We start from the raw sequence: 57,671 nt of genomic DNA, 5'->3' as shown, positions 1-57,671 counted from the left end.
CACCTCGGCCTCGGCCACCACGTTCCGCTTCTTCTTCGCGTGCTCGATGGCGTCGTCGTCCACCCCCAGCCGGACGTACAGCCGTACCCGCAGGCCGAGTTCGGCCCCCAGATCACTCCAGCGGCCCCCGGCGCACTCGCGTGTGATGACCCGGTTGGCCTGTTCGGCGTCGGTCACCCGGTAGGACCGCGTGACCTCGTGCAGCCGTTCCAGGATGGGGGAGGTGAGCCGCTTGGCGACATCCTTCACGGCCTGTACGGCGACCAGATGGGGGTCGGTCACCTCCCACTCGATGTCCACCTCGGCCTTGAAGAAGGCGGTGCTGCCGGCGGCCGGGAGCTCCATCCGCAGCGGCGTCACGAAGGTGCCGACCGCGATCTCGCAGGCGGTGTACGGCCGGGCCAGCGCCCGCTTGTCGACGTGCCGGACGCCGAAGGCGGTGACCACGCTGTAGCCGCCGTTGCGGTAGAACACCACCGAGGTCTTCTCGGCACTGATCGGCGGCAGCCCGCCCGTCGGCGTGTACTCCTTCAGGAACGGGCCCACGGGAGTCGAGTCGGCGGCGGCCCGTTTCGCCTGGAGCCGCTGCCTCGCCTGCGCCCTCGCGTCGTCGTTGTCAGCCATGCCTCTCCTCCTGGCCCGTCCGTTCCGCCGGTGAGACGGCGAGCCACCACAGGTCGCGCGCCTTCGGTTCGGGGAGCGGCTTCTCCGGGTCGTTCATCATTCGGCGCAACAGCCAGTCCAGCCGCCGCCGGTCGTTCGCCTCGGTGGCCAGCGCGGGCAGCAGCGCCGCCAGCCCCGGCCGGGTCCACTCGGTGCCGTCCTTGCGCACCGCCGACCGCAGCAGCGCCTCCAGCGCGTCCATCGCCACGTCCTTCGAGCGCGCCGTGTTCAGCGTGGTCCACAGCAAGTCGGCCATGGGGACGACGAGTTCGGGCCGGGTGGCGGCGAGGGCCAGCGGCAGCGGCCAGTCGCCCCGGTCACCCAGCGGGGAGGACTCCGGGTCGTCCGTCAGCACCTCGTCCACCCTGGTCAGCGCCAGCCGGACGGTGGTCACCAGCCCCAGGTCCTGGTACGGCTCCTTCTTGTGGTGGGTCCACTCGGCCACCCGCTCCAGCACCCGAGGGGCATCGGGGAGGGTCAGCAGCCGTACGACGTTGAAGGAACTGACAGCGAGTTGCTCACCCTCGTCGCGGATCCCGATCCGGGCCAGGGCGTCCAGCGTGTCGTCCGTGGTGGCGGCGGCGTTGCCGTAGCCCAGCGCCATCGCGGCGGTCCAGCGCAGCGACTTGGTGCCGTTGCTGCTCCAGTCCCCGACGATCTTGTGCACGGTCCGGCGGTGCGAGTCGTGACCGGCGGCCTGGTCCATGGTGGTGGCCGCGAAGATCCGCCTGCGGGGCGTGGACGCCTCGGCGAGCGGCCGGACCAGCTCGGTGTAGCCGTGGTCGAAGTCCCGTACGCACAGCTCACCGGCGGCGACCGCGGCGCGCATCCACACCTGGGAGCGCGGGTCGTCCGCCAGCAGCCGCAGCCAGCGCACCACCGGCGCCCGCACCGGGAAGTGCCGGTCCCACAGCTCGGTCAGCACCGCGGACGGCAGCGCGGAACCCCGGTACCAGATCAGCCGCGCCGGCACGTCGTGCCCGGCCACCTCGACCTTGCCGTCGGTGAAATCGGCGCGCGAGAGCGCCTTGTCGACCTCGGGGTCGTCGCAGAACAGCGGGCGGGCCGGTGTGTTGTCCGGGTCGCACTGAACGGACAGTTCCCAGGTCAGCAGGTGCGCGGCGGCGGCCACGGCGCTGTACGACGCCCCGCCCAGTACGGCCAGCGCGATACGGAACGCCACCGGCTGGAACAGCGTCGCCGTGTCCGACCGCCGGCCCTTCCCCTCCCCCTCGGCGCGGGGCGCGGTGAGCGCCCGGTCCACCCCGGCGAACCACTCCTGGGCCTGCTCGGCGGCGATGCTGCGGCAGCCGGACAGCAGCTCCTCGTACGAGGTGGTCCCGAGCACATGCCCGGCCAGCAGCGAGGCGAGCAACTCGGCCTCGGCGGGGCGCAGATCGTTCAGCCCGACCGCGTCCTTGACCTCCTCGCGTGCCCAGAGGTCCTCCGCGCGCGCCAGCAGCTCGGCCGACGGGGGATCGCTCTCCCGGGCCTCAGCGGCCCGCTCCTCCAGCCGCTCGCGCAGCCGGGTGGCGAGCAGTTCCTGGGTGGGCGCGGGCGGGCAGAGCATGCCGTACCGCCCGGCCAGCAGCGCGTTCGCCGCCGACCCGACGGTGACGACGATCACCGCGAAGGCCTCGCGGCGGGCCAGGGCCGCGGCGAGCTCGTCGAGGTCCATCTCGTCCGGGGGCAGGGCGTTGGCCCGGGTGAGGGACAGCTCCAGCAGCTGCCCGGTACCGTGCCACGCGTCCCCGCCGTCACCGTCCAGCTTCTCGGCCAACTGCCGGACCCCGCCGTCCGAATCGACCCGTCGGATCCGCGAGTCGGGCTCTGCGTCCGCGCCGTTCGCCGCGGAGGTGGTGACCTCGTCGAGGAGCGAGAGCGCCGTACTCGTACGTCCCGTACCGGGCGCGGCACCGAGCACGAGCAGCCGCCGGGCGCGCAGCGCGTTGCGCAGCAGTACGTACCCTTCCGGCTCCACGTGGTCCCGGCGGAGCCGGCGCAGCTCCTCCTCGGGCACGGGCCCGCTGCGCAGGCCGGCGCCCGGCGGACGCGAGCCCAGCAACAGGTTGAAGTTGTCGCCGATGTGGGCGCTCTGGAGCCGTGAGTGGGCGAAGCTGATCAGGTCCCGGCGGACGTCGAACAGCTGCCGGGTGGCCAGGCGCGTCCGCGCCGCGGCGGCGAGATCGGTGGGCCCGTCCTCGCCGGAATCGTCGGCGAGGGGGTCGCGGGTGCGCTCCTTGAACCGCCCTGCGGCGCGCTCCCGTTCCCTCTCCCGCTCCTTCTCCTTCTCCTTCTCCGACTCCTCGTCCTCCGCGGACTTGGACTTGTCGTCGTCGGACCTGCCGTCGTCGCCACGGGCGCGGTCGTCCCGGTCCTGCTTCCTGTCGTCCCCGGCCTTCTTGTCGTCGTCGGACGACCGTCCCCCGCCGGGCTGCTCAGAGGTGTCGACGGCAGCGCCGCCCGCCTGCTCGTCGTCGCTCACCCGGCTCAGTCCTTCCTCTGCTCGGTGACGCGGTTGTGGGACCCGCCCATCTGCACGGGCCCGTGGTAGACGTTGTGCTCGTTATGGAAGGCGTCGCCCTTGACGTTTTGATGAATGCCGACGTCACCGGGCCGATGGCCGGACCTGTCCACGACCGGGAACTCGTCCTCGGCGCTGTCGTCGAGGTCGTCGAGCTCGTCGTCGAAGGCGGACAGCGGGCCACCGGCAGGCGAGGGCGTCGACGGCGTCGACGACGCGGCCGCCGGCCCGGCCCCGGGGATCTCCGGAGCGGGCCGCCCGGGCAGGTGGAACCAGGCGGTGGCCGGGCCCTCCTTGAGCTCCAGCCGGGCCGGGGAGTAGTGCGCGGGCTCGATGAACTTGCCGCCGCCGCTGACCACCTCCTCGTACAGCGACTGGGAGGTCACCAGCACGAGGTCGGCCTTCTCGGCGTCGAGGAGTTGCCGGGCGACGGGGGAGTCGGCCAGTCGGCAGGCGAGGTCGACGGCCCGTCCGCTGATGCCCCGCTCGTCGTGCCGGACCGGGCCGACGTGCATGCCGATGCGCAGCCCGAGGGGGACGGCCAGGTCACGGTTCTCGTCGCGCAGCTTCTCGTGCACCTCGACCATCCACAGCCCGAGCAGCCGGCTCGCCGCGATCCGGCCCGGCACCGACAGCAGCACGCCGTCGCCGCGGTCCTCCGTGTGGACGACGTCCCATGCCACCTTGGCGTGGCTGAAGGCCGTCTCCAGCACCCGGTAGATCCGGGCGCGCATGCGCGGCCTGTCGACGTCGTCGTACGCGCCGGAACGTCTGGCGTCGACGCTGATCACCAACTCGTAGTGTGCTTCGGTGAGTTCCAGAGCGTCGTGGTTCACCCATGCCCCCTGCATGTTCTTTCCGCTTGCCGAAGAAGTGGTTCGTGCTGCCGAAGAGGTGGTTCGTCCTGCCGGGGACGTGGTCCGCGGAGGTGGCCCGTCCCCTCAGGGTCAGGCCCGGGACGTGAGGCGTCTGTAGCCGTTTACACACGGCGGGGCGTGGGCTTACTCCTGATGACCGTCCGCGAGGAGGGCGAGCAGTCCGGGCTCGAGGATCTCCACCATCCGGTTGCCGGTGCGCACGATGTTCTGGGTGCGCAGCAGCCGTAGGGCCTTGGCGACGGCTTCGCGGGTGGCGCCTATCGTGGCGGCCAGTTCGTCCTGGGCCAGTTGGACGACGGGGCCGGCGGTGGCGGGGGCGCGTGTGGGGCTCGCCGCGGTGGGGGTGTAGGGGCCGGAGGGCTCGGCTCCCGAGAGTTCGGTGAGCCGGCTGGCCAGGCGTTGCAGCACGGTGAGCGAGGCGAGCGCGGAGCGTTCCTGGTCGGCGCTGCGGAGCCGGGAGGTCAGCTGACGTATCACCAGGCCGCTGACGCGGGGATGCAGGGCGAGAAAACGACGAAACGCATCCCCGGATATGACTTGGGCCTCTATGGGGCCCAGTGCACGCACGGTGGCGCTCCGGGGATGCGGATCCAACGCGGCCATCTCACCGAGCAGTTCGCCCGGGCCGCGCAGGCCGAGTATCAGCCGGGTGGCCCCACGGTCCGTCGCCACGGATACGGTCACCCACCCCTGAAGAATGATCACGACGTGACTGGTTCGGTCGCCCTCGGTGAGGAGATGGGCGTCGGCCGGGTAGTGCTTCCGGTTGCCGAGGGCCATGACGCTCTCGTGCTCCTGGGGAGTCAACGTGTGCGCGAACGCCCGCTCATTGCCGAGCAGCCCCATGGCCAGCCCCCCGCCGCATTCCGGACGCCTGGGATTTCGATGGGTGTTGATGGTGGCAGGGCAAACTTCCGGGCCGAGCGGATTGCGCCATACCAGGGGTACTGGCCGGTAGTTGCGGAATGCCAGGTTGGTCGCACTGTCACCGTGCCCCTGCACCGCACACCGACCACCACCACCGGTGCAGGTCGTCGCTGTCACGCCTTCTCCGAGGGGACGAGCGTGAGGTCAGACACACCACTCGAACAAGGGAACGCATCGCCGTCGTGATTCGGTCAGCCGATGGAGAGTTGGCGAAAACTCGGGTTTGCGGTGTGACGGGGGTGATGACGAGGTGGTGGCGAGGTGAGGGGGCGGTGGGCCGGGAGGGGGGTGTGGGGTGGGGGCGCGCGAGACCTGGTGCCGCAGGACCTCGGCCGGTTGCCGGGAGTCGGTACGGGCGTGGACGGACGGTTCGGAGACTGACCTTGGCCGGTCGCGTCAGCGGTGCATACCGACGGCCCTGCTCGTGAAGGCCACTCGCGTCATACCGGTCGAGACACTCATCGACCGTTGGTGGGGCGGCAGTTGAGGCGGCCCCGCCGACGAGCAGGTCGCCCCCGCCTGACCGACTCGACGCCCCCGGGTTTCAAGGTGAGCGTCGACCGGAGGGGCGGATCCCACAACGGCCGCGCCCTGACGCCGGACTCCGTCGCCAGGGCCACCAACGACCCCGGCTGCCACGACCTCGACATGATCGCCGCTGCCCACCGAGAACTGGCCCGTCCCGACCAGGCCCGCCGCCATGCCGAGCAGGCGCTGAGCCCTCGCCCACGAGACCCTGCCCCTGCACCGCGAGACCGGCCACCGCCTCGGCGAGGCCCGCACTCCGATGCCGCTCAGCCGCGCCCTGCACAAGATCTGCGGTCGTCCGGTCGTTCCGCAACGAGATCACAAGCCCCGGCGCGCCTAGGGGACATATTGGTCATTTTCCTATTAACCTCCCATAACTGTACGAAGTCGATCTGTCACGGATCGCAATCAACTCACTTCACCGGAGATGACATGCACAACCTTCGCAAGGCTGCCGTCGTGGTCGTCGCCCTCGGCAGCGTCGGCATCCTGAGCGCCGGCACCGCCACCGCCCAGGGCATGGACGGCCACGGCGGCAAGACCAGCGTCCTGCAGAGCTCCTCCTGCAAGTCGCACGACCTGAACGTCGACGTCCTCGGCCAGGTCGGCGTGCTCAACGGCGTGCTGGGCAACGCGCTCAACGGCGAGGGCAACTCGGGTGGGCAGGACACCCACATCGGATCGGCCATGGGCTGCGACAACAGCGCCTTCTAGCCCGTGGTGCAGAGCAGGGCATCTCTTGGTCGGCTGGTCGTCCGCATGTCGACGGAGGCCGACCGACGGGATGCCCTGGCCGGTACGGACCCCGGTGCCCCATGGCGCGACCTACCGGTGGAGTACGGGCCGTCGCAGACGGTCCCTGGGATGTTCCGCCGATGGCAGTGCACCGGTGTCCGACCGGCCGTGCTCGACCTCGGAAACCGGCCAGGGGCCTGATCCACTCTCCCGGATCGGGCCCCTGGCCTGGTGGACCACGACGAAGGCCCCGACCGATCGGCCGGGGCCTTTCGCCTGCCCTGAGCCCTCTGTCGCGCCCTTTACCACGCCCGGCTGAGGGCCAGTTGTGCATACGGCCCTTCGTTTGTTAATTCTCGGAGAACTCTTCTACAACCTTCCGTCGCATGCGTCGGTCTGCTCTCACACACAGGGATGTCTGAGGGTTCATGAAGAGGAGCTCAGAACGTGACCGTGCGTTCCTTCACCCGGCGGATGCGACCGCGAGTCGAGCGCAAGGCCGCCGAAAGGGTGTGGCAGCTGCGCACCATGCGGCGCCGCCGCACGGCAGCCGTCACGGACCCGACGCTCCGCCCGGTCGCGGTGCGCGGCCAGCAGCTCTACGGCCGGATCGTGACCCGGTTCAGCGCCGCCGGCGCGGCCGCCGCCAACCTCGGCCTGGTCGTCGCCGCGCTGGAGCAGGAAGGTATCCCCTACTTCCTGGTACCGACCTCGCGTACGCGCCACACGCTCGGTGTGAACGCCGTCGACCGGGAGCGTTTCCTCACCGTCCTGGAGGCGCAGAACGCGGGGAAGGCGGTGTTCATCGGCAGACCGCTGCCCGGCGGACAGCTCAAGAACCCCGCCCTGTTCCTGGACGGCGTACTGCCGACCCCGCTGCGCACGGCCCCCGTCCTGCGGATCGGGGAGAACCACCTCGGGCCCTCCGGCCAGCTGCTCGCCGGCCCGGAACTCGCCTGCGACGTCGAGTTCTGGGAGGACGGGGCCCAGCTCCTCGCCTCCGACGACGGCCCCCGGCGCCTGGCCAAGGTGCAGCCCCAGGCGTCCGAGGACATCTTCGCCGAGTCCCTCGTCGCGCCCCGCAACAACGGCATCACGGACGTACTGCCGGCGTCCGAGCAGAAGCCGGCCACGGTCCGGATCGGCGACCGGGAGCTGCCGACCTTCGTCCCGCTCACCCTGCCGACCGTGAACGACGTGACCTTCCCCGTCGACGTCGTCTACACCTGGGTGGACGGCGAGCAGCCGGAGATGAGGGCCAAGCGGGCCCGGTACCAGGGCCAGGGCATCGCCGAGATCCTGGACAAGGAGACCAACGCCTCCCGCTACACCAGCCATGACGAGCTGAAGTACTCACTGCGCTCACTCGCGATGTACGCCGACTTCGTCCGGCACATCTACCTCGTGACCGACGGTCAGAAGCCGCACTGGCTGGACGACCGGGCCCCCGGGATCACGGTCGTCGACCACCGCGACATCTTCCCGCCCGACGTCCTCCCCGTCTTCAACTCCCACGCGATCGAGACCCGGCTGCACCACATCCCGGGCCTGTCCGACCACTACCTCTACTTCAACGACGACGTGTTCGTCGGCCGCCGGGTCACCGCCGAGCACTTCTTCCACGGCAGCGGCCTGATGAAGATCCCGGTCTCCCCGCTGAAGATAGGCGTCGGCAAGCCGCACGCCGAGGAGACGGCCACCAACTCCGCGAGCAAGAACGTCCGCCGGCTGCTGCTGGAGAAGTTCGGCCGGATGACGACGAACAACTTCATGCACACCCCCTTGCCGCAACAGCGCGAAACCCTGCGGGCCCTTGAGGAGCTCTTCCCGTCAGACATCCAGCGCACCACGGCGTCCCGCTTCCGCTCGCCGCAGGACATCGCCATGACGGCCCCGCTGCTCTACCAGTACGCGCTGATGACCGGCCGCGGAGTGCCGGGCAAGTACAGCTTCCGGTACGTGAACATCAGCCGCCCGGACGCCGAGAAGCGCCTGACCGACCTGCGCCGCAACCGCCGTTTCGACTTCTTCTGCCTCAACGACGTCGATGTGCCGCCCGAGGAACGGGAGCAGGTCGGCCGCCGGATGGACGAGTTCCTGGAGAACTACTTCCCCTTCCCGAGCCCCTTCGAGAAGCAGAAGTAGCGGGCCTGGGGGGCATGGACATGGGGGGCATGGACATGAGGGGCACGCACATCCGTCACCGTTTCGGACTGCCGGGGGGCATCCGGACGGCCCGGAACCTCGTTTCGCGCTTGCGGCTCTGGCTGACGGCCCGGCTCTGGGCGCTGCGCGCGACCCGGGCCCGCCGACGCCTGCGGACCGCCGTACCCGGCCTGCGCCGGATCACCTTCGGACCCATACGGCTCTACGGCCGTACGGTCGCCGACTACACCGCCGCGGACGCCGTCGAAGCCGATCTGGAGCGGGTGTGCACCCTGCTGGAGGGCCTCGGCGTCCCGTACTTCCTGGTCCCCGCCGACCACGGGCACGGCGCGCCGCGGCAGGTCATCGGCATCGAGGAGAGGCACCGCGGCGCGGTTCTCTCCCGGGCCGCCCAGCGCTTCGCCGGCACCGTCGGGTACGTCGGCGCCGTAGGACCGGACGGCGCCGTGACGACCGCGGTGCTGTGGGCCGACGGCAAGCTGCCGCGGGCACTGGGGCGGGCCGCGGTGCTCCGTACCGGTCTGGTGCGCCTGGGCCCGGAAGGGCAGGTGCTCACCGGCCTGGAGACGGGGTGCGACATCGAGTTCTGGCGTCACGGCCGGGACCTCGGCACCTCGGGCACGGACCCCTCCTGGCTCACCGTCCCCGGCAGCCGCCTGCCGGACGTCTTCGGCCCGGCACTGGTCGCCCCGCGCCGCAACGCCGTCTCGGAAGTGCTGCCGACGGCCGCGCAGCAGCCGGCCGCGGTGGTGTGCCGCCGCCGCAGCGTGCCGACGTTCGTCCCGTTCGCCGAGCCGGGCATCGACGAGGTGCGCTTCCCGGTCGACGCCGTGTACACCTGGGTCGACGGGAACGACCCGGCGATGGCCGCGAAGCGCAGAGCCCATCAGGCCCTCTCCTCGAACGTCATCGCCGCCCGCGAGACCGGCGCCTCCCGCTACACCAGCCACGACGAACTGAAGTACGCGCTGCGCTCCCTGGAGATGTACGCCGGTTTCGTCCGGCACGTCTACCTGGTGACCGACTCCCAGATCCCCGCCTGGCTGGACCCGGACGCGCAGGGCCTGACGGTGGTGGACCACCGGGACATCCTCCCGCCCGACGCGCTCCCCGTCTTCAACTCACACGCGATAGAGAGCCGCCTGCACCACATCCCGGGCCTGTCCGACCACTACCTGTATTTCAACGACGACGTCTTCATCAATCGCCCGGTAGGAGCCGAGCACTTCTTCCACGGCAACGGCATAGCCCGCATTCCCCTGTCCCCGCTGAAGCTCGGACTCGGCGCCCCGCACCCCCTGGAACCGGCCCCGAACTCCGCCGGGAAGAACGCCCGCGAGGTGATCCGGCACTTCCACGGCAGACACATCACGCACAAGTCGCTGCATACCCCGCACCCCCAACTCCTGTCGGTCATGCGGGAAATGGAAAGCCTGGAAATCGAGGAGCTGAAGCAGACCTCCTACTCCCGCTTCCGCTCCACCACCGACATCGCTCCGGCCTCCACGCTCCACCACCACTGGGCCATCGCGACCGGCCGTGCCGTCCCGTCCGACTACCGCTTCCGCTACGTCCAACTCGGCACCCCGGACATGCACCGCCGCCTGGCCCGCCTCGCGGCCGGAGAGGACATCGACTTCTTCTGCCTCAACGACGTGGACACCGCCCCGGCGGCCAGAGCGGCGGCCGAGGCCGCCATCCACACGTTCCTGGAACGCAAGTACCCGTTCCCGAGCCGCTTCGAAGGGACCACTCGGGCCACTTCGCGCCAGGTCGCGCCGCTCACGACGCGAGTCCCGCCGCAGCCGGCCCGGGAGGAAGCACAGCACTGCGATTGACGCTGCCCGGTCAGGGCACGCGTCAGGGCGCGCCAAGAAATGCCCCCACGCCTTTGCGGCAGTGGGGGAGGAGTACGTGCCAGGGCCCGCGACGCCGGCACGATCCAGAAGACACCCCTAGGCGGCCTTGGGCCGCCCGGCACGCAGGCCCGGGGCCGGCTCCTGTTCGTCGTCGAGCGGGAAGATCTCGTCCTCCCCGAAGTCAGGGGCTTGGAAGGGGCTTGTCGTCGGAGGCGGCGATGCCGTGGCGGAACGGCGGGGTTGCCCTTCCGGAGCGGAGAACAGCGACGTCAGGTCGATGAGAGGTCTGCCTTTCGTTACAGGTCCCTGAGGGCCTGGCGTGCCGTGACCGGGCACAGCGGTCCTACAGCTTGGTCATCTTGGCGTACGGGCTCAGGATCCGCATCTGCGCCGAGCCGAAATCCACGAGTGCCGCGATTCCGTCCTCGATGCCGATCACCCGGCCGAGGCCGTGCACGTCATGGGTGACCTGGTCACCCACGGCGAAGTGCTTGGGAGCCGGTGCGACCGGGGCCTTGAAGGGGCTGGTGGGCAAGTGACGCTTCGGTACAAGAGGCTTTGTCATTGACCCCAGTATGGGCCTACGCGCCGCCGCTGCGCTGTGGCCGCCCACACAGCCCCGGACGGCAAGGCCCGGAGGCGCCGTGCGGCCCTGTACCGCCACACACGTCGAAGGGCCCCACCGCAAGCGGTGGGGCCCTTCGACATCGTGCCCGGTGAGGCACTGGCGGAGGATACGAGATTCGAACTCGTGAGGGGTTGCCCCCAACACGCTTTCCAAGCGTGCGCCCTAGGCCTCTAGGCGAATCCTCCGCCGGAAACATTACATGACCGAGAGGAGTGCTCGCGAACTCGTTCCCCCAGGCCGACATCGGGTACTCTTCGTGAAGCCCCTCACGCGGCGCTATCTGACTGAACTCCCCCAGGGCCGGAAGGCAGCAAGGGTAGGTCGGCTCTGGCGGGTGCGTGGGGGGCGCTTGCGTTCCCGCTGAGGGGTGGGGTTGTCAGTGGGCGCCTATAACCTCGTAAGCGTGTCGTCTCTCGCGTTGTACCGCCGCTATCGCCCGGAGTCGTTCGCCGAGGTCATCGGGCAGGAGCATGTCACTGACCCGCTGCAGCAGGCGCTGCGGAACAACCGGGTCAATCACGCGTACCTGTTCAGCGGGCCGCGTGGCTGCGGCAAGACGACCAGTGCGCGGATCCTCGCGCGGTGTCTGAACTGCGAGCAGGGTCCTACGCCGACCCCGTGCGGCCAGTGCCAGTCCTGCCAGGACCTGGCTCGCAACGGGCCAGGTTCCATCGACGTCATCGAGATCGACGCGGCGTCCCACGGTGGTGTGGACGACGCGCGTGAGCTGCGGGAGAAGGCCTTCTTCGGGCCCGCGAGCAGCCGCTACAAGATCTACATCATCGACGAGGCCCACATGGTCACGTCGGCCGGCTTCAACGCGCTGCTGAAGGTCGTCGAGGAGCCGCCCGAGCATCTGAAGTTCATCTTCGCCACGACCGAGCCCGAGAAGGTCATCGGGACCATCCGGTCGCGGACCCATCACTACCCCTTCCGGCTCGTCCCGCCGGGCACTCTGCGGGACTACCTCGCCGATGTGTGCGGCCGGGAGAACATCCCGGTCGAGGAAGGGGTGCTGCCGCTTGTCGTGCGCGCGGGAGCGGGGTCCGTGCGTGACTCCATGTCCGTCATGGACCAGCTGCTCGCCGGAGCGAGGGAGGAGGGCGTCACGTATGCCATGGCCACCTCCCTGCTCGGGTACACCGACGGGTCGCTGCTCGACTCCGTCGTGGAAGCCTTCGCGACCGGTGACGGCGCCGCCGCCTTCGAGGTCGTGGACCGTGTCATCGAGGGGGGCAACGATCCCCGGCGGTTCGTCGCCGACCTGCTGGAGCGGCTGCGGGATCTCGTCATCCTCGCCGCCGTGCCGGATGCCGTGGAGAAGGGGCTCATCGATGCCCCCGTCGATGTCCTGGAGCGCATGCAGGCCCAGGCCGGCACCTTCGGCGCCGCCGAACTGAGCCGGGCCGCCGACCTCGTCAATGCGGGGCTGACCGAGATGCGGGGGGCCACCTCGCCCCGGCTCCAGCTCGAGCTGATCTGCGCGCGTGTGATGCTGCCCGCGGCGTACGGGGACGAGCGTTCCGTGATGGCCCGGCTCGACCGGCTGGAGCGGGGCGTGAACTTCTCGCCGGCCGCGGGCGGTGGCATGCCCGCGATGGGGTACGTGCCCGGTCCTGACGCCCACCCGGGAGCGGCCGCAGCGCCGGTTCCGCCGGGTGGCGGTCCGGCCGCGGCCCGGGCAGCCGTACGGGCTCCGGGGGCGCCCGCGGCCCCCGCCGCCGCGACTCCGGCCCCGGCGACTCCCCCGGCCGGAGCCGGTGCGCCGACGGCCGGTATGGGCGGTACGGCCGCTCCCGCTCCGGCGGGTCAGGGTGCGCCCACGGAGCAGGCCACGTCCGCGCCCTCGGCCCCCGGCCGGCCGCCGACGCAGGGCGGTCAGCAGCCTCAGCCACCGCAGGCTCCGCCCGCTCCGGCGCCTGCGCCCGCACCCGCCGCACCGCCCGCGGCCGCCACGCCCGGGGCATGGCCCACCGCCGCCCCTGCGGGTGGTGGCCGGCGCCCCGGCGGCTGGCCCACGGCAGCCCCGGCGGGCGGCGGCGCCCAGTCCCCCCAGGCAGCGCCGAGCGGCACCCCCGCGCCCCCGCCCACACCGCAGCCCGCGGCGCCCACGCCCCCGCCCGCCCCGGGCGCAGGCGCGGCACCGGCCTACACGCCCCCGAGCGGCGGCCTCGACCCCCGCATGCTTTGGCCCAACATCCTGGAGGCGGTCAAGAACCGTCGCCGCTTCACCTGGATCCTGCTCAGCCAGAACGCCCAGGTGACCGGCTTCGACGGCACCACCCTCCAACTCGGCTTCGTCAACGCGGGCGCACGCGACAACTTCGTGAGCAGCGGCAGCGAGGACGTCCTGCGGCAGGCGTTGGCCGAGCAGTTCAACGTCCAGTGGAAGATCGAGGCGAGCGTCGACCCGTCGGGCGGAGGCTCGGCTCCTCCGTCGCCGGGCGGTTCCTCCGGCTTCGGCGGTGGTGGCGGAGGCGGCTTCGGCGGAGGCGGCGGTGGCGGCTACGGCGGTGGCGCTACGACCGCCCAGCGCCCGGCCCCGCCCCAGCCGACGCACTCGATGCCCACCCCGCCTCCGGCGGCCCCGGCTGCTCCGGCGCCGAACGCTGCCCCCGCCTCGGCACCCCAGCCTCCCTCCGCCCCCGAGCCGCGGCCCCCGGTGTCCATCGAGGACGACATCCCGGAGGACGACGACCCCGACCTCAACGAGTCGGCCCTGTCCGGCTACGAACTGATCGTGCGGGAGCTGGGGGCGACGGTGGTGGAGGAGTTCACGAACGAGTAGCGGGGCCTCGTGGGCAACCCCGCCCCGAACGCCCAGGCCCGAGAGGACCAGTCCCGAGAGGGCCAGGGCCAGGCATTTCGGCCCGGCCGGTCAGCCTCTCCGGCGATCCGGGACCGCCCGGGACTTGGAGGAACGTACAGCTCACCAACCCCCGGCCCCTCATCGCCCCGCACAAAAACCCCGTTAGGCTGACCCCCGTGAAGGTCCTCGTCATCGGTAACGGCGCCCGCGAACATGCCCTGTGCCGCTCCCTGTCCCTCGACCCCGACGTCACCGCGCTGCACTGCGCCCCCGGCAACGCCGGCATCGCCGAGGTCGCCGAGCTGCACCAGGTCGACGCCCTCGACGGCGCGGCCGTGTCCGCGCTGGCCACGGAGCTCGGCGCCGACCTCGTGGTCGTAGGACCGGAGGCGCCGCTCGTCGCCGGGGTCGCCGACGCCGTACGCGAGGCGGGCATCCCCGTCTTCGGTCCCTCCAAGGAGGCGGCGCAGCTCGAGGGCTCCAAGGCGTTCGCGAAGGACGTGATGGCGGCGGCCGGGGTGCCCACGGCACGGTCGTACGTCTGCACCACGCCCGACGAGGTCGCCGACGCACTCGACGCCTTCGGCGCGCCGTACGTCGTCAAGGACGACGGCCTCGCCGCCGGCAAGGGCGTCGTCGTCACCGGTGACATCGAGGCCGCCAAGGCGCACGCCGCCGGGTGCGAGCGCGTCGTCATCGAGGAGTTCCTCGACGGCCCCGAGGTCTCCCTGTTCGCCATCACCGACGGCGAGACGGTCGTCCCGCTGCAGCCCGCCCAGGACTTCAAGCGGGCCCTGGACGGCGACGAGGGCCCGAACACCGGCGGCATGGGCGCGTACTCCCCGCTCCCGTGGGCCGACCCGAAGCTGGTCGAGGAGGTCATGGAGACGGTCCTGCAGCCGACCGTCGACGAGATGCGCCGCCGCGGCACCCCCTTCTCCGGCCTGCTCTACGCCGGGCTCGCGATCACCTCGCGCGGCGTCCGCGTCATCGAGTTCAACGCCCGCTTCGGCGACCCCGAGACCCAGGTGGTCCTGGCCCGCCTGAAGACGCCGCTGGCCGGCGTCCTGCTGGCCGCCGCCAAGGGCGATCTCGCCGATCTGGCGCCCCTGCGCTGGAGCGACGACGCCGCGGTCACCGTGGTCGTCGCCTCGCACAACTACCCCGGGACCCCGCGCACCGGTGACCCGATCACCGGCCTCGACGAGGTCGCCGCCGAGGACGCCCCGCACGCCTACGTCCTGCACGCCGGCACCAAGCGCGACGGCGACGCCGTCGTCAGCGCCGGCGGCCGCGTCCTGTCCGTCACGGCGACCGGCAAGGACCTCACCCAGGCCCGCGACCGCGCGTACGCGGCCGTGGCCCGCATCGAGCTGGACGGCTCCCAGCACCGCACGGACATCGCGGCGAAGGCGGCGGCGGAGGCGTAGAAAGCGCCCGCGCGCCCACCGCATCCAGACAAGCCGCCCCCGCGCGAGACAACCCCGCAGGCCCCGAATCCGTCTCAGGATTCGGGGCCTGTTCCCTCCTCGGCTCAGGGCCGGGATCAGGGGCCTGATCCTTGCTGTCCGTCATCCACCTTTCCCCAAAGCCATTCCATCGAGTGACCGCTGCCCCATCCGGCTGACGTGGGCCGAAGCCCCAACTAGGGTGCGGCGCAAGCGTTCCGGCACTTGGCCCACCGGCATTGCGATGTCAGTGGCGGGTGCCACAGTGGGGGAGTGAGCAAAGCCAGGACAGTTCGGACAGCCAGGGCAGCGGGGAGGGGGTGAGGTCCGGTCGTGACCGGTATCGGTGTGGAGGTGGGTGCGCAGTCCGCGCGCGCCCGGGCCCTCGCGGTGCTGCGCATCCGCAGCCGCGCGCTCGCCGTCGCCCTGCTCCCCGCGGCGTTCGCCGTGGTGCTGCTCGTCGGCGCCTCCACCGGCCACCTCGTCGGCCCGGGCTGGCACGCGGCCCGCTGGGTGGTGACCCCCGTCGCCGTTCTCGTCCTGCTCGCCGCCGCCGGTATCGCCCTGGTCGTCGCCCGCGCCCGCCCCGCCGTCAGCCCCACGGTCCCGATAGCCGAGGAGCAGGCCCCGGACCTGTACCGGATGGTGCGCGACCTCGCCGACCGCCTCGGCGTCCCCGCCCCGTCCGCGATAGCGCTCACCCCGGACTGCGACAGCTGGCTGGAGGACCGCACCCACCCGTCCCACGGCCCGCCCCCGGCCGACGACCGCGACGAGCACGAGGTCAACGGCCTGCGCGGCGGAAGCACGCGCGCCGCCCACCGCCGTACGCCCGCCGCCCCCGTCCTCGTCATCGGCTCCCCGTTCCTGTGGTGGATGCGCGTCGGTGAGCTGCGCGCGGTCCTCGCCCCGGTCGTCGCCGGTACGGGACCTTCCGCGCACCCGGACATAGCCCAGGCCCGGCGCTTCGTCCGGGGCCTGGACGCCGCCGTGGCCGTCGCCTCGACGCGCGGCCGTTGTCCGGGGTCGCGGGCGGTGTGCGCGGGCGTCGGCTGGGTCGCGCGGCTGCTGCTGCGCAGTTGCCGGGAGCACGCCACCGAGATGGAGCGGGGGGTGGCCAGCGCCGCCGCCGAGCGTGCACAGGCTGTGGATTACGGACTGCGGATCGTCGCCCAGGAACAGGTCGGGCTGGCGTACGCCGGCTGGGACCGGCTGCTCACGCGTGTGGCGCTGCCCGCCTGGCGGATGGGCCGCTGGCCGTCCCGGCTGGACGCGGGCGTCGTCGCCGCCCTGACCGAGCTGTCCCGTCGGGACCGCCTGGCCGAGGGCTTTGCGTCCCGGTTGGGTGAGCGCCCCGCGTGCGACCTGCTCGAAGAGCCCGGAGCGGTCGACGAGGCCGCCTCACTCCTCGCGGCGCGCCTCTTCCACGGTGGCCCGGCCGAGTCCGGCCCGGACTGGTCCCCGGTGGACTGGCAGGAGTACCCGGAGGAGGTCGTCGACCGGAAGTGGCGCACCGACGCGGCCCGCCTCCACCGAGTCCTGGACGCCCTCGGCGTCCGCCGCACCCCCGACGGCACACCCTCGGAGGCGAGCGGCCCGACCCTGGCCCGCGTGATGGACCACCTCGCGGCCGAGCACCTCGCGGTCCCGCCGGACCGGATGACCGCCCGGCCCGCCGACCCGCATGCAGACCCCCACGCCGCCCCCGTCCCCGCCGCCCCACCCCCACTCCCGAAGCCGCCCAAGGCCCCCTACGCCGCCATGTCCGAGGACGACTCCCCCGACGACCAGGAAACCGAGCGAAGCTCCGCTCTCGCCGCCGGTCTGACCGCCGAACTGGCCCGCGAAGAGGCCGCCGCGCCCGCGGAGCGGACGGCGTCCCCCGACGCCGGCAGCACCCTCCTGGACATCGGCGCGCTCCCCCTCTTCCCGCTCCAGCCACCCCGCACCGCCCGCGAGTTGCTCACCGACCACGTCACGGCGATGGTGTGCTGCGCCGCGATGGACACCGCGGGTGCCGCCCCCGGTCTGGACTGGCTCGACGGCCCCACGCTCCTCATCGACGGCGAAAGAGCGGCCGACCTGACCCCCAGAGTCCTCAGCCTCATCGAGGACGGCGATCCGGTGCCGCTGCGCGCGTGGCTGGTGGAGTCGGGGATACGCCCGGAGAAGCCGGTACGTCTGGTCTGACGCCTGTTTCACGCCGTATGCGGTCGGAAGCCCCGGTTCCACTTTCGGCCAATTCGCAACGAATAGTGACAGCATGCGTGCGGAATGTGATGTGCTGGGATCGATAGCGCACATGGCAAGGGCTTGCGACATACGACAGCCGTACAAAAGCCCGCGTCACATGACAGGAACCGCCGGCACACCGCAGGTAGACCGCGAGCACACGCAAGCGCGTACAGCGCTCGCACGACACACGAACGCTCGATGCACGACCACGGGGGACGAGGGAGGGGTATGGCCATGGGGTCGGAGCAGATCCGCCGCTGGGAGTCGGGGGCACTCGCGCATGCCGTGACGGACCCCTTCGGCCAGGGCCCCGTCCCCTGGCTGCGCGGCAATGTGACGTACTTCGACGACACCGGCCAGGTCGTCCCCTGGTACGTCGACGGCCAGGCCCACCCCCCGACCGCGGACACCCCGAGGGTCCCGGCCCCCCGCAGCGCCGGCCCGCGCTCCGCCGACGACGTCCACCGGCAGATCAAGGGCTTCACCTCGACCGGCGCGGTCGCCCCCGGCGAGGCCGTCGACTTCCACATCACCGTCGACCCGCCCCAGGAATTCGCCGTCGACATCTACCGCATCGGCCACTACAGCGGCGACGGCGCCGCCAAGATCACCACCAGTCCGCGCCTCTCCGGCATCGTGCAGCCCCCGCCGCTCACCGCCGACCGCACGGTCTCCTGCCACCACTGGTGGCTGTCCTGGCGCCTCCAGGTCCCCTCGTACTGGAGCATCGGCGCCTACGTGGCCGTCCTCACCACCGCCGACGGCTACCGCTCCCACATCCCCTTCACGGTGCGCGACAAGCACCCCGCGGATCTGCTCCTGCTCCTCCCCGACGTCACCTGGCAGGCCTACAACCTCTACCCCGAGGACGGCCGTATCGGCGCCAGCCTCTACCACGCCTGGGACGAGGACGGCCGGCTGCTCGGCGAGGCCGACGCCGCCACGACCGTCTCCTTCGACCGCCCGTACGCGGGCGCGGGCCTGCCCCTGCACGTCGGCCACGCCTACGACTTCATCCGCTGGGCCGAGCGCTACGGCTACGACATCGCCTACGCCGACGCCCGCGACCTGCACGCGGGCCACGTCGACCCCACCCGCTACCGCGGCCTGGTCTTCCCCGGCCACGACGAGTACTGGTCGACGAACATGCGCCGCACGGTCGAGCTCGCCCGCGAGAACGGCACGTCCCTGGTCTTCCTCTCCGCCAACTCCATGTACTGGCAGGTCGAGTTGGGCCCCTCCCCGTCCGGTGTCCCCGACCGCCTGATGACCTGCCGCAAGCGCCAGGGCCCCGGCCGCCCGGTGCTCTGGCGTGAAATCGACCGTCCCGAGCAGGAGGTGATCGGCATCCAGTACGCGGGCCACGTCCCCGAGCCGCACCCCCTGATCGTCCGCAACGCCGACCACTGGCTGTGGGAGGCGACCGGCGCCCACGAGGGCGACGAGATCACGGGCCTGGTCGCCGGTGAGGCCGACCGCTACTTCCCCCGCACCCCGCTCCCGGACCACGACGAGCGCATCCTGCTCGCCCACTCCCCGTACACCGACCGCGAGGGCGCCCTCCGCCACCAGGAGACGTCGCTGTACCGCGCGCCCTCCGGCGCCCTGATCTTCGCCTCCGGAACCTTCGCCTGGTCCCCGGCACTGGACCGCCCGGGCCACGTCGATGCCCGCGTCCAGCGCGCCACCGCCAACCTCCTGGACCGCATCTGCAAACGTGACTGAGCTCACCCAGCACACCCCCAGTCCAAGGTCAGCGGCCCGTACGGGACAATCGACCCATTGGACAGAACCACGGGGAGGAACCGTGTCCGGATTCGTAGAAAAGCCCGAGCCGCTCCAGGTTCCGGGCTTGGTACACCTGCACACCGGCAAGGTGCGCGAGCTGTACCAGAACGAGGCGGGCGACCTCGTGATGGTCGCCAGCGACCGCATCTCCGCCTACGACTGGGTGCTCCCCACCGAGATCCCCGACAAGGGCCGCATCCTCACCCAGCTCTCCCTGTGGTGGTTCGACCAGTTCGCCGACCTGGTCTCCAACCACGTCCTGAGCACCGACGTGCCCGCGGGCGCCCCCGCCGACTGGGCGGGCCGCACCCTCGTCTGCAAGTCGCTCCAGATGGTCCCCGTGGAGGCCGTGGCCCGCGGCTACCTCACCGGCTCCGGCCTGGTCGAGTACAACGAGTCCCGCACCGTCTGCGGCCTCGCCCTCCCCGAAGGCCTCGTCGACGGCTCCGAGCTCCCCGCCCCGATCTTCACCCCGGCCACCAAGGCGGCCGTCGGCGAGCACGACGAGAACGTCTCCTACGAGGAGGTCGCCCGCCAGGTCGGCGCCGACACCGCCGCCCAGCTGCGCCAGGCGACCCTCGCCGTCTACTCCCGCGGCCGGGACATCGCCCGTGACCGCGGCATCATCCTCGCGGACACCAAGTTCGAGTTCGGCTTCGAGGGAGAGACGCTGGTCATCGCCGACGAGGTCCTCACCCCGGACTCCTCCCGCTTCTGGCCGGCCGACCAGTGGGAGCCGGGCCGCGCGCAGCCGTCGTACGACAAGCAGTTCGTCCGCGACTGGCTGACCTCGCCGGCCTCCGGCTGGGACCGAAAGAGCGAGCAGCCCCCGCCGCCGCTGCCCCAGGAGGTCGTGGACGCGACGCGGGCGAAGTACGTGGAGGCGTACGAGCGCCTGACGGGCATGAGCTGGAGCTAGGAGCATGACAAAGGCCCCGGTCGATGACCGGGGCCTTGATCTGGAGCGGACGACGAGGCTCGAACTCGCGACCTCAACCTTGGCAAGGTTGCGCTCTACCAACTGAGCTACGTCCGCATTGCGCCGTGGCGCGAGAGCAACTATACCCAACCTCGCTCCCGCGCGAGACGCACTGCCGCGTGCCGGTTCTCCGCCCCGAGCTTGGAGACGGCGGACGACAGATAGTTCCGCACGGTCCCCTGCGACAGCGCCGCCCGCTCCGCGATCTCCGCGACGGGCGCCCCGTCGGCGGCGAGCTCGAGCACCTCGGCCTCCCGCGCGGTCAGCGGCGAATCCCCGGCGGCGATGGCGTCGGCGGCCAACTCGGGGTCGACGTAGCGGTTTCCGGCGTGCACGGTACGGATGATCTCCGCGAGTCGCTGAGCGCTGACGGTCTTCGGGACGAACCCCCGCACACCCGCCTCAAGGGCCCGCTTCAGATGCCCGGGCCGCCCGTGACTGGTCACGATCAACACCTTGCAGCCGGGCAGCTCGGCGCGCAGGGATGTGGCGACCTTCACACCGTCCGCGCCGGGCATCTGAAGATCGAGGACGGCGACATCGGGTTCGTGCGCGAGGGCCATGGCCAGCGCCTCCGGTCCGCTCGCCGCCTCGGCGACGATCACGAGGTCGTCCTCCAGCGAGAGCAGCGTGGCGAGCGCCCCCCGGATCAGATGCTCGTCGTCGGCGAGCAGCAGCCGTACGGGCCCGGTCATACGGCGGCCTCCCGCACGCCCGCTCCCGCCAGCGGCACCTCAGCGACCAGCCGGAACAGCCCCTCCCCGACGCGGCCGGCCGCCAAGGTGCCGTCCACCGCGGCGAGCCGCTCCCGCAGCCCGGCCAGCCCGGAGCCGCCACCTTCGTCGGAGGCTTCGGCAACCCCGTCGTTCTGCACCGTCAACACCACGCGCCCCTCCGCCACCCGCACTCCCACCGCGCACTGCCCGGCATCCCCGTGCCGCAGCACATTGGTGGTCGCCTCCCGCACCACCCACGCCAGCGCCGACTGCACCTCGGCGGGCAGCCCGGCCGCCTCCCCGGTCACCTCGCACTCGATCCCGGCCGCCGTCAACACGCCCTGAGCACCGGCGAGTTCGACCCCGAGATCAGCCTCCCGGTATCCCCGTACGACCTCCCGCACCTCGCGCTGCGACTCCTGCGCGATCCGCTGCACCTCGATCATCTGCTCCACGGCCTCGGGCCGCCCGCGCCGCGCCAGCTGCACGGCGAGTTCGCTCTTCAACGCGATGACCGCCAGATTCCGCCCCATCACATCGTGCAGATCCCGCCCGAACCGCAGCCGCTCCTCGGCGACGGCGAGCCGGGCGCGGGTCTCGCGGGCCTCGTCGAGTTCGTAGACGGCTTCGAGCAGCCAGGCGGAGAAGACGCCGATGAAGGCGAAGAAACCGCTGCCGAGCAGCGTGATCAGACCGATGACCAGCGCGGCGAAGGCGGACCGGCTCAGCAGGAGCACGAAGAGCCCCGCACCCGCCGCGAAGCCCGCGACGACGGCGGACAGGCGCCTGCGGCCGCGCACTCCCAGCGCGATGTTGCTCGCCCCGAAGAACATGACGACGCTGAAGACGCTGCCCGCCGCGGAGTCGACGCCGTCACCCTCCGGACCGTACTGGACAACGGCGAGAGCCGTGGCGGCGACGGCCGCGGTGACGGCGCCGAGCGTCCACAGCAGCCGTACGGGCTGCTCACGGCGACCGCACACCCAGTCCACCGCTCGCGACGCGGTCAGGGCGCAGACCACCGCGTGCGCGCACACCATGAGCAGTAGCCAGCCACCGAGCTCGGACGGCATCTCGCCGGTGACCGGCAGCGCGATCGTCGCGACCTCCATCACCGCGAAGAAGTGGAACGACCACCTCGTGTACGTCTCGACCTTCTCCGGCGTGCTCTTGCGCCGCCACCATCCCCCCGCCTTGGGCATGTCCCCGCTCCCCGTAAGTCAGCGCCTGGGTTCCCAGCGGAACCACCGCCGTACAGCAAACACGCCCAGGACCGTCCAGGCCAGGGCGGTGAGTACGGCGCCCACCGCCTCGTACGCCGACAACTCCCCGGTCCAGCCGCCCCGCACCAGCGTGATCACCGGGGTCAGCGGCAGCAGTTCGCACACCGACGCCACCCGGTCGGGCAGGACCTCCAGCGGGACGGCCATGCCGGAGCCGAGCATCGAGACGAACATCACGGGCAGTGTGGTGACCTGGGCGCTCTCGGTGGTGCGGGTGAACGCCGAGGTGACCGCCGCGAGCGCGGCGCACAGCACGAGGCCCAACGGCAGCGCGAGCACGGCGAGATAGGGGGCGCGGGGCGCGGGCAGGTCGAGGAGGACCGCGCAGCCGACCGCGAGGAGGAGGGACTGCACGAGGCCCGTGGCGAGGGACGGCAGCGCGGACCCGGCGAGTATCTCCGCGTCCCGCAGCTCACCGGTGCGCAGCCGCTTGAGGACGAGTTCCTCGCGCCGGGCGGTGAAGACGCCGACGAGCGCCCCGTACACCGCGAAGAGCAGCGAGAACCCGACCGCGGCCGGCAGGACGACGGTGCCGGGGGTGAGCCCGGACTCCTCGAGGTCCATGTCCTTGGTCGCGGACCACACGCTGAACGGCAGAACCAGCGGCACGAACAGGGCGGCGACGAGTGTCCCCCTGCTGCGCCCGAGCAGCGTCAGCTCGGCGCGGGCCAGTGCCGTCATCCGGCCCGCCGGGGTGGTGACCGAACCGTTCATGCCGCGTACTCCTTCGCCGTCTTCTCCGCCGCGCCGGACGCATCCCGCGCGATCCCCAGGAACGCCTCCTCCAGCGAGGCCGACCGCACATCCAGCCGCCGCAGCTCCACCCCGGCCCCCTCGGCCCACACCAGCAGCCGGGTCGCAGCCCGCTGCAGCTGATGGGTCCGCAGCCGTACGACCCGCCCGTCGACCTCGTGCCCGCTCACCCCCAGCTCGGCGAGCGGCGGCAGGTCGCCCAGGAAGTAGCCCTCGGGCAGCTCGAAGGTGATCCGCGACGGCTGGGTCGCGGTCACCTCGGCCGGTGTCCCGTCGGCCGCGATGCGCCCCTCGTGCAGGATCGCCAGCCGATCGGCGAGGCCCTCGGCCTCCTCCAGGTAGTGCGTGGTCAGCAGCACGGTCGTACCGGCGTCACGCAACCCCCGCACCAACTCCCAGGTGTCCCGGCGCCCTTCGGCGTCGAGCCCGGTCGTCGGCTCGTCCAGGAACAGCACCTCGGGGTCCCCGAGCAGCGCGAGCGCCAGGTCCAGGCGCCGCCGCTCACCCCCGGACAACTGCTTGACGCGTACGCCGGCCTTTCCCGCCAATCCGACGAGCTCCAGCACCTCACCCTCGGACCGGGCCCCGCTCACGCACCCCGCCCACATCCGCGCGGTCTCGGCGACGGTCAGCTCGGACGGAAATCCGCCCTCCTGCAACATCACCCCGGTCCGCGGCCGTACGAGGGCCCGCTCGGCGTAGGGGTCGTGCCCGAGCACGCGCACTCGGCCCCCGGCCGGCCGGGCGAGCCCTTCCAGCAATTCCACGGTCGACGTCTTGCCGGCGCCGTTGGTGCCGAGCAGTGCGAAGACCTCGCCGCGGACCACGGAGAACGAGATTCCGCGCACCGCCTCGAACCCGCCCCCGTACACACGCCGCAGGTCAGTGACCTCAATCACGTGTTCGTGTTCGTCGAAGTTCATGACATCAGCGTCCCGGCAACGGGAGCCCGGCAGCAGTGCGCGCTGTCACCACTCCGCATGACAAATGTCAGACGGACCGGCCGCGCGGATACAAGAAAGACCCCGGTCCATTGGACCGGGGTCTCATTCCCGAGCGGACGACGAGGCTCGAACTCGCGACCTCAACCTTGGCAAGGTTGCGCTCTACCAACTGAGCTACGTCCGCATTGCCCCCGACCGGCTCTCACCGATCGGTGCGAGCACCAGCCTACCTGATCCACAACGGTGGTCGGACCGGCGGTGCAGAGCGGGTGACAGGAATTGCACACTGCGCCTTCCCCCTGGAAGGGGGATGTTCTGCTACTGAACTACACCCGCATGCTCGGCGAGCTGGGCTTTTCTGCCCCGCCCGGCGGCGTGCTCCAGACATTAGCTGATCTGCAGGGGGGTAGCGCAAGTCGGTTGTCGCACCGGCCCAAGTCGGCCGCCCTCAAGGCCCGCTGACGGGCCCTGAGGGCAGCCCTCGGGCCGCCTCACTGCGCCGAGGCGAACGCCTCGTAGACCTTCTTGGGGATGCGGCCGCGGGCCGGCACCTCCATCTTGTTGGCCTGTGCCCAGGCCCGGACGGCCGCCGGGTCAGGGGCGACCTCGGTCTGCTTGTACGTCTTGCCTGACTTCGACCGCTTGCGGCCGGCCTCCACGTACGGCGCGAGCGCCTTACGCAGTTTCTTGGCATTGGCTTCATTCAGGTCGATCTCGTACGACTTGCCGTCGAGTCCGAAGGCGATCGTTTCCGCCGCTTCTGAGCCGTCGATGTCGTCAAAGAGAGTGACCACGACCTTCTGCGCCACGAATATCGGTCCCTTCGTACGGCACGTTGACAATTCATTTGTACCGTGCCCGACAATGCATTGTGAAGCTCGACTAAATCCTCCCGCGTGTCCGAGCGCAATGGGTATCAGGTGTCGATCCGGGATCTTTTCCGGAACTTTTCGTCGATGGAGGCCGGTGCTCCGGATCGTGACTGCCATCACGTAGCTTCCTACAAGTCGACGCGCGTAGAAATTTTGTGCAGGTAGTCTGAAACCACTGCAGGAACCTGCTCCGCACCACACCACCGGGAGTGCACGTGGCACGCGTCGTAGTCGACGTCATGCTCAAGCCGGAGATCCTCGACCCCCAGGGCCAGGCGGTGCAGCGCGCACTGCCGCGGCTGGGTTTCGACGGGATCTCGGACGTACGTCAGGGAAAGCGTTTCGAACTGGAAGTTGACGGCCCGGTCGACGAGGCCGCGCTCGCCCGCATCCATGATCTTGCGGAATCCTTCCTCGCCAACACCGTCATCGAGGACTTCACCGTCCGGGTCGAGGAAGTAGCGGAGGCCGCGAAGTGACCGCTCGTATTGGCGTCGTCACTTTCCCGGGCTCTCTCGACGACCGGGACACGCAACGTGCGATCCGGCTCGCGGGTGCCGAACCGGTCGCCCTGTGGCACAAGGACAAGGACCTCAAGCAGGTCGACGCGGTGGTTCTGTGCGGCGGTTTCTCCTACGGCGACTATCTGCGCGCCGGGGCCATCGCCCGCTTCTCGCCGGTGATGGACACGGTCATCGAGCAGGCGAAGGCCGGTCTGCCGGTCCTCGGCATCTGCAACGGCTTCCAGATCCTCACCGAGGCCCACCTCCTCCCGGGCGGGATGCTCGGCAACGACCACCTGCACTTCATCTGCCGCGACCAGAAGCTGCGGGTGGAGAACGCGGGCACCGCCTGGACGGCCGACTACGCGGCCGGCCAGGAGATCCACATCCCGCTGAAGAACATGGACGGCCGCTATGTGGCCGACCAGTACACGCTGGACAAGCTGGAGGCCGAGGGCCGGGTGGCGTTCCGGTACCTGGACTTCAACCCCAACGGCTCGCTCAACGACATCGCCGGCATCAGCAACGAGGCCGGCAACGTCGTAGGCCTCATGCCGCACCCGGAGCACGCCGTCGAGCCTCTCATCGGGTCGGGCCGCACCGACGGCCTCCCCTTCTTCACCTCGATCCTCAAGAAGCTGGTCAACGCATGAGCCGGACGCCTCTGGACACGGTCGAGCACGCGGCCGCGACCCCCGACGTCGAGCTGCCCTGGGCCGAACTCGGCCTGAAGAAGGACGAGTACGAGAGGGTCGTGGAGATCCTCGGCCGTCGGCCCACCGGTGCCGAGCTCGCCATGTACTCGGTCATGTGGTCCGAGCACTGCTCGTACAAGTCCTCGAAGGTGCACCTGCGCCAGTTCGGCGAGAAGGCGCCCGAGAGCGACGCCCTGCTCGTCGGCATCGGTGAGAACGCCGGTGTCGTGGATGTCGGCCAGGGTTACGCCGTGACCTTCAAGGTCGAGTCGCACAACCACCCGTCGTACGTCGAGCCCTACCAGGGCGCGGCGACCGGCGTGGGCGGCATCGTGCGCGACATCATCGCGATGGGCGCGCGGCCGGTGGCCGTGGTGGACCCGCTCCGCTTCGGTGCGGCCGACCACCCCGACACCAAGCGCGTGCTGCCGGGTGTCGTCGCCGGCATCGGCGGCTACGGCAACTGCCTGGGCCTGCCGAACATCGGCGGCGAGGTCGTCTTCGACGCCTGCTACCAGGGGAACCCGCTGGTCAACGCCGGTGCCATCGGTGTGATGCGGCACGAGGACATCCACCTGGCGAAGGCGTCCGGCGCGGGCAACAAGGTCATCCTGTACGGCGCTCGCACGGGCGGCGACGGCATCGGCGGCGCGTCGATCCTGGCCTCCGAGACCTTCGACGACGCCAAGCCGTCGAAGCGCCCGGCGGTCCAGGTCGGCGACCCCTTCCAGGAGAAGCTGCTCATCGAGTGCACCCTGGAGGCCTTCAAGGAGAAGCTGGTCGTCGGCATCCAGGACCTGGGTGCGGCGGGCCTGTCCTGCGCCACGTCCGAGCTGGCCTCGAACGGCTCCGGCGGTATGCGGGTGACCCTGGACGACGTACCGCTGCGCGACTCGACGCTCTCGCCCGAGGAAATCCTCATGAGCGAGTCGCAGGAACGCATGTGCGCGGTCGTGGAGCCGGGGAAGGTCGACCGGTTCCTGGAGATCTGCGAGAAGTGGGACGTGATCGCCACCGTCATCGGTGAGGTGACCGACGGCGACCGCCTGGAGATCTACTGGCACGGCGGCAAGATCGTCGACGTCGACCCGCGCACGGTGGCGCACGAGGGCCCGGTGTACGAGCGCCCGTACGCCCGCCCGGAGTGGCAGGACGCCCTTCAGGCGGACGATGCCAACAAGCTCGCGCGGCCCGCGAGTTCGGCGGAGCTGAAGGACCAGGTCCTGAAGCTGGTCGCCTCCCCGAACCAGGCCTCCAAGAAGTGGGTCACGTCCCAGTACGACCACTTCGTGCAGGGCAACACCGTCCTCGCCCAGCCCGAGGACTCCGGCATGATCCGCATCGACGAGGAGACCGGCCTCGGCGTCGCCATCGCGACGGACGGCAACGGCCGGTACGCGAAGCTGGACCCGTACCACGGCGCCCAGTTGGCGCTCGCGGAGGCGTACCGCAACGTCGCCACGACCGGCGCCAAGCCGCTCGCGGTCTCCGACTGCCTGAACTTCGGCTCGCCGGAAGACCCCGCGGTGATGTGGCAGTTCGCCGAGGCGGTCCGCGGACTTGCCGACGCCTGCCAGCAGTTGGGCACCCCGGTCACGGGCGGCAACGTCTCGCTCTACAACCAGACCGGCGAGGTGGCCATCCACCCGACCCCGGTGGTCGCGGTCCTCGGCGTCATCGACGACGTGGCCCGGCGTACGCCGGTTGCCTTCCAGGAGGAGGGCCAGCTGCTCTACCTCCTCGGCGACACGCGTGAGGAGTTCAGCGGCTCGGCCTGGTCCCAGGTCGTCCACGACCACCTGGGCGGTCTGCCCCCGCAGGTGGACCTGGAGCGCGAGCGCCTGCTCGCCGAGATCCTGATCTCCGCCTCCCGCGACGGCATGATCGACTCCGCGCACGACCTGTCCGACGGCGGTCTGATCCAGGCGGTCGTCGAGTCGGCGCTGCTCGGTGGCAAGGGCGCCCGCCTGATCGTCCCGGACGGTCTGGACGCCTTCACCTTCCTCTTCTCCGAGTCGGCGGGACGCGCGATCGTCGCCGTGCCGCGCTCCGAGGAGGTCCGCTTCAACGACATGTGCGGTGCGCGGGGCCTGCCGGCCACCCGCATCGGTGTCGTGGACGGCGACTCCGTCGACATCCAGGGCGAGTTCGCGCTCACCCTGGAGGAGCTGCGGAAGGCCCACGAGGAGACCATCCCGGCGTTGCTCGCCTGAGTTCCGTACCTCGAAGCCCCCGTCCGGTCCGCCGGGCGGGGGCTTCGTCGTGCGCCGATCCGCACCCACTCCTGGTTGCACGTAATTACGTAGTTCCGTAATATCGAAGCGTGGAACTTGAGCAACGCGTCGCCGACCTGGAACGGCGGCTGGCAGCGCTGGAGAACGCGCAGCACACCGCACCCCGCCTCGGTGAGGGCGACTTCTGGGCCCTGCAGGGGTTCAAGGAGCAGTTGGCCCAGCTGAAAGCGGCCGATGGAGGGGTGCTGTTCACCGGCGCCGTGCGGTTGCCGACCGGGGAGCAGTACGAGTGGCAGCACGGGGCGCTGACCGAAGGGCTGCTGGACGACGACTGGACCGAGTCCGCCGAGTCGTTCGCGGCGCTCGGGCACCCGGTGCGGCTGCGGCTGCTGCGCGAGGTGATCGGCGGTCGGCGCACCGCGGCCGAACTCGCCGAGCTGGACGAGGTCGGCACGACCGGCCAGATCTACCACCACCTGCGCCAACTGACCGGCGCGGGCTGGCTCCACACGGTCGGACGGGGACGTTACGAGGTGCCGCCGGGGCGGGTCGTACCGCTGCTGGTGGCGCTGTCGACGGCCCGGCCGTGACGCGAAGAAGACATGAGCAAGGGGGAACGATGTCCGCACGCAAACTGGCCACCCTCACCTACCGAGGGCTGCAACTGACCTTCCTCGGCCTGGTGATCGCGCACTTCTCACTGGACCTCGGGTATCCGTGGTGGTGGAACTTCCTGCCGATCGTCCTGGCCTACGCCCTCGTCATCGTGGCCAACCGGTGGGGCGGCACTCCGGACAGCCCGCGCGCGGCCCGGGAGCCCGTCGAGGTGGCCCCGCCCGTCACCGGCCGCTGGACCGCGCTGAACAGCCCGGCCGACCGCACGCCGAGCCACGGCACGCACGCGTACGGCCAGACGTTCGCCATCGACGTCGTCGCCGAGCCCGAGCCCGGCGCCCGCCCCGGCTTCCGCTCGCTCTGGCCGATCGCCCGCCGCAACAGCGCCTTTCCCGCCTTCGGCGCCCCGCTCCTCGCGGTCGCCGACGCCACCGTCGTACGGGTCTCGGACGGGCAGCGCGACCACCTGAGCCGCACCTCGCTGCCCGCCCTGCTGTACCTGATGCTGGTGGAGGGGTCCGTGCGCGACCTGCTCGGGGTCAGGCGGATCGTCGGCAACCACGTCATCCTCGACCTCGGCGACGGCACCTACGCGCTCTACGCCCACCTGCGGCGCGGTTCCATCACCGTCCGCGAGGGCGACCGGGTGACCGCCGGCCGGCCGCTGGCCCGCTGCGGAAACTCCGGCAACTCCACCGAGCCCCACCTCCACTTCCAGCTGATGGACGGCCCCGACCCGGACAGCGCCCGCGGCATCCCCTTCACCTGGCGCGGCATCGGCGTCCCGCGCAACCACGAGGCGTTCGAGGTGCCCACGGCGGAGTCGCAGCCCGCAGGGGCTGCCCACCCGGCTGGGGACTGATCCCTACGGGACGATCAACATCGAGGCCACTGGCCGGGCGCCGCGGTGGCGCCCGGCAGGACCACGGTGAAGCTGCCGTACTGCCCGTACGGACAGGCAGCCGTGCCGGTCACGACGGCAGCTGAGACAGCCACCCCGGACGACACCGACAACCCCACCTACTACCTCTGCACGATCACTGTCCGCTGATCGCTGGGCGGCCGAGGACCGTGCCGCCCGCCGGCTGGACACCGCCGCCGAACTCATCGGAGTGCGCCGCGATGCCCGCAGGCCCTCGCCGGCAGAGGCAGACAGGGCCCGCGACGGCACCGTAGCCCGCATAGGCTGCCCCTATGCCGCCCGCCAAGAAGCGCGCCCGCACCTACGACCCCGCCAAGATCCGCACGGCGGTCCTCGCCCAGTTCGGGAACGTACGTCAGGCCGTACGCACCCTGACCCCCGAGCAACTCGCGCTGCCTACCCGGCTGGGCGACTGGACCGTACGGGACCTGGCCGCACACGTGACCATGGCCGTGGAGACCGTCAGCCGCAACCTCGACCGCGACGAGCCGACCAAGGCGGAGCTCACCGTCCTGGACTGGCCCTTCGCCACCGCCGCCCGCGCCGGCGACATCGCCGACGGCACCCGGGACCTCGCCGCCGCCAACCCCGACCTCGACGCCCTGTACGCCGGCACCGAGGAGCGCCTCAGGCAGAGGCTGGCGGACGCGCCCGGCGACCGGCTCCTCGCCGCCCGTACCGGCGCGATGACCCTCGCCGACTACCTGGTGACCCGTACCGTCGAACTCGTCGTCCACACCGACGACCTGAACGCCGCCGTCCCCGGCCTCGACATCCCGTACGACCGCCAGGCCCTCGCCGCCTGCACCCGCCTCCTCGCCGACGCCCTCGCCGCGCGGGCGCCCGGCGGCTCGACCGAGGTGCGGATCCCGCCGTATGCCGTGGTGCAGTGCGTCGAGGGGCCGCGGCACACCCGAGGCACCCCGCCCAACGTCGTCGAGACCGACCCGCTGACCTGGATCCGGCTCGCGACCGGGCGGGTGGCGTGGCAGGACGCGGTGGCGGAGGCGAAGGTGAGCGCTAGCGGGGAGCGGGCCGATCTGGGCGGGTTGCTGCCGCTCCTGAGCTGACCGGCGGCCCTCAGGAGTGTTCACCCCTGCCAAGCGGAATCGCGCGGAACCAGTCCCGCGTCCCTCCCGTCCCACCGGCATGAAGACACTCGGCACCCTTGGCAAGGACAAGCAGCGACTGGCCGCCGCCCTCACCGCACTGGCCCTCCTCCCGCTCGCCGCCGCGTGCGGCAGCGAGGACGCGGGCAGTGACTCGGTCGGTGCCGGGGCCTCGGCCTCCGTCACCGGCGCCTACTGGGCGGTCGACGCCGTGACCGTCGACGGCAAGAAGAGCGCCGCCCCGAGCAACGCCCACCTGCGCATCGCCGACGGCGGCGAGGTCGAGGGCAACCTCGGCTGCAACAACTTCGGCGCCGACGCCGCCTTCGCCGACAGCCACGTCACCTTCGACAAGATGCAGGCGACCGAAATGGCCTGCGAAGGCGTCCCCGCGAACTTCGAGCAGACCCTCGCCCGCACCCTCTCCGACGGCGACCTCACCGCCGAGGTCGACGGCGAGAAGCTCACCCTCACCACGGCGGACGGCGACCGCGTCGCCCTCACCAAGGAGGAGGCCGCCGCGCTCAAGGGCACGAAGTGGACCATCACCAGCCCGGACACCGGCGGCAAGGCCCACCTCACCTTCGACGCGAAAACCGGACAAGTCAGCGGCAGCCTCGGCTGCAACAAGGTGAGGGCGAAGGCGACGGTCAGCGACGGCAGTATCACGCTGGGCACCGCGTCCACCACCCGAATGATGTGCGACGCCTCACTCATGAAAGCGGAGAAGACCCTCCTGGCCCTCTTCGACGGCACGGTGAAGTACGAACTCGATCACCGCAACCTCGCCCTGACCAGCGAAAACGGCGAACACGTCAACGCGGCCGCCGCCGAGTGATCCTTTACGGGCGCGTATCCCCAATTCGGACCAGTGGTCGATCTCGCCTACACTCGATGGCGTGCCACGTGGTGACGGTCGACTCAATCACGATCTACTTCCCGGCGAGAAAGGCCCCCAGGACGCGTGTGGCGTCTTCGGTGTCTGGGCTCCGGGCGAAGAGGTCGCAAAGCTCACGTACTTCGGGCTCTACGCCCTCCAGCATCGGGGCCAGGAATCCGCGGGAATCGCGGTCAGCAACGGCTCCCAGATCCTCGTCTTCAAGGACATGGGCCTTGTTTCCCAGGTCTTCGACGAGACCTCGCTCGGTTCGCTCCAGGGTCACATCGCGGTCGGACACGCTCGCTACTCGACCACCGGCGCCTCCGTGTGGGAGAACGCCCAGCCGACCTTCCGTGCCACCGCGCACGGCTCCATCGCGCTCGGCCACAACGGCAACCTGGTCAACACGGCCCAGCTCGCCGAGATGGTCGCCGACCTGCCCAAGCAGGAGGGCGGCCGCACTCCGCGCGTCGCGGCCACCAACGACACCGACCTGCTCACCGCGCTGCTCGCGGCCCAGGTCGACGAGGACGGCAAGCCGCTGACCATCGAGGAGGCCGCCCACCAAGTCCTCCCGCAGGTCAAGGGCGCCTTCTCCCTCGTCTTCATGGACGAGCACACCCTGTACGCCGCCCGTGACCCGCAGGGCATCCGCCCGCTGGTCCTCGGCCGCCTGGAGCGCGGCTGGGTCGTCGCCTCCGAGTCCGCGGCCCTCGACATCTGCGGCGCCAGCTACGTCCGTGAGGTCGAGCCAGGCGAGTTCATCGCCATCGACGAGAACGGCCTGCGCACCTCCCGATTCGCGGAAGCGAAGCCCAAGGGCTGTGTCTTCGAGTACGTGTACCTGGCCCGCCCGGACACCGACATCGCCGGCCGGAACGTCTACCTCTCCCGCGTGGAGATGGGCCGCAAGCTCGCGAAGGAAGCCCCGGTCGAGGCCGACCTGGTCATAGCGACCCCGGAGTCCGGCACCCCGGCGGCGATCGGCTACGCGGAGGCGTCCGGCATCCCGTTCGGTGCGGGTCTGGTGAAGAACGCGTACGTCGGACGTACGTTCATCCAGCCCTCGCAGACCATCCGCCAGCTCGGCATCCGCCTGAAGCTGAACCCGCTGAAGGAAGTCATCAAGGGCAAGCGCCTGGTCGTCGTCGACGACTCGATCGTGCGCGGCAACACCCAGCGCGCCCTGGTCCGCATGCTCCGCGAGGCGGGCGCCGCGGAGGTCCACATCCGGATCTCCTCGCCCCCCGTGAAGTGGCCCTGCTTCTTCGGCATCGACTTCGCCACCCGCGCCGAGCTCATCGCCAACGGCATGACCATCGAGGAGATCGGCACCTCGCTCGGCGCCGACTCGCTGTCGTACATCTCCATCGACGGCATGATCGAGGCGACCACCATCGCCAAGCCGAACCTCTGCCGCGCCTGCTTCGACGGCGAGTACCCGATGGATCTCCCGGACCCCGAGCTGCTCGGGAAGCAGCTCCTGGAGACGGAGCTGGCCGCCGGCCCGGCCGCCACGGCCGCCGCCGACGCGATCCGCCGCCCGTAAGACGGCCCGTGCTGTGCCTTTTTAAGAAACGCCTGCCGTACGACACGAAGGTTCTCTACTGCCATGTCTGAGACAACTGGTGCCAGCTACGCAGCCGCGGGCGTCGACATCGAAGCGGGCGACCGCGCCGTCGAGCTGATGAAGGAGTGGGTGAAGAAGAGCCAGCGCCCCGAGGTCCTCGGCGGCCTCGGCGGTTTCGCCGGCCTCTTCGACGCCTCCGCCCTCAAGCGCTACGAGCGCCCCCTGCTCGCCTCCGCCACCGACGGTGTCGGGACCAAGGTCGACGTCGCCCGCCAGATGGGCGTCTACGACACCATCGGCCACGACCTGGTCGCCATGGTCATGGACGACATCGTGGTGTGCGGCGCCGAGCCGCTGTTCATGACCGACTACATCTGCGTCGGCAAGGTCCACCCCGAGCGCGTCGCCGCCATCGTCAAGGGCATCGCCGAGGGCTGTGTGCTCGCCGGCTGCGCCCTGGTGGGCGGCGAGACGGCCGAGCACCCCGGTCTGCTGGGCGAGGACGACTTCGACGTCGCCGGCGCCGGTACGGGCGTCGTGGAGGCCGATCGGCTGCTGGGCCCGGATCGCATCCGTAAGGGTGACGCGGTGATCGCCATGGCGGCGTCCGGTCTTCACTCGAACGGGTACTCGCTCGTCCGGCACGTCCTGCTGAACCAGGCCGGTCTGGCCCTGGACGCACAGATCGACGACCTCGGCCGCACCCTCGGCGAGGAGCTGCTGGAGCCGACGAAGATCTACTCGCTGGACTGCCTGGCCCTCACTCGCACCGCCGACGTGCACGCCTTCAGCCACGTCACGGGAGGCGGTCTGGCCGCCAACCTGGCCCGGGTGATCCCGGACACCCTGCACGCGATCGTCGACCGCACCACCTGGACCCCGGCCCCGATCTTCGACCTCGTCGGCAAGACGGGTCAGGTCGAGCGCCTGGAGCTGGAGAAGACCCTGAACATGGGCGTCGGCATGATCGCGATCGTGCCCGAGGAGTCCGCGGACGTGGCCCTGGCGACACTGGCCGACCGAGGCGTGGACGCCTGGGTCGCGGGCGAGATCACGGACAGGGGCGACCACGAGACGGGCGCCGCCCTCGTCGGTACGTACTCAAATTAAGCCCGCCGCCGGCTGATCCCCTGCAGGCAGCACAGAACCCGGTCGGTGACCGAGGTCACCGACCGGGTGAGTGCTCAATGCAAAGTCAAGCGCCGCGACGCTGCTCCGAGGGGTCCTCGTCCTGATCGTCGTCGTCGTCCTCATAGAGGTCGGCGTACTTCGAGTACAGGTCGTCGTCGTCCTGCTCATCGTCCTCGAAACGATCGCCGTTCGGCGACTGGTTCGACGTCGATGCGCCCAGCTCCTCGGCCAGGCGTGAGAGGTCTGTCCCACCGCTGTTGTACTTCAGCTGGCGGGCGACCTTCGTCTGCTTGGCCTTGGCCCGGCCGCGCCCCATGGCTCGACCCCCTCAACGACGGGGCTCGACGGCCCCAGAGTCTGACACGCGTTCATGATCCGGAACGGACTCTCCGTGGAGAGGCCGGTCCGTAGGGCTTCCACGGTACCTGAGCCCGCGCCCATACGGTACGTCGCCCGCAGCACAGGCGTGTGCACAGGACCTTCGAGGCGCCCTGTCCTCGCTGGTCAACCGCGATTTTAACCACTTATTGGCGGTCGACCCGCCGGTAAGAGTGAGAGTTCTCTCCAACTGCCCACCGGCGGGTACCGGGCAAACCCGTGTTAACGGCTTCGGCCGGCCTGCCGGACGGCTCAGTGCGCTCCGCGTGCCTCCGCCATCCGCTGCTCGGCGATCCGGTCGGCCGCGGCGGCCGGCGGAATCCCGTCCGTCTTCGCACGTGCGAATATGGCCAGCGTGGTGTCGTAGATCTTCGCCGCCTTCGCCTTGCACCGCTCGAAGTCGAAGCCGTGCAGCTCGTCGGCGACCTGGATGACACCGCCGGCGTTCACCACGTAGTCGGGCGCGTAGAGGATCCCGCGGTCGGCGATGTCCTTCTCCACGCCCGGGTGGGCGAGCTGGTTGTTGGCCGCGCCGCACACCACCTGGGCGGTCAGCACCGGCACGGTGTCGTCGTTCAGGGCGCCGCCGAGCGCGCAGGGGGCGTAGATGTCCAGGCCGTCGATGCGGATCAGCGTGTCGGTGTCCGGGACGGCAAGGACGTTGCGGTGCCGCTCGGTGATCTGCCGCACGACCTCCTCGCGCACATCGGTGACGAAGACCTCGGCGCCCTCCGCGACCAGGTGCTCGACCAGATGGTGACCGACCTTGCCGACGCCTGCGATGCCGATCCGCTTGGCGCGCAGCGACGGATCGCCCCACAGGTGCTGGGCGGAGGCCCGCATGCCCTGGTAGACGCCGAAGGCGGTGAGCACGGAGGAGTCGCCCGCGCCGCCGTTCTGCGGGGAGCGTCCGGTCGTCCAGCGGCACTCGCGCGCCACGACGTCCATGTCGGCGACGTACGTACCGACGTCGCACGCGGTGACGTACCGACCGCCCAGCGAAGCCACGAACCGGCCGTAGGCCAGCAGCAGCTCTTCGCTCTTGATCCGGTCCGGGTCGCCGATGATCACGGCTTTGCCGCCGCCGTGGTCGAGACCGGCCATGGCGTTCTTGTACGACATCCCGCGCGCGAGGTTCAGCGCGTCGGCGACGGCCTCTTCCTCGGTCGCGTACGGGTAGAAGCGCGTACCGCCGAGGGCGGGGCCCAGAGCGGTGGAGTGGATGGCGATGACGGCCTTGAGGCCGCTGGCGCGGTCCTGGCAGAGCACTACTTGCTCATGACCCCCCTGATCCGAGTGGAACAGGGTGTGCAGGACGCCGTGTGTTACGTCGGTCACTGTGGTGACTCCTGAGTACTGGCGGCGGTTTGGAGCGAGCTCCCGTACGGGTGGCGGGGGCTGTGAGCATGAGATTAGCCCCGTCGGCACCCGTCCATCCCGCAGTGCTCAGGATCACCTACTCGCGGAGTACAGCCGTGCGACGATTTGCATAGTTTTCCCGCACGTTTGTGAGCGGGTTTCGCAGGTTTTCCAGGCAGACCGCGGGGGAGAGAGCAGGCGTGCCCAAGGTGTCCTCGGTGATCGTCCCGTACGCGACCTATCTGCGCGTCTACGAGCCGCTGGCCGCCTTCCCGGAGCCGGAGCGCGGCCACTGGGACCGTTACGCCCGCCGCCCCGACCGGCCCTCGTACCAGGACGAACTGCGCCGCTCCCTGGCCGACTTGCTGCCCACCCCGCCGATCCCCGTGCCGGTGCACGAGAGCAGCGACGCCTTCGTGCTGGAGGTCGACGGGGTGGTGTGCGTGTGCCCGTGGCGCACCCGGCTGCGCGGCTGGCAGGCGCTCGGGGAGCTGGCCGAGGAGTTGCCGAAGCCGGTCCTGGACGCGGCGCTGCCGGAGGTCGTACGCCGCCAGACGGCCCAGGACTACGAGCGCTGGCTGGCCCGCAACCCGGACGCCCGGCCGTGGATCCGCAGCTCGGCCTGGCAGGTGCCGCTGCACTGGTTCGTGCTGGTGTCGGACGAGGAGCGGCGCTTCGACAAGGGCTCGGGCGAGATCCCGCCGATGCTGCGCTACCGCACGCCCATGGTGCAGGCGCGGCGGCGCGTGGCGCGGGCCCTCAGGACGCTCAAGGACGCCATCGACGAGGGACCGCTCATCGACGGCCTGGTGGACGTCGGGCGCTGGCTGGAGGAGTTCCACCCGCGCTCGCTGGTCGAGCTGGACTACGGCGGCCTGGTGCACACCCTTCCGGCCGGCGAGCTGGAGGACGACCACTCGGCGGCCGATGTGGCCGACGGCATCGAGGCGCTGCGGCACGGCGACGGGGCCGCCGCGGGGGAGGCCTACGGGCGGCTCGTGGAGAGGTGGCGGGCGGTGCGGGACCGGCGGTCGGCGAACTGAGCCGGTCCGGTGTGACCTGGCCCACTCGGTCAGGTAACGAACTGGCGTTTGACGGGGCGCCCGATTTGGGGTTTCGTGCTCGCTCTGGGTTCTTGATGCCTCGTCAACATCGGACGTAGGTCCCGATCCGGGCGTATGCATCAAGGGTGTGTCAACGCACGCAAGCGTGACGGACCGCACGTACGCGGCCCTTGCATCCCTAACCCCTCCTCGTGCCAAAATAGGACAAGGAGTCCGGGGAGGACTCCATCTCGACATTGCACGCTTTGGGGGGTCTTGGGACTCCTGCACGCCACTGTGACTGATCGTCACAGTGGCGTGACTGTCCGCTATGGCATGGTCCATCGGCATCCGTCGCTGATGAACACCTGGGAGGGCAATTCCATCGGTTTGGCCGACGCGGCTGGACAGATGGTGTAGTTGTAGTGCCGAGGACAAGCCGTTCGTCCTATAACCGACTCGACTCGCGTCCGCCATTTCGGGCAACGCGGGTCAAGGTGCAGAATTTAGAGGAAAGAACCGAGAAGGTTCGGTTCTCCCGAGGAGGCCGCTCATGACCGCTCGCACCCCTGATGCCGAGCCGCTGCTGACCCCGGCTGAGGTCGCCACGATGTTCCGCGTCGACCCCAAGACGGTCACGCGGTGGGCGAAGGCCGGGAAGCTTACGTCCATCCGCACGCTCGGCGGACACCGCCGTTACCGCGAGGCTGAGGTCCGCGCTCTGCTCGCGGGGATCCCGCAGCAGCGCAGCGAGGCCTGAACAACTGCATAAACGGGCAAAACGGCGGTTCCCCCAACTTGCCGTGGCGCCCGAACTCTAGCTCCAAGCGACGCGGGTTCTGCCCCAACAGAGCCCACGCCCGAGCCGATCAGAGCTTCGCAGGCACGTAACAAGGGTGCGTCGTAGATCGCGCTGGACTCCGCCGGGTCCAGCGCGATCTTTTTTGTGTGCGCAGCGTGTGCCCGCGGTGGTCCTGTGGGCGGGCGTGTCGGAGTCTGGGGAGGGGTGTCGTATCTCCTGTGGACTCGCCGTGGGGGGTCGCTCGGCGTGTGCGGGGCGATCCCCGGAAGCTGGTGCAATTGCACATATTAAATTGACCAGTTGTAGGTGAGGTGTAAGTACCGCACTTCCGGAAACTCATGCGGTGACACCCGTCACATGCCGAGGTGCTTGTTGCCTCTGGACCATGTGCGCTAAAGGGAGGCGCAAGCTCCAGCGCCCCACGGCCGCACGGGAGTTGACGTCCCGGGGCGGTCACGTGGTGGAAGCGGTTTCGTCCTCGCTGACCACGCGCGGAGCCGTCTGGGGGGTGCGCGGGGTGGAGTCCATCGCCAGCCGCAGCAGGCGGTGGCAGATCGGGCAGTGGCGGGTCAGATGCCGGTAGGACGAGGCGGCCGACAGGTGCGCGCGGAGCAACGCCCGCGTTTCGTGCCTAGCCGATGCCGGCATACGCCACCTCCAGGGGCCACAGGGGGAAAGTGCCCTGACTTCTGGGTACCGAGCGAATGTGACTCCGTCAAGGTGGGCCGGCACTCCGTTGGGGGCGCCGCGTTGTGTGCGCCCGGTGCTGTGGGGGCGCCCGGCGCTGTGGTTGCCGTCCCCTGAGGGCTGCCGTCCCCTGGGGGCGCTGCCACCCCCAGACCCCCGCTTCGGCCCTGAACGGGCCTCGTCCTCAAACTCCCCCGGAGGGGGCACCCTCAGACGGGCCGAAATGCCTGGGCCGGCGTCGAGAGGGCCTGCCCGCGGAGATGAGTAAGGCCCGTACCCCTTGCGGGATACGGGCCTCTCACTGCGGTCCTGACGGGATTTGCTGCGTCTGATTGCGGCTGCGCCGCGGGCGCGGCCTCCGACTTGGCGGGGGGTATGAGTGAGGCCCGCGCCCCTTGTCGGGATGCGGGCCTCTCACTCTCACTGCGGTCCTGACGGGATTTGAACCCGCGGCCTCCACCTTGACAGGGTGGCGAGCACTCCAAACTGCTCCACAGGACCAGATTTCGCTGCGCTATTTGTGCGTTGCGCTGCGAGAAGAGACTCTACAGGAGGGCGAGCCTCCTGGTCGAACTCACCCAACGTGCATGCCTGGTTACGGCGCCAGCGCGTCGATCGTCTTCACGATCCGCTTGTCGGAGATCGGATACGCCGTACCGAGCGCGTGGGCGAAATAGCTGACGCGGAGCTCCTCCAGCATCCAGCGGACGTCCAGCACCTGCTGCGGGACCGGGCGCCCCTGCGGCATCTGCTCCAGAAGCCAGGCGTACTCGTCCTGCATCTCGTGGACCTTCTCCATGCGCGTCGTGTCGCGCTGGACGTTCGTCGGCATCTGCTGCAGCCGACGGTCCACCGCGATCAGATACCGCACGAGATCCGGCATGCGCCGCAGCCCCGCCTCCGTCACGAAGCCGGGCTTCACAAGGGCGTCCAGCTGCTTACGGACGTCCGTGAGGTTGGCCAGCAGGGCAGGGCTCCGTACGGCCTTCAGGCGGCGCTCAGCGGCCTGCCAGGCGGCGAGGACCTGCTGCACCTGGGCGACCGTGCGCACCGTCGTGTCGACGATCTCGGCGCGCACCTTGTCGTACAGCTTGCGGTGTGACTCCTCGTCCCACGCCGGCCCGCCGAAGTCGCCGATCAGCTTGTCCGCTGCCGCCATCGCGCAGTCGTCGAAGAGGGCCTGGATCGAGCCGTGCGGGTTCGCCGACAGCGCCAGCTTCTGCGCGTTCGTCAGGCGGTCGCTCGCGAACTTCGCCGGGTTCACCGGGATGTTGCGGAGGATGAGCCGGCGCGTGCCCTTCCACATCGCCTGCTGCTGCTCCGCCTCCGTGTCGAAGAGGTGTACGGAGACCAGGTCACCGTCGTCCACCAGCGCCGGGTACGCCTTGACCGGCTGGCCGGCGCGGCGGGTCTCGAAGACGCGGGTGAGCGAGCCGATGGACCAGTCGGTCAGGCCCTGGCGTTCCAGCGACTCGCCGCCCTGACGGGAGGCCGTGGCCGCCGCGGCCTGGGAGAGGGCCTTGCGCGCCTTGGGCTTCAGCCGCAGCTTCAGCGCCTCCAGGTCCTTGTCCTCCGCCAGCTTGCGGCGGCGTTCGTCGATGATCCGGAAGGTGATACGGAGGTGGTCCGGGACCTTCGGCCAGTCGAAGTCGTCGGCGGTGAAGGGGACCCCGACCATGCGCTTCAGTTCGCGCGCCATGGTCACCGTCAGCGGCTCCTGCAACGGCACCGCCGCGTCCAGGAACCGTTTCGCGAAGTTCGGCGCCGGCACGTAGTTGCGGCGGATCGGCTTGGGGAGCGAGCGGATCAGTTCCGTCACCAACTCCTCGCGCAGGCCCGGGATCTGCCAGTCGAAGCCCTCGTCCGTGACCTGGTTGAGGACCTGGAGCGGGATATGGACCGTCACGCCGTCCGCGTCCGCGCCCGGCTCGAACTGGTACGTCATCCGGAACTTCAGCGCACCCTGCCGCCAGGTGTCCGGATAGTCCGCCTTGGTGACCGCCTCGGCCGACTCCCGGATGAGCATCTCGCGCTCGAAGTCCAGGAAGTCCGGCTGCTCGTGCCGCTTGCGCTTCCACCAGGAGTCGAAGTGGGCCCCGGAGACCACGTGCTCCGGGACCTTCTCGTCGTAGAAGTCGAACAGCGTCTCGTCGTCGACGACGATGTCCCGGCGCCGCGCCCGGTGCTCCAACTCCTCGACCTCGCTGAGGAGTTTGCGGTTGTCGGAGAAGAACTTGTGGTGGGTGCGCCAGTCGCCCTCGACCAGGGCGTTGCGGATGAACAGCTCGCGGCTGACCTCCGGGTCGATCCGGCCGTAGTTCACCTTGCGCTGGGCGATGATCGGGACGCCGTACAGCGTGACCTTCTCGTACGCCATCACGGCCGCCTGGTCCTTCTCCCAGTGCGGTTCGCTGTACGTCCGCTTCAGCAGGTGCTCGGCGAGCGGCTCGATCCACTCGGGCTCGATCTTCGCGTTGACGCGGGCCCAGAGGCGGGAGGTCTCGACGAGTTCGGCGGACATCACGAAGCGCGGGGGCTTCTTGAAGAGGGCCGAGCCCGGGAAGATCGCGAACTTGGCGCTGCGGGCACCGAGGTACTCGTTCTTCGCGCCCTCCTTCACGTCCTTCATCCCGATGTGGGAGAGCAGGCCGGCGAGAAGGGAGACGTGGACGCGGTCGGCGGGGGCGTCGTCCTCGTTGAGGTGGATGCCCATCTGCTTGGCGACCGTGCGCAGCTGCGTGTAGATGTCCTGCCACTCGCGGATGCGCAGGAAGTTCAGGTACTCCTGCTTGCACATGCGCCGGAAGGAGCTCGATCCCCGCTCCTTCTGCTGCTCGCGGACGTAGCGCCACAGGTTGAGGTAGGCGAGGAAATCGCTCGTCTCGTCCTTGAAGCGGGCGTGCTGCTGGTCGGCCTGGGTCTGCTTGTCGGCCGGGCGCTCGCGCGGATCCTGGATGGAGAGCGCGGCGGCTATGACCATGACCTCGCGGACACAGCCGTTCTTGTCGGCCTCCAGGACCATGCGGGCCAGGCGCGGGTCGACGGGGAGCTGGGCGAGCTTGCGGCCGCTGTCCGTGAGCCGCTTGCGTACGTCCTTCTGCGTCGGGTCCAGCGCGCCGAGCTCCTGCAGGAGCTGGACGCCGTCGCGGATGTTGCGGTGGTCCGGCGGGTCGATGAAGGGGAACTTCTCGATGTCGCCGAGGCCGGCCGCGGTCATCTGCAGGATGACGGAGGCGAGATTCGTACGGAGGATCTCCGCGTCCGTGAACTCCGGGCGGGCGAGGAAGTCGTCCTCGGAGTAGAGGCGGATGCAGATACCGTCCGACGTACGGCCGCAGCGGCCCTTGCGCTGGTTGGCGCTGGCCTGGGAGATCGCCTCGATGGGCAGCCGCTGGACCTTGGTGCGGTGGCTGTACCGGCTGATCCGGGCGAAGCCGGGATCGATCACGTACTTGATGCCCGGGACGGTGAGGGAGGTCTCGGCGACGTTGGTCGCCAGAACGATCCTGCGGCCGGTGTGGGGCTGGAAGACGCGGTGCTGCTCGGCGTGGGAGAGGCGGGCGTAGAGGGGAAGAACCTCGGTGAACCGGTAGTTCTTCTTGACCAGCGCGTCCGCCGTGTCCCGGATCTCCCTCTCACCCGAGAGGAAGACGAGGATGTCGCCCTTGCCCTCCCCCTGAAGCTCCTCGACCGCATCGCAGATCGCGGTGATCTGGTCGCGGTCGGTATCGTCACCGTCCTCCTCGAGGAGCGGGCGATAACGCACCTCCACCGGATACGTCCGCCCGCTGACCTCGACGATCGGGGCGTCCCGGAAGTGCCGGGAGAACCGCTCGGGGTCGATCGTCGCCGAGGTGATGACGACCTTGAGATCGGGCCGCTTCGGCAGCAGCTGTGCCAGATAGCCGAGCAGGAAGTCGATGTTGAGGGACCGCTCGTGGGCCTCGTCGATGATGATCGTGTCGTAGGCGCGCAGCTCGCGGTCGGTCTGGATCTCGGCGAGCAGGATGCCGTCGGTCATGAGCTTGATGAAGGTGGCGTCCGGGTTCACCTGGTCGGTGAAGCGGACCTTCCAGCCGACGGACTCGCCGAGTGGCGTGTCCAGCTCCTCCGCGACTCGCTCGGCGACCGTGCGGGCCGCGATACGGCGGGGCTGCGTGTGCCCGATCATGCCGCGCACGCCACGCCCGAGTTCGAGACAGATCTTCGGGATCTGCGTGGTCTTGCCGGACCCCGTCTCACCGGCGACGATCACGACCTGGTGGTCGCGGATGGCGGCCGCGATGTCGCTCTTCTTCTGGCTGACCGGCAGCTGCTCGGGGTACGTGACGGCGGGCACACGGCTGCGCCGGGTGGCGATACGCTCCTCGCCCCTGGCGATCTCCGCCTCGATCTCGGCGAGCACGGCGGCGCGCGCCTCCGGCTTACGGATCTTGCGCGCACCTTCGAGCCGCCGACCCAGTCGCTGCGCGTCGCGCAGGGAGAGCTCGGTCAGACGGGGGGCGAGGGCGCCGAGGGCGGGGGCAGGGTGCGTAGACATACGCGATCCAGGATCTCATCCCGGGGAAAGAAGGGGCGAACCCTTTTGTGCCCGCCCCCGCTCACCTCCCCCGCGCGCGTCACCGCACGTCGACGTAGTCCTCCCGGCCGCTGCCCACGAAGTGGTAGCTGTCGGGATACAGGTGGACGGGCACCCAGGTGCCGTCCTCCTTGGCCGTGAAGCCCTTGCTGAAGGAGCCGTTCGTCTTCGTGGTGACGGTGGCCATCACGTACCAGGTGGTCTTGCCCTTGGGCCGGAAGAGGATCTGCACCTTCTTGCCGCCGTACGCCTTCCAGGTCGACGCGCCGACCTTGCGCTCCTGGAGCACGCCCTTCACGGTGATCGTCCGGCCCTTGGACACCGGCTCGGGAGACGCGTTGGCGTCCGTGATCCGGGTGAGGGCACGGTTCTTGCGCAGGCTCTTGCTGACGGTGCCCTTGATGTCCTTGGTGGTGGACCCGGCGTAGCGCAGTCGCCAGTAGCCGTCCGTGTAGCCCGGCACCTTCTGGACGATGAACTGCGAGCCGAAGCCGGTCTTCACGGTCTTCTTCGTGGCCCAGCCGCTCGTGCCGTTGGCCGAGTACTGGATGTCGACGCTGACCTGGTCACTGGAGTCGCGCCCGATCAGGTCGAGGCTGCCGGTGATCTCGAGCTGCGCGTACTTGTCCTGCCGCGCCGTGAACTCCGTGAACTTCGTCGTGGCCGTCACCGCGACGGTGACGTCCGCAGTGGTGGAGCGCTGGATGAAGGGGTTGTACGGGTACGTCTTGAAGGCCACCTCGTAGACGCTCTTGCTGCCGTACGGGTACTCCGCGAAGGAGAAGCGGCCGGCCGCGTCGGTGGTCGACTCGACGGGGCCGCAGGTGGTGCAGTCCTTGTAGTCCATCTCCAGCGGGATGCCGGCGAGCGGCTTCCACTCGGTGCCGCTCTGGTACTGGAGCGTGCCGGTGACGTTGATCTTTTGGCCCGCGGTGACGTGGAAGCTGCTCTTGTCGAGGACGAACCGGGTCGGCGCGGCCTTCGGCCTGACGTCGATCCAGGGGCTGGTGGCGAAGCCGAGCTCGCCGTTGTACTGGGCGAAGGTCCAGCCGCCCGACGTCGTCTCATGGGAGGCGGAGAAGTGGCCGGCGGCGTCCGTGACGGCGGGCGTGTCCTCGTTCTCGTCGAACGTGAGGTCCACGGTGGCACCGGGAAGCGGCACCGTTTCGCGGGTGCTGGGGTCGCGGAGGACCATGTCGCCGGTGGCCGTCACCGTCTTGTGCTCGATGTCCGGCTCGGTCGGCGTGACGGAGAAGCCGGTGATGACGGGCTGCTTCCGGTAGCGCAGGGTGCCCGCGTTCTTCTGGACGGTGGTCTCGCCCGCGGTGTTCGTGGCCTCGATGTCGATCGTGTAGTCGCCGAGGGTGTCCAGGTGGATGGGCGGGGAGGCCCAGATGCCCTCCCACGAGCTGACCCAGTACTTCTGGGTGAAGTCGGTGACCGTGGCCACCGGTGTATCCGACTCGCTGCTGCCGACAGGCCGCAGCGACGCGGTGATCTTGTCGATCCCACCGCTGTAGTTGAGGCGTACGTCGAGGACCGACCAGTCGGCCTGGTCGCTGTACGCCTCCTCGACATTGGGTCCGGCGGCGTGGGCCGTGCCGGGTATGGCGAGCGTGGAGAACAGGACGGCGGCGGCCGTCACCAGTCCTCTGGTGATGCGTCTCAAGAACCCCCCTCAGGCTCTCCATGAACGACGAAAACCCCCACCGGGACCGGTGGGGGTTCTCGTACTGTGTGGCTGGGGCCGGGGTCGAACCGGCGACCTATCGCTTTTCAGGCGATCGCTCGTACCAACTGAGCTACCCAGCCGCGAGGCCTACAAGAAGCCTCAGCGGTCCTGACGGGATTTGAACCCGCGGCCTCCACCTTGACAGGGTGGCGAGCACTCCAAACTGCTCCACAGGACCAAGCGATGCGTACGACAGTGTCGCACACCGTACTGCGTGCCCCCAACGGGATTCGAACCCGTGCTACCGCCTTGAAAGGGCGGCGTCCTAGGCCGCTAGACGATGAGGGCTATCGGCCCGCCTGGGCGCTTCTCAGCGCGTCGGGGACGTGAGAAGCATATGGGATGGCGGGAGGTATCGCCAAAACGGTTTACGGGGTGGGGCTGAGGGGCGGGCTCGGGGAGTCGGTCGGTGAGTCGGTCGCGCCCGGTTGGTTCTCCTTCACCAGGTGGCGGCGAACCTCTGCCGTCGTCAGGCCCAGGCCGCCCAGTTCGATCTCGTCCCAGGCCTGGAGGCGGCGGGTGTCGCGGTCGAAGTAGAGGATCGAGGTCTGGATGGGGTCGGGGTGTTTGCCCTCGATCGCGCGCAGGCCGCTGCCGCCGGTGGAGCCTTCGACACGCAGGCGGGTGCCGAGGGGCAGGAGCTCCATCTCCTGGTGGTGGATGTGGCCGGCCAGGACCAGGGGGACCTCGCCGTCGGTCTGGCGGGCGGCGACCGGTTCGTGAGCGATGGCGACATCCACGGGGGTGCCGGCGGACTTCTGGTCGCGCAGGGACGTGGCCAGGCGGGCGCCGGCCAGTTCGTTGGCCGCGTCGCCGCCTGGGACCTTCGAGCGGTCGGGGGTGAACTGGGGGTCGCCGATGCCGGCGAAGCGCAGGCCCGCGACGGTCTGTGACCTGCCGTCGTCCAGGACGTGGACGTTCTTCAGTTTCTCCAGGTAGCGCTGGGTCACCTGGGAGTCGTGGTTGCCGCGGACCCAGACGTAGGGGGCGCCGAGGTCCTCGATGGGGTCCAGGAAGCCGTTCTCGGCGGCGGTGCCGTGGTCCATGGTGTCGCCGGAGTCGACGATCACATTGACCTTGTACTGGTCGACGAGCGAGGCGATGATCTTCCAGCTCGCCGGGTTGAGGTGGATGTCGGACACGTGCAGGACGCGGATGGTGCTCGGGTCGGGTGCGTAGGCGGGGAGCGTGGAGGTGGCGTCGTAGAGCTTGGTCACGTTGGTGACCAGGCGGGCCAACTCCTTTTGGTAGACGTCGAATTCGGTGACGATGCTGCGGGCGTTGCCCACCAGGGACGGTGCGGAGGAGAGCAGGCCCGAGAACTTCGGTTCCAGGACGGATTCGGGGTTCCAGGTGGCGTACGCCGTGCCGCCCGAGGCCGCCAGGAGGGTGAGGGCGAGGCCGCCGGCCGCCAGGGCGCGGCGGGGGCGGCGGTAGACCGCCAGGCCCAGGGCCGTGGCTCCGGAGACGACGGCCACGCAGCTGCGTACGGCCAGGTCGCGGGTGCCGTGGGCGACGTCCTGGGTGACCTCGTCCTGGAGGCCGGAGAGGCGTTCGGGGTGGTCGACGAGGGCCTGGGCGCGGGCGGGGTCCAGCTGGTCGACGTTGACGTCCAGGCGGACGGGGGCGATGTGGCTGTCCAGTTGAAGGGCGCCGAGCGGGGAGACGTTGATCTTCGTGCCGCCGGTGGCGGACGGGCGCAGCGTCATCGTCGTGTTCATGGGGCCGACCGGTACCCGTACGTTGCCGACGATCAGCAGGCCGAGCCAGGCGCCGAGGAGGACGACGGTGACCAGGCCGACGGCGCGGGTCCAGGGGTGGGGCTGGGAGACGAGTTCCGGGGTGGGGTGCGGGCGGCGGGTGGCGTAACGGCGGGCGAGGGCGCGTGGGGCCCTGGGGAGAGGGGCGAGAACCTTCCGGACTGCGGCGGGGACGCGGGCCATTGGTCCCGTATGCCCAAGTGCGGGGGTGGGTATGCGGGGCCGTTGCGGCTCCTTCCCGGATGGTTCGTGCCCGGGGTTCGTACCCGACAATGGGCCTGTGCTGGAGATGACGCGCGAGGAGTTCGAGGAACTGGTCGCCGAGGCGCTGGACCGGATTCCGCCGGAGTTGACGCGGCTGATGGACAACGTCGCGGTGTTCGTCGAGGACGAACCGCCGACGGACGATCCCGAGCTGCTCGGGTTGTACGAGGGGACTCCGTTGACCGAGCGCGGCGAGTGGTACGCCGGGGTGCTGCCGGATCGGATCACGATCTACCGAGGGCCGACGCTGCGGATGTGCGAGTCGCGGGAGGAGGTCGTCGAGGAGACCGAGGTGACGGTGGTGCACGAGATCGCGCATCACTTCGGGATCGACGACGCGCGGTTGCACGCGCTCGGGTACGGGTGAGCTCGGCTCCGAGGGGCCTGTGAACCTGTGAATGCAGGGCGCGTGTCCTCTTGTGGGCGGCGGGAGTTGGGCAGGTTGACTTCTTCGCCCGCCCCTGGAGGTGGCTCCCGTGCGCCCCTTGTACGTACCTGTCCGTCTGGCTGCCACGGTGCTGGCCGTCGCCGCCGCATCCGGCTGTATGAGCGTGGGTGACGACGGCGGAGGCGGGAGCGCGAAGCCGTCGCACTCCGCGGGGCAGCGTGGTGGTGAGGCGCCCGACGGGGGGTCGGCCGTGTCGGGTGGTGGCCCCGGGTACGGGGCGCATGTGGACGACCGCAAGCGGGAGAAGGAGAAGCGCAAGGGGAAGGGCGTCAAGGGGGCGAAGGAGTCGGCGTCTCCCTCGGCCTCGCCGTCCGCCGACATGAGCGCGTCCGCTCCCGCGGCGGACAAGCCGCCGGCCAAGCCGGGGCAGACCGAGAAGCCGGGGCCCACCCGTACGGCGGAGCCGACGCCCACCCGGACGCCGGATCCGGAGCCGACGCCGAGCCAGGAGCCGACGTCGGCCCTGCCGACACCCACGGAGGCCGAGCCGTCGTCGTCGGCGCACGAGGAGACGGGGCCGCAGCTGGCCCAGCGGGAGCCGGCGCCGACCGCGGGGGCGCCCGCGTGACGTAGGGGCGGCGGGGTCGAGAGGGGTGGGGGCAAGTGACGTTGCCTACACGGGCGACGGCCGGTTTGCCTTGGGGGGCCTGGGGTGCGTATGGTGGTAGATCGTTTGATCCCATTTGCCCGGCGCCACTGCAGAGCGCGCCGTGTGGCGCGTACTCTCCCTTGCCGTGGCTGACCGCATTGAGGCGGTCGTATTGCGAATCACGGAGTTGACGGGCGCGTGCCGACGAGACTCCGGAAGGTTTCGCATACGCATGTCCATTTCCAGTACTGATCACGTCGTCGTGCCCGAGGACGCGGAGAACGCGTCCGTCGAGGACGCTCCCGAGGTGACCTTCGCGGACCTCGGTCTCCCCGAGGGCGTCGTCCGCAAGCTCGCCCAGAACGGCGTGACCACCCCCTTCCCGATCCAGGCCGCGACCATCCCGGACGCCCTGGCCGGCAAGGACATCCTCGGCCGTGGCCGCACCGGCTCCGGCAAGACCCTCTCCTTCGGTCTGCCGACCCTGGCCACGCTCGCTGGCGGCCGCACCGAGAAGCACAAGCCGCGCGCCGTCATCCTCACCCCGACCCGTGAGCTGGCCATGCAGGTCGCCGACGCGCTTCAGCCCTACGGCGACGTCCTCGGCCTGAAGATGAAGGTCGTCTGCGGCGGTACGTCCATGGGCAACCAGATCTACGCCCTGGAGCGCGGCGTCGACATCCTCGTCGCCACCCCGGGCCGCCTGCGCGACATCATCAACCGCGGCGCCTGCTCCCTGGAGGACGTGAAGATCACCGTCCTCGACGAGGCCGACCAGATGTCCGACCTGGGCTTCCTGCCCGAGGTCACCGAACTGCTCGACCAGGTCCCGGCCGGCGGTCAGCGCATGCTTTTCTCCGCGACCATGGAGAACGAGATCAAGACCCTCGTCGACCGGTACCTCACCAACCCGGCCACGCACGAGGTCGACGCGGCGCAGGGCGCGGTGACGACCATGTCGCACCACATCCTCATCGTGAAGCCCAAGGACAAGGCGCCGGTCACCGCCGCGATCGCCTCCCGCAAGGGCCGCACCATCATCTTCGTCCGCACCCAGCTGGGCGCCGACCGTGTCGCCGAGCAGCTGCGCGACTCCGGCGTGAAGGCCGACGCGCTGCACGGCGGTATGACGCAGGGCGCGCGGACCCGGACGCTGGCCGACTTCAAGGACGGGTACGTCAATGTGCTCGTCGCGACCGATGTCGCCGCTCGCGGTATCCACGTCGACGGCATCGACCTCGTGCTGAACGTCGACCCCGCCGGTGACCACAAGGACTACCTGCACCGGGCCGGCCGTACGGCGCGTGCGGGGCGTACGGGCACGGTCGTGTCCCTCTCCCTGCCGCACCAGCGCCGTCAGATCTTCCGGCTGATGGAGGACGCGGGCGTCGACGCCGGGCGTCACATCATCCAGGGCGGTGCCGCCTTCGACCCGGAGGTCGCCGAGATCACCGGCGCCCGTTCGATGACCGAGGTGCAGGCCGAGTCCGCGGGCAACGCCGCGCAGCAGGCCGAGCGTGAGGTGGCTCAGCTCACCAAGCAGCTGGAGCGGGCGCAGCGGCGTGCCGCGGAGCTGCGTGAGGAGGCCGACCGGCTCGTGGCCCGGGTCGCGCGCGAGCGGGGCGAGGACCCCGAGGCCGCGGTCGCCGAGGCGCAGGCCGCGCAGGCTTCGGCGACGGTCGAGGCCGCCGAGGTGTCCGTGCCCGAGCAGCCGGCGGCGCAGGACGTCGACAAGTCCGAGGCTCCGGCGTACGAGCGTCGTGAGCGTCGGGACAACGACCGTGGCGGTTTCCGTCGCGACGACCGCCGTGATGACCGTCGGGACGACCGGGGTGGGCGTTCCTTCGAGCGTCGGGACAACGACCGCGGTGGGTTCAACCGTGACCGTGGCGAGCGTGGTTTCGAGCGTCGGGACAACGACCGTGGCGGCTTCCGTCGTGATGACCGTCGGGACGACCGGGGCGGGCGTTCCTTCGAGCGTCGGGACAACGACCGCGGTGGGTTCAACCGTGACCGTGGCGAGCGTGGTTTCGAGCGTCGGGACAACGACCGTGGCGGCTTCCGTCGCGACGACCGTCGGGACGACCGGGGTGGCCGTTCCTTCGAGCGTCGGGACGACCGTGGTGGCCGTCCCTTCGAGCGCCGCGACGACCGTGGTGGGTTCCGTCGGGACGACCGGCCGGCCGGGCGTTCCTTCGAGCGTCGGGACGAGCGCGGTGGGCACCGTGGCAGCGACCGCCCCTTCAACCGTGACCGCCGCGACGACCGCCCGGGCTTCCGCTCCGGCGGCCACGACCGGCCCAGCCACGACCGGCCGTACGGCCGCCGTGACGACCACCGCGGCGGCGGCTCCTTCGGGCGCCGCGAGGACAAGCCGCGCTGGAAGCGCAACGGCTGACACCGAGTGAGCTGAGAGGGCCCGTACGACGAAGTCGTACGGGCCCTTTTCAGTCACCTGTGACGCATGTCACGACGCTCGGGCGGGAATTGCTGGGGGCATGACAGATGACGCGATAGCGAGTGGGCTGTCGGACGAGGAACGGCTTGCCCAGCTCGGTTACACCCAGGTCCTCGCCCGCCGTATGTCGGCGTTCTCCAACTACGCCGTCTCCTTCACGATCATCTCCGTCCTGTCGGGCTGCCTGACCCTCTACCTCTTCGGCATGAACACGGGCGGCCCCGCCGTGATCATGTGGGGCTGGGCGGCCGTGGGCCTGATGACCCTCTTCGTCGGCCTGTCGATGGCCGAGATCTGCTCGGCGTACCCGACGTCGGCGGGTCTGTACTTCTGGGCGCACCGGCTGGCGCCGCCGCGTACGGCCGCCGTCTGGGCGTGGTTCACGGGCTGGTTCAACGTGCTGGGCCAGGTGGCGGTGACGGCGGGCATCGACTTCGGGGCCGCGTCCTTCCTGGGCGCGTATCTGAACCTGCAGTTCGGCTTCGAGGTGACACCGGGCCGGACGATCCTGCTCTTCGCCGGCATCCTGGTGCTGCACGGCCTCCTCAACACCTTCGGGGTGCGGATCGTCGCCCTGCTCAACAGCATCAGCGTGTGGTGGCACGTGCTGGGCGTCGCGGTGATCGTCGGCGCGCTGGCCTTCGTACCGGACCGGCATCAGTCCGCTTCCTTCGTGTTCGGCGAGTTCGTGAACAACACCGGCTGGGGGAGCGGGGTGTACGTGGTACTGCTGGGTCTGCTGATGGCCCAGTACACCTTCACCGGGTACGACGCCTCGGCCCATATGACGGAGGAGACGCACGACGCGTCGACGGCGGGCCCGAAGGGCATCGTGCGGTCGATCTGGACGTCATGGATCGCGGGATTCGTCCTCCTCCTGGGCTTCACCTTCGCCATCCAGTCGTACGAGGGTGCGCTGGCGTCCCCGACGGGCGCGCCGCCCGCGCAGATCCTGCTCGACGCGCTCGGGGCGACGGCGGGCAAGCTGCTCCTGCTGGTCGTCATCGGGGCGCAGTTGTTCTGCGGGATGGCGTCCGTGACGGCCAACAGCCGCATGATCTACGCCTTTTCGCGCGACGGGGCGCTGCCCTTCTCCCACATCTGGCACACGGTCAGCCCGCGCACGCGCACGCCGGTCGCGGCGGTGTGGCTGGCGGCGGGCGGGGCGCTGCTCCTCGGGTTGCCGTATCTGATCAATGTGACGGCCTACGCGGCGGTGACCTCGATCGCGGTGATCGGCCTGTACATCGCGTACGTCATCCCGACGCTGCTGCGGCTGCGCAAGGGGGAGGCCTTCGAGCGGGGACCGTGGCATCTGGGCCGCTGGTCGGGGGCCGTGGGTGTGGTGGCGGTGGCGTGGGTCGGCGTGATCACGGTGCTGTTCATGCTGCCGCAGGTTTCCCCGGTGACCTGGGAGACCTTCAACTACGCCCCCATCGCCGTGCTCGTCGTCCTCGGCTTCGCCACGACCTGGTGGCTGGCCTCGGCCCGGCACTGGTTCCTCAACCCCGACCACGAGCGGACGATCGCCCGCGACGCGGCTCGGGCGGGGGCGCCCGAAGTGGTGGATCCGTAGGCTGAGGCCCTGTGAACCCGTGGCGCGGAGGCATGCGAGGGCTCATTCCGCCGCCGTCCGCACCCGCGACGCGGCCGTGTCCCCGATACCCGATCGGCGACACGGCCACGGGCGGCTATGCTCGGGGTGGCAACATCGCCTGGGCCCTTAGCTCAATTGGCAGAGCAGTGGACTTTTAATCCATTGGTTGTGGGTTCGAGTCCCACAGGGCCTACGGTTCGCGGGTAGGGGGAAGCCCCTCTGACCTGCGGTGCGGCGCTCGGGTCGGCTTCGGTCGGCTCGGGCGCCGCGGCGTTTTCGGGGCACTGCGTGAGCGGATGTTCGATCAGGGCCGCACGTTTGGTGATGCTGACAAGATCCCTCGCGGGCGCGTCTGCGAGGCTTCGCAGCGGCGCGGCGCCTCTCGCCCCATGCTGCGATAGCCGACGGACTGGCCGCAGCTGAAGCCAACTAGCTCATCCGTGGTTTTCTCAGCCTGCGAAGTCAGAGCAGTGGCCCACACCCTCCAACTGATCTGCCATGACGGACTGCAGTCGACTCAGCACCAAACTTCAGTGGACTACTGCGTGCGGGACAACGTAAGCCCACGCCGCTTTAGGCTTGGACACGCGCACAACGCTTAATTGCGAGAGGGCTCCTGCTGATGGCCAAAGAGATCACCGGTACTGTGACACGCTGGGACGTCTCAGCGGCAGACCTTCCCGAGATGGTGCTGACTGTCCCCACGGGCGACCGCGTGCTTCTGCTCCCCGACTCAAGCATCGACGGGATGGCTGTCTACCGGGACGATGTGGCCGGCTTGATCAAGACCCTGCGACACCGTGGCGTGGACATCGACTTCGCATGCGCGCGAGAAGACCGCCGCTATCTCAGTGAGTACGGGGCCACCGCGGTGGTGGCCACCATTGGCATCGCTGTCGCCACCACGCTCACCACCGATCTGGTCAAGAGCATCGTTCTGACTGCCTGGCAGCGGGCACGCTCCTCACTGGGGCCCAACTGCCCTGATGAGGAGGTCGACGAAGCGCATGTGACGGTCAAGATCGCTGAGATCGTCCGGACCGAGAACGAAACGGCCATCCGAGGTCTGGAGATCACCAGCCAGCTGGCAGACATCGAGAGGCTCATCCAAGCGGCCGTGTCCGACCCGGCCCGTGCCGAGCTTCCCCCGGCAGACCCTGGCGATGCTGCTTCGGAGGACACCACCGGATGAGAGTCTCCGGCCTCGCCATTCGCACTGGGGTGCCTTTGCCCCCGGCATCAGGCCCTGTGCGCGCGGCTATGTTGCACCAGGACGGTGTAACGGCCCTGCGAGAATCCATGCGTCTGTACGGGCAGTGCTGTCGCAGCATCTCCCTCACCTGGGGACTGCCCCTGGACCACCTTCCGTCCTGGGCATCGACGACAGAGGAAATCCACCGCCGCGGACTGTGGACGATGAGCGCACAACGGGACTTCCTTATCCGCGTGTGGTCGCAGGCCCGACGCCGACTTCGAGCCAACATCGCAGCATTCACCTCGCCGTCTCCGTGGTCTATCGGTCCACCCACCTCCGACCGGTGGAGCCACCGCCAGTACATGGCGATGGCGCGTTTGCTGCACACACCGCACGACACGCGCCAGCCAACCGATCCGTGGCAGGACCTGGAAGCGGCGGCACGCACCTCTCTGGGCCGTGCCGTCGACGCCTACAACTTCCTAGAGGACAGCGAGCTTTCCGAATTCGCCCACCGACACGCTCACCACGTCGCAGCTCTCGTAGGAGGGCTCTTCGACTGCAACATCGAGTACTCCGACGGCACCTACTGGGACGTCTGCCGCCTCACGCTTATGCACAGAAGATGGGGCATGTCTGTCGGCTTCACCGCGACTCGAAATTGCTCCTTGTGCGGGCAGGACATTGATTACTGCCCGCACCTGCTCGATACCCGATACGACGTCACCGTGCGGCATGACGCTGACGGAGCGTGCAACGTTTGCGGTTTGCGTAGCTGTTCACACACTGATGGTGAGACCGTCTCCGCCTTTCCGCGATCCGTCATGTCCGAGCTGCAGCTCCACGAAGTGAGTTGGGTGTCCCGGCCCAGAGACCCCTTGGCCCGCTTCACCAAGATTGAGTTGAGCCAGGAGGTACTCCGGCGCGGCTTGGGAGAAGACCCGACAGGGAGAGACATCTGTTGCTACCGGTGCCTTCATCCCTGCAGCGGATTTAGCCACATGCCGAACCAGGACGACGATCCTTCGCCTTAATCTTCCGCTTGCCGGCGCGGGGTACCAGCCTTACTGCGGCCTCGGCGATCTCGCGGTCCAGCTCAGGTAGCAAGCTCGTGTACGTGTCCGAGGTCAGCGTGATGGTGGAGTGCCGGAGCGTCTCCTTCACCGCGTGGATGTCGCCACCGCCTCCGTGCGTGAGCGTTGCGGCGACGTGGCGCAGGTCCCGCAGAGTGATGGGCGGCAGGTCGGTCGTGGCGAGGACGCGCCGGAAAGTCTCTGAGCCCGTTCCGGGGTGGAGCCACGAGCCGTCTTCCTTCGTGAAGACCTTGCCGGTGTCCTGCCAGGCTTCGCCCCACTTCGCGCGCTCCTTCTCTTGGCGGGCTTTGTGGTCGCGCAGTTCGGAGATGGTCGTGCTGTCGAGCGCGATCGTGTTGGCGCTGCCGTCCGTCTTGGGCTCGGATTCGTAGGGGTCCCAGCCGTCCACCACGATCTCCTTGGCGGGCGTGATGAGGCCGGCGTCGAGGTCGATCTCGTGCCAGTCCTGGCCGACCGCCTCGCCGCGACGGAGGCCGCGGGTACCCATGAGGTGGAAGATCGCGTACAGGCGGTCGCCCTCGGCTGCGTCGAGGAAGGCGCCGAACTGCTGCGGGGTCCACACCATCACTGGGCCGGGGATCTCGCCCGTCGCGCGCCAGCGTCGGACTCGTTCATCGGTCCAGAGGAGTGGCTTCGGGCGCCTGCCGGACTCCAACTCGACGTGGGCCGCTGGGTTGAAGGTGATGAGCTGCTGGGCGATCGCGGAGTTTAGGGCCGCGCGCAAGGTGCGGCGGATCGCCTGACGGGATGCCGGGCCGGTGATCTTCCGGAACGGCTTCATCTCCGCCAGTTTGGCCCGCTCAGCCGCGAGCAGCTTCCGCTCCGCTCCTATGGGGCGGCCGGGCTTACTCGGCTTGCAGCGGGCGATCTGCTCGCGGCGGGCTTCGTTCTCGGCCGCGATGACCTCGTTGTCGTCGGCGATCCCGTCGAACATCTCCACCAGGTGACCGACGTTGAGCCGGTCGAGGCGTACGTGGCCGATGCGCGGCTTCAGGTGGACGCGGATGTGGGAGGCGTAGCCGTTGAGCGTGGTCTTTTGCGGCGCTTCTTCGCGGCGAACCACTGGTCGAGCCACTCGCCGACGGTGAGGCTGCCACGGAGGGCCAGGCCCGCCCTCAGGCGGCGCCGGGTCTCCTCGATGGCGGGTAGCGGGGCCTTCTCGGCTGCGACCTCCTCCAGCAGGGCGATGAGGCGCTGGAGGCTGTCGGGGTCATCCTTGTCCGCCAGGGCGAGCAGAGCGCGGACGTGGTCGAGGTCGGCCTGAGCCGTCTTCAGGGAGTCGTAGCCGGCGCGGTTGAAGGAGCGCCGGGTGCCGTCTTCGCGGGGCGGGAGTTCCTGGCGTATGGAGTACGAGCCGTGCTTGCGGCTGGAGAGCTTGGGGCATTTCTTGCCGAGCGGCTTGCCGGTGTGTGGGTCGCGGCAGTAGCAGCGGCGGTGGGTGGAACCCTTCAAAGAGCGTTCTCCTCGGTGGGGTCGGTATCGGGCGGGTCGATATCGGCGAGCTGCGAGGGCAGGTGGGGTGGGGTACCGCCGGCTTCGCGGATGGCGTCGCGGTGGCGGCGTAGTTCGTGCTTGGCGTTGGCGGCCTGGTCGGCGTATCGGGCCAGAGCGCGCTCGGCTGCTTCCCGTTGGACGCGGTTGGCAGCCGTCCTTACCTTCCAGCGTTCGTAGTCCTCGCTTTCCACGGCAGCCAGGGCCGAGCGGAGTTCGAGGTCGTGGGCGAGGAAGTGATCGAGCATGTGGTCGGTGGCGTCTTCAGCAGGTGAGTTGCCGACGAACCACTGCAAGGCGTCCCAGGCCGATCGCGGATCCTCATAGGGGAGTTGGCGGACCTCGTCGACGTAGCCAACCGGGTAGATCAGGCTGATCGGGGACATACGCAGGGCCTTGGCGAGGACCATGACCTCGACCAAGGGGAGGACAGCGCGGCGGCCGGACTCCATGTTGGCGATCACGTTGCGGGGGATCGGGTAGCCGATCTCCTCGCACCTGTCGGCCAGATCCTGTGCGCTCCACCGCAATTCCTTCCGTCGTCTGCGGACCTCGCCGGCCACAGTGGCCATGACGTGGTCCTCCCATTCGAGGTCGTCGACCTCGGTGTCTTTCTCGTATCCATGGTCGGAACGGCGTTGTGTCATGAAGACACATTAACTTGCCTAGCGTTGATTCCGTGGCCTGGAGACGAGCGCGATCGTCGTGTTCGCCGAGGGCTCAGTCATGGATGGAGCGCGTATGCGCGAGAACGAACCCGCTGGCCGGGTGAAGGGCATGAGTCGAGAGGAGCTGCTGGAGCTTCCCGCTGCCGTTGACCTGGAGACGGGCAACCGGGCGTTGGGGCTTGGGCGGAGCAAGGGGTACGAGCTGGCGAAGCGCGGCCAGTACCCGTGCAAGGTGCTGCGGCTGGGCAACGCCTACCGGGTGGTGACCGCAGATCTGTTGGCCCTGCTGGGCTTGGCCGCATGAGAGCGGGGCGCCGTAGCAGACCGTTCTGCGCTGAGCTGACACAGAAGCGCTGGACTGTTGCCGGCCGTGGACGTACGGTCCGTGTTCCCTCGCGATGGCCTGGCGCCCGCGAGAAAGGGGTGGGCCCCGGCGGTGCAACGCCGGAGGCCCGAGCAACCCCGAACGGCCCTGGAAGAACCAACCCGGCGGCAAGGGCGTGCGAGCCCGCCACCGCCAGACGAGGAGCTGCCGAGTGCAACCCGAGGACCCCGAGCCCTATTCCGCCCCCGCGCAGGCCATCTGGCCCGCAGCGGCCATCCCCGGCCGACCCAGCGCCCACCTGCGCGCCACGCAGGCTGACGGCGCCGACCCGAGCCCCAGCGGTGATGCGGACGCCCGCAGCACCGACGAGGCGGGGACGCCGAGCGACCTCGTCGAGATACCCGACGCGGAACCGACCCACGGCTCGAAGCTGCTGGACGAACTGTGCGCACGGATAGCCCAGTTCGTGATCCCTCCCTCGCCGGAGGCGCTGGACGCGATCACCTTGTGGGTAGCGGCAACGCATCTGCAGCCCGCATGGCAGCACGCCCCTCGGCTGGCGGTGGTGGGACCGGCGAAGAGGTGCGGTAAGTCGCGTCTCCTCGACGTGCTGACCGAGACGGTGCACGAACCGATGCTCACCATCAACACCACCCCGGCGGCCATCTTCCGGTCGATCACCGAGGAGAACCCGCCCACGCTCTTGGTGGATGAGGCGGACACCATCTTCGGCCCGAAGGTCGCGGAGAAGAACGAGGAGACGCGCGGCCTGCTGAACGCCGGTCACCAGCGGGGCCGTTACGTGACC

At 69.9% G+C, this 57,671-nt stretch carries 43 protein-coding genes, 9 tRNA genes, 1 other RNA gene and 2 pseudogenes (2 of these 55 cut by a window edge); 29 read left to right on the top strand and 26 right to left on the bottom strand.

Translation table 11 applies throughout. The features are described from left to right. The 4 genes from ACTMVF_RS00505 to ACTMVF_RS00490 all read right to left on the bottom strand — a co-directional run. Positions 1 to 624, bottom strand: partial view of a hypothetical protein gene (locus tag ACTMVF_RS00505; protein WP_441268950.1) — the start only. The gene continues 993 nt to the left of window position 1, outside the view; the window shows 624 of its 1,617 coding nt (coding positions 1–624); its start codon is at positions 622 to 624; its stop codon lies beyond the left edge, outside the window. Further along, positions 617 to 3,148 carry a hypothetical protein gene (locus ACTMVF_RS00500; RefSeq protein ID WP_441268949.1) on the bottom strand — a complete coding sequence of 844 codons (2,532 nt, stop codon included), beginning with the start codon at positions 3,146 to 3,148 and terminating at the stop codon, positions 617 to 619. The genes ACTMVF_RS00505 and ACTMVF_RS00500 overlap by 8 nt, the downstream gene beginning before the upstream one ends. A 5-nt stretch (positions 3,149 to 3,153) precedes the next feature. Next, entirely contained in the window at positions 3,154 to 4,023 is an 870-nt protein-coding gene (locus tag ACTMVF_RS00495; protein ID WP_441268948.1) for a hypothetical protein, read from the bottom strand. A gap of 165 nt (positions 4,024 to 4,188) precedes the next feature. Continuing rightward, a complete protein-coding gene (locus tag ACTMVF_RS00490; protein ID WP_441268947.1) occupies positions 4,189 to 4,911 on the bottom strand; it encodes a Crp/Fnr family transcriptional regulator in 723 nt (240 codons plus the stop codon). A 1,041-nt stretch (positions 4,912 to 5,952) separates the two neighbouring features. On the opposite strand from ACTMVF_RS00490, the gene ACTMVF_RS00485 reads away from it, so the two are divergent. From ACTMVF_RS00485 to ACTMVF_RS00475, 3 genes are all read left to right on the top strand, one after another. After that, a complete protein-coding gene (locus tag ACTMVF_RS00485) occupies positions 5,953 to 6,234 on the top strand; it encodes a hypothetical protein (RefSeq protein WP_301999441.1) in 282 nt (93 codons plus the stop codon). A 468-nt stretch (positions 6,235 to 6,702) separates the two neighbouring features. Beyond that, on the top strand, positions 6,703 to 8,400 hold the full coding sequence (locus ACTMVF_RS00480) for a stealth family protein (RefSeq protein ID WP_441268946.1): 1,698 nt from the start codon (positions 6,703 to 6,705) through the stop codon (positions 8,398 to 8,400). 110 nt (positions 8,401 to 8,510) lie between these two features. Further along, complete coding sequence (locus tag ACTMVF_RS00475; RefSeq protein WP_441268945.1) at positions 8,511 to 10,259, top strand: stealth conserved region 3 domain-containing protein; 1,749 nt, start codon at positions 8,511 to 8,513, stop codon at positions 10,257 to 10,259. Between the two features lie 364 nt (positions 10,260 to 10,623). On the opposite strand, the gene ACTMVF_RS00470 is transcribed toward ACTMVF_RS00475, so the two are convergent. Next, positions 10,624 to 10,845 (bottom strand): hypothetical protein, encoded by a 222-nt coding sequence (locus ACTMVF_RS00470; RefSeq protein ID WP_301999445.1) that lies wholly within the window; start codon positions 10,843 to 10,845, stop codon positions 10,624 to 10,626. A gap of 160 nt (positions 10,846 to 11,005) precedes the next feature. Further along, positions 11,006 to 11,093, bottom strand: a tRNA-Ser gene (locus ACTMVF_RS00465). A gap of 72 nt (positions 11,094 to 11,165) precedes the next feature. Between ACTMVF_RS00465 and ffs the strand changes: the two genes are divergently transcribed. From ffs to ACTMVF_RS00435, 6 genes are all read left to right on the top strand, one after another. Then, positions 11,166 to 11,264: signal recognition particle sRNA small type (ffs, locus tag ACTMVF_RS00460), an RNA gene on the top strand. A gap of 47 nt (positions 11,265 to 11,311) precedes the next feature. Continuing rightward, the gene (locus tag ACTMVF_RS00455; RefSeq protein ID WP_441268944.1) at positions 11,312 to 13,696 is read left to right on the top strand and encodes a DNA polymerase III subunit gamma and tau; all 2,385 of its coding nucleotides are present in this window, start codon (positions 11,312 to 11,314) and stop codon (positions 13,694 to 13,696) included. A 197-nt stretch (positions 13,697 to 13,893) separates the two neighbouring features. After that, on the top strand, positions 13,894 to 15,147 hold the full coding sequence (gene purD, locus ACTMVF_RS00450; RefSeq protein WP_441268943.1) for a phosphoribosylamine--glycine ligase: 1,254 nt from the start codon (positions 13,894 to 13,896) through the stop codon (positions 15,145 to 15,147). A gap of 351 nt (positions 15,148 to 15,498) precedes the next feature. After that, positions 15,499 to 17,355 (top strand): hypothetical protein, encoded by a 1,857-nt coding sequence (locus ACTMVF_RS00445; RefSeq protein WP_441268942.1) that lies wholly within the window; start codon positions 15,499 to 15,501, stop codon positions 17,353 to 17,355. A 279-nt stretch (positions 17,356 to 17,634) separates the two neighbouring features. Then, a complete protein-coding gene (locus ACTMVF_RS00440) occupies positions 17,635 to 19,125 on the top strand; it encodes a N,N-dimethylformamidase beta subunit family domain-containing protein (RefSeq protein WP_441268941.1) in 1,491 nt (496 codons plus the stop codon). Between the two features lie 82 nt (positions 19,126 to 19,207). Beyond that, positions 19,208 to 20,107 (top strand): phosphoribosylaminoimidazolesuccinocarboxamide synthase, encoded by a 900-nt coding sequence (locus ACTMVF_RS00435; protein WP_441268940.1) that lies wholly within the window; start codon positions 19,208 to 19,210, stop codon positions 20,105 to 20,107. Positions 20,108 to 20,148: 41 nt separating this feature from the next. Here the strand turns inward: ACTMVF_RS00435 and ACTMVF_RS00430 are convergent. From ACTMVF_RS00430 to ACTMVF_RS00395, 8 genes are all read right to left on the bottom strand, one after another. Continuing rightward, positions 20,149 to 20,224: transfer RNA gene (locus ACTMVF_RS00430), tRNA-Gly, on the bottom strand. Between the two features lie 23 nt (positions 20,225 to 20,247). Next, on the bottom strand, positions 20,248 to 20,862 hold the full coding sequence (locus ACTMVF_RS00425) for a response regulator transcription factor (protein ID WP_301999456.1): 615 nt from the start codon (positions 20,860 to 20,862) through the stop codon (positions 20,248 to 20,250). Continuing rightward, positions 20,859 to 22,085: a sensor histidine kinase gene (locus ACTMVF_RS00420; RefSeq protein WP_441268939.1), complete on the bottom strand. Its 1,227-nt coding sequence runs from the start codon at positions 22,083 to 22,085 to the stop codon at positions 20,859 to 20,861. Before ACTMVF_RS00420 ends, ACTMVF_RS00425 begins: the two co-directional genes overlap by 4 nt. An 18-nt stretch (positions 22,086 to 22,103) precedes the next feature. Beyond that, a complete protein-coding gene (locus ACTMVF_RS00415; RefSeq protein WP_441268938.1) occupies positions 22,104 to 22,880 on the bottom strand; it encodes an ABC transporter permease in 777 nt (258 codons plus the stop codon). Further along, a complete protein-coding gene (locus ACTMVF_RS00410; protein ID WP_441268937.1) occupies positions 22,877 to 23,842 on the bottom strand; it encodes an ABC transporter ATP-binding protein in 966 nt (321 codons plus the stop codon). The genes ACTMVF_RS00415 and ACTMVF_RS00410 overlap by 4 nt, the downstream gene beginning before the upstream one ends. Before the next feature lie 132 nt (positions 23,843 to 23,974). After that, a tRNA-Gly gene (locus tag ACTMVF_RS00405) sits at positions 23,975 to 24,047 on the bottom strand. An 80-nt stretch (positions 24,048 to 24,127) separates the two neighbouring features. Then, a tRNA-Gly gene (locus ACTMVF_RS00400) sits at positions 24,128 to 24,199 on the bottom strand. A 155-nt stretch (positions 24,200 to 24,354) separates the two neighbouring features. After that, the gene (locus ACTMVF_RS00395; protein ID WP_301999461.1) at positions 24,355 to 24,672 is read right to left on the bottom strand and encodes a histone-like nucleoid-structuring protein Lsr2; all 318 of its coding nucleotides are present in this window, start codon (positions 24,670 to 24,672) and stop codon (positions 24,355 to 24,357) included. Positions 24,673 to 24,950: 278 nt separating this feature from the next. Between ACTMVF_RS00395 and purS the strand changes: the two genes are divergently transcribed. The 10 genes from purS (at position 24,951) to purM (ending at position 34,373) form a co-directional block, all read left to right on the top strand. Then, positions 24,951 to 25,214: a phosphoribosylformylglycinamidine synthase subunit PurS gene (gene purS, locus ACTMVF_RS00390; protein WP_003991326.1), complete on the top strand. Its 264-nt coding sequence runs from the start codon at positions 24,951 to 24,953 to the stop codon at positions 25,212 to 25,214. Next, on the top strand, positions 25,211 to 25,891 hold the full coding sequence (purQ, locus tag ACTMVF_RS00385) for a phosphoribosylformylglycinamidine synthase subunit PurQ (RefSeq protein WP_441268936.1): 681 nt from the start codon (positions 25,211 to 25,213) through the stop codon (positions 25,889 to 25,891). The genes purS and purQ overlap by 4 nt, the downstream gene beginning before the upstream one ends. Beyond that, positions 25,888 to 28,146, top strand: a complete 2,259-nt coding sequence (gene purL, locus ACTMVF_RS00380; protein ID WP_441268935.1) for a phosphoribosylformylglycinamidine synthase subunit PurL — start codon at positions 25,888 to 25,890, stop codon at positions 28,144 to 28,146. The genes purQ and purL overlap by 4 nt, the downstream gene beginning before the upstream one ends. Positions 28,147 to 28,256: 110 nt before the next feature. Further along, a complete protein-coding gene (locus ACTMVF_RS00375) occupies positions 28,257 to 28,757 on the top strand; it encodes an ArsR/SmtB family transcription factor (RefSeq protein ID WP_441268934.1) in 501 nt (166 codons plus the stop codon). A gap of 29 nt (positions 28,758 to 28,786) precedes the next feature. Then, positions 28,787 to 29,644 (top strand): M23 family metallopeptidase, encoded by an 858-nt coding sequence (locus ACTMVF_RS00370; RefSeq protein ID WP_441268933.1) that lies wholly within the window; start codon positions 28,787 to 28,789, stop codon positions 29,642 to 29,644. Positions 29,645 to 29,689: 45 nt separating this feature from the next. Further along, on the top strand, positions 29,690 to 29,833 hold the full coding sequence (locus ACTMVF_RS00365; protein ID WP_441268932.1) for a hypothetical protein: 144 nt from the start codon (positions 29,690 to 29,692) through the stop codon (positions 29,831 to 29,833). A gap of 143 nt (positions 29,834 to 29,976) precedes the next feature. Then, entirely contained in the window at positions 29,977 to 30,774 is a 798-nt protein-coding gene (locus tag ACTMVF_RS00360) for a sterol carrier family protein (protein WP_441268931.1), read from the top strand. A gap of 79 nt (positions 30,775 to 30,853) precedes the next feature. Beyond that, complete coding sequence (locus ACTMVF_RS00355; RefSeq protein ID WP_441268930.1) at positions 30,854 to 31,651, top strand: META domain-containing protein; 798 nt, start codon at positions 30,854 to 30,856, stop codon at positions 31,649 to 31,651. Between the two features lie 61 nt (positions 31,652 to 31,712). Then, positions 31,713 to 33,242 carry an amidophosphoribosyltransferase gene (gene purF / locus ACTMVF_RS00350; protein WP_441268929.1) on the top strand — a complete coding sequence of 510 codons (1,530 nt, stop codon included), beginning with the start codon at positions 31,713 to 31,715 and terminating at the stop codon, positions 33,240 to 33,242. Positions 33,243 to 33,305: 63 nt separating this feature from the next. After that, positions 33,306 to 34,373: a phosphoribosylformylglycinamidine cyclo-ligase gene (gene purM / locus ACTMVF_RS00345; protein ID WP_441268928.1), complete on the top strand. Its 1,068-nt coding sequence runs from the start codon at positions 33,306 to 33,308 to the stop codon at positions 34,371 to 34,373. A gap of 85 nt (positions 34,374 to 34,458) precedes the next feature. On the opposite strand, the gene ACTMVF_RS00340 is transcribed toward purM, so the two are convergent. Both ACTMVF_RS00340 and ACTMVF_RS00335 read right to left on the bottom strand, forming a co-directional pair. After that, entirely contained in the window at positions 34,459 to 34,710 is a 252-nt protein-coding gene (locus tag ACTMVF_RS00340) for a DUF3073 domain-containing protein (RefSeq protein ID WP_301999475.1), read from the bottom strand. 314 nt (positions 34,711 to 35,024) lie between these two features. Then, positions 35,025 to 36,110 (bottom strand): Leu/Phe/Val dehydrogenase, encoded by a 1,086-nt coding sequence (locus ACTMVF_RS00335; protein WP_441268927.1) that lies wholly within the window; start codon positions 36,108 to 36,110, stop codon positions 35,025 to 35,027. A 221-nt stretch (positions 36,111 to 36,331) separates the two neighbouring features. Here ACTMVF_RS00335 and ACTMVF_RS00330 point away from each other — a divergent pair, with 221 nt between their 5' ends. After that, positions 36,332 to 37,174, top strand: a complete 843-nt coding sequence (locus tag ACTMVF_RS00330; RefSeq protein WP_441268926.1) for a hypothetical protein — start codon at positions 36,332 to 36,334, stop codon at positions 37,172 to 37,174. Between the two features lie 553 nt (positions 37,175 to 37,727). Continuing rightward, a complete protein-coding gene (bldC, locus tag ACTMVF_RS00325; RefSeq protein ID WP_003949541.1) occupies positions 37,728 to 37,934 on the top strand; it encodes a developmental transcriptional regulator BldC in 207 nt (68 codons plus the stop codon). Positions 37,935 to 38,429: 495 nt separating this feature from the next. Here bldC and ACTMVF_RS00320 read toward each other — a convergent pair whose 3' ends face one another. The 8 genes from ACTMVF_RS00320 to ACTMVF_RS00285 all read right to left on the bottom strand — a co-directional run bounded on the left by ACTMVF_RS00320 (position 38,430) and on the right by ACTMVF_RS00285 (position 46,917). Further along, the gene (locus ACTMVF_RS00320; RefSeq protein WP_441268925.1) at positions 38,430 to 38,624 is read right to left on the bottom strand and encodes a DUF6274 family protein; all 195 of its coding nucleotides are present in this window, start codon (positions 38,622 to 38,624) and stop codon (positions 38,430 to 38,432) included. A gap of 465 nt (positions 38,625 to 39,089) precedes the next feature. Beyond that, positions 39,090 to 39,164: transfer RNA gene (locus ACTMVF_RS00315), tRNA-Asp, on the bottom strand. A gap of 94 nt (positions 39,165 to 39,258) precedes the next feature. After that, complete coding sequence (gene hrpA, locus ACTMVF_RS00310) at positions 39,259 to 43,203, bottom strand: ATP-dependent RNA helicase HrpA (RefSeq protein WP_441268924.1); 3,945 nt, start codon at positions 43,201 to 43,203, stop codon at positions 39,259 to 39,261. Positions 43,204 to 43,282: 79 nt separating this feature from the next. Next, entirely contained in the window at positions 43,283 to 44,911 is a 1,629-nt protein-coding gene (locus ACTMVF_RS00305) for a hypothetical protein (protein WP_441268923.1), read from the bottom strand. A gap of 69 nt (positions 44,912 to 44,980) precedes the next feature. Then, positions 44,981 to 45,054: transfer RNA gene (locus ACTMVF_RS00300), tRNA-Phe, on the bottom strand. A 23-nt stretch (positions 45,055 to 45,077) separates the two neighbouring features. Continuing rightward, positions 45,078 to 45,152: transfer RNA gene (locus ACTMVF_RS00295), tRNA-Asp, on the bottom strand. A 37-nt stretch (positions 45,153 to 45,189) separates the two neighbouring features. Continuing rightward, positions 45,190 to 45,262, bottom strand: a tRNA-Glu gene (locus ACTMVF_RS00290). Between the two features lie 80 nt (positions 45,263 to 45,342). Then, complete coding sequence (locus ACTMVF_RS00285) at positions 45,343 to 46,917, bottom strand: metallophosphoesterase family protein (protein ID WP_441268922.1); 1,575 nt, start codon at positions 46,915 to 46,917, stop codon at positions 45,343 to 45,345. Between the two features lie 97 nt (positions 46,918 to 47,014). On the opposite strand from ACTMVF_RS00285, the gene ACTMVF_RS00280 reads away from it, so the two are divergent. The 6 genes from ACTMVF_RS00280 to ACTMVF_RS00255 all read left to right on the top strand — a co-directional run bounded on the left by ACTMVF_RS00280 (position 47,015) and on the right by ACTMVF_RS00255 (position 53,282). Then, positions 47,015 to 47,365, top strand: a complete 351-nt coding sequence (locus ACTMVF_RS00280; RefSeq protein ID WP_062714520.1) for a metallopeptidase family protein — start codon at positions 47,015 to 47,017, stop codon at positions 47,363 to 47,365. A gap of 109 nt (positions 47,366 to 47,474) precedes the next feature. Continuing rightward, entirely contained in the window at positions 47,475 to 48,014 is a 540-nt protein-coding gene (locus tag ACTMVF_RS00275) for a hypothetical protein (protein ID WP_441268921.1), read from the top strand. A gap of 253 nt (positions 48,015 to 48,267) precedes the next feature. Next, a complete protein-coding gene (locus ACTMVF_RS00270; RefSeq protein WP_441268920.1) occupies positions 48,268 to 50,433 on the top strand; it encodes a DEAD/DEAH box helicase in 2,166 nt (721 codons plus the stop codon). Between the two features lie 100 nt (positions 50,434 to 50,533). Further along, a complete protein-coding gene (locus ACTMVF_RS00265; RefSeq protein ID WP_441268919.1) occupies positions 50,534 to 52,069 on the top strand; it encodes an amino acid permease in 1,536 nt (511 codons plus the stop codon). A gap of 141 nt (positions 52,070 to 52,210) precedes the next feature. Then, positions 52,211 to 52,283: transfer RNA gene (locus ACTMVF_RS00260), tRNA-Lys, on the top strand. Positions 52,284 to 52,712: 429 nt separating this feature from the next. Further along, positions 52,713 to 53,282 carry a hypothetical protein gene (locus ACTMVF_RS00255; RefSeq protein WP_441268918.1) on the top strand — a complete coding sequence of 190 codons (570 nt, stop codon included), beginning with the start codon at positions 52,713 to 52,715 and terminating at the stop codon, positions 53,280 to 53,282. 996 nt (positions 53,283 to 54,278) lie between these two features. Here the strand turns inward: ACTMVF_RS00255 and ACTMVF_RS00250 are convergent. After that, a pseudogene (locus ACTMVF_RS00250) lies at positions 54,279 to 55,831 on the bottom strand (site-specific integrase). Continuing rightward, positions 55,828 to 56,517 carry a helix-turn-helix domain-containing protein gene (locus ACTMVF_RS00245; RefSeq protein ID WP_441268917.1) on the bottom strand — a complete coding sequence of 230 codons (690 nt, stop codon included), beginning with the start codon at positions 56,515 to 56,517 and terminating at the stop codon, positions 55,828 to 55,830. Before ACTMVF_RS00245 ends, ACTMVF_RS00250 begins: the two are co-directional and overlap by 4 nt. 94 nt (positions 56,518 to 56,611) lie before the next feature. Between ACTMVF_RS00245 and ACTMVF_RS00240 the strand changes: the two genes are divergently transcribed. Then, positions 56,612 to 56,842, top strand: coding sequence for a hypothetical protein (locus ACTMVF_RS00240; protein ID WP_164434391.1), 231 nt, complete (start codon positions 56,612 to 56,614; stop codon positions 56,840 to 56,842). A gap of 232 nt (positions 56,843 to 57,074) precedes the next feature. Continuing rightward, a pseudogene (locus ACTMVF_RS00235) lies at positions 57,075 to 57,671 on the top strand (DUF3631 domain-containing protein); it runs 712 nt beyond the window's last position.

The sequence above is a fragment of the Streptomyces sp. SD31 genome, from assembly GCF_052068475.1.
GTDB lineage: Bacteria > Actinomycetota > Actinomycetes > Streptomycetales > Streptomycetaceae > Streptomyces.
The sequence above is the reverse complement of the archived record's forward strand: the minus strand, read 5'-3'. Positions and strand labels throughout refer to the sequence as shown.

Bases quoted from the DNA above. Each gene is read 5' to 3' on its own strand.
- ACTMVF_RS00420 (WP_441268939.1), bottom strand. From the start codon at position 22,085: ATGCCCAAGGCGGGGGGATGGTGGCGGCGCAAGAGCACGCCGGAGAAG.
- ACTMVF_RS00470 (WP_301999445.1), bottom strand. From the start codon at position 10,845: ATGACAAAGCCTCTTGTACCGAAGCGTCACTTGCCCACCAGCCCCTTC.
- ACTMVF_RS00240 (WP_164434391.1), top strand. From the start codon at position 56,612: ATGCGCGAGAACGAACCCGCTGGCCGGGTGAAGGGCATGAGTCGAGAG.
- ACTMVF_RS00490 (WP_441268947.1), bottom strand. From the start codon at position 4,911: ATGGGGCTGCTCGGCAATGAGCGGGCGTTCGCGCACACGTTGACTCCC.
- purM (WP_441268928.1), top strand. From the start codon at position 33,306: ATGTCTGAGACAACTGGTGCCAGCTACGCAGCCGCGGGCGTCGACATC.
- ACTMVF_RS00360 (WP_441268931.1), top strand. From the start codon at position 29,977: ATGCCGCCCGCCAAGAAGCGCGCCCGCACCTACGACCCCGCCAAGATC.
- ACTMVF_RS00410 (WP_441268937.1), bottom strand. From the start codon at position 23,842: ATGAACTTCGACGAACACGAACACGTGATTGAGGTCACTGACCTGCGG.
- ACTMVF_RS00340 (WP_301999475.1), bottom strand. From the start codon at position 34,710: ATGGGGCGCGGCCGGGCCAAGGCCAAGCAGACGAAGGTCGCCCGCCAG.
- ACTMVF_RS00370 (WP_441268933.1), top strand. From the start codon at position 28,787: ATGTCCGCACGCAAACTGGCCACCCTCACCTACCGAGGGCTGCAACTG.
- purL (WP_441268935.1), top strand. From the start codon at position 25,888: ATGAGCCGGACGCCTCTGGACACGGTCGAGCACGCGGCCGCGACCCCC.
- ACTMVF_RS00485 (WP_301999441.1), top strand. From the start codon at position 5,953: ATGCACAACCTTCGCAAGGCTGCCGTCGTGGTCGTCGCCCTCGGCAGC.
- ACTMVF_RS00320 (WP_441268925.1), bottom strand. From the start codon at position 38,624: ATGCCGGCATCGGCTAGGCACGAAACGCGGGCGTTGCTCCGCGCGCAC.
- ACTMVF_RS00425 (WP_301999456.1), bottom strand. From the start codon at position 20,862: ATGACCGGGCCCGTACGGCTGCTGCTCGCCGACGACGAGCATCTGATC.
- ACTMVF_RS00245 (WP_441268917.1), bottom strand. From the start codon at position 56,517: ATGACACAACGCCGTTCCGACCATGGATACGAGAAAGACACCGAGGTC.
- ACTMVF_RS00265 (WP_441268919.1), top strand. From the start codon at position 50,534: ATGACAGATGACGCGATAGCGAGTGGGCTGTCGGACGAGGAACGGCTT.
- ACTMVF_RS00415 (WP_441268938.1), bottom strand. From the start codon at position 22,880: ATGAACGGTTCGGTCACCACCCCGGCGGGCCGGATGACGGCACTGGCC.
- ACTMVF_RS00255 (WP_441268918.1), top strand. From the start codon at position 52,713: ATGGCCAAAGAGATCACCGGTACTGTGACACGCTGGGACGTCTCAGCG.
- ACTMVF_RS00440 (WP_441268941.1), top strand. From the start codon at position 17,635: ATGGGGTCGGAGCAGATCCGCCGCTGGGAGTCGGGGGCACTCGCGCAT.
- hrpA (WP_441268924.1), bottom strand. From the start codon at position 43,203: ATGTCTACGCACCCTGCCCCCGCCCTCGGCGCCCTCGCCCCCCGTCTG.
- ACTMVF_RS00285 (WP_441268922.1), bottom strand. From the start codon at position 46,917: ATGGCCCGCGTCCCCGCCGCAGTCCGGAAGGTTCTCGCCCCTCTCCCC.
- bldC (WP_003949541.1), top strand. From the start codon at position 37,728: ATGACCGCTCGCACCCCTGATGCCGAGCCGCTGCTGACCCCGGCTGAG.
- ACTMVF_RS00355 (WP_441268930.1), top strand. From the start codon at position 30,854: ATGAAGACACTCGGCACCCTTGGCAAGGACAAGCAGCGACTGGCCGCC.
- ACTMVF_RS00270 (WP_441268920.1), top strand. From the start codon at position 48,268: ATGTCCATTTCCAGTACTGATCACGTCGTCGTGCCCGAGGACGCGGAG.